Source organism: Streptomyces sp. NBC_00353, assembly GCF_036108815.1.
In the GTDB taxonomy this organism is placed as follows: domain Bacteria; phylum Actinomycetota; class Actinomycetes; order Streptomycetales; family Streptomycetaceae; genus Streptomyces.
The window spans coordinates 802,317-857,576 of record NZ_CP107985.1; the positions used below are offsets into that span (position 1 = coordinate 802,317).

Annotated in this window: 52 protein-coding genes and 7 pseudogenes; 28 read left to right on the top strand and 31 right to left on the bottom strand. The window is 67.1% G+C overall.

Going from position 1 to position 55,260, the window contains the following annotated elements; genetic code table 11:
* Window positions 1-86: 86 nt before the first annotated feature.
* From OHA88_RS03790 to OHA88_RS03805, 4 genes and pseudogenes are all read right to left on the bottom strand, one after another.
* Window positions 87-611 (bottom strand): DUF7919 family protein, encoded by a 525-nt coding sequence (locus tag OHA88_RS03790; RefSeq protein ID WP_328624212.1) that lies wholly within the window; start codon window positions 609-611, stop codon window positions 87-89.
* Between the two features lie 317 nt (window positions 612-928).
* Window positions 929-1,126, bottom strand: a complete 198-nt coding sequence (locus OHA88_RS03795) for a hypothetical protein (protein ID WP_328624213.1) — start codon at window positions 1,124-1,126, stop codon at window positions 929-931.
* Window positions 1,127-1,360: 234 nt separating this feature from the next.
* The gene (locus OHA88_RS03800) at window positions 1,361-1,780 is read right to left on the bottom strand and encodes a hypothetical protein (protein ID WP_328624214.1); all 420 of its coding nucleotides are present in this window, start codon (window positions 1,778-1,780) and stop codon (window positions 1,361-1,363) included.
* Window positions 1,781-1,940: 160 nt separating this feature from the next.
* A pseudogene (locus tag OHA88_RS03805) lies at window positions 1,941-2,872 on the bottom strand (IS5 family transposase).
* Between the two features lie 519 nt (window positions 2,873-3,391).
* Here OHA88_RS03805 and OHA88_RS03810 point away from each other — a divergent pair.
* Entirely contained in the window at window positions 3,392-3,730 is a 339-nt protein-coding gene (locus tag OHA88_RS03810; RefSeq protein WP_328624215.1) for a hypothetical protein, read from the top strand.
* An 11-nt stretch (window positions 3,731-3,741) separates the two neighbouring features.
* Here OHA88_RS03810 and OHA88_RS03815 read toward each other — a convergent pair whose 3' ends face one another.
* Window positions 3,742-4,290, bottom strand: a complete 549-nt coding sequence (locus OHA88_RS03815) for a flavoprotein (protein ID WP_328624216.1) — start codon at window positions 4,288-4,290, stop codon at window positions 3,742-3,744.
* 696 nt (window positions 4,291-4,986) lie between these two features.
* Between OHA88_RS03815 and OHA88_RS03820 the strand changes: the two genes are divergently transcribed.
* From OHA88_RS03820 to OHA88_RS03830, 3 genes are all read left to right on the top strand, one after another.
* Window positions 4,987-6,045: a zinc-dependent alcohol dehydrogenase family protein gene (locus OHA88_RS03820; RefSeq protein WP_328624217.1), complete on the top strand. Its 1,059-nt coding sequence runs from the start codon at window positions 4,987-4,989 to the stop codon at window positions 6,043-6,045.
* Between the two features lie 445 nt (window positions 6,046-6,490).
* Entirely contained in the window at window positions 6,491-6,760 is a 270-nt protein-coding gene (locus OHA88_RS03825; protein ID WP_328624218.1) for a barstar family protein, read from the top strand.
* A gap of 250 nt (window positions 6,761-7,010) precedes the next feature.
* Window positions 7,011-7,403 carry a hypothetical protein gene (locus OHA88_RS03830; RefSeq protein ID WP_328624219.1) on the top strand — a complete coding sequence of 131 codons (393 nt, stop codon included), beginning with the start codon at window positions 7,011-7,013 and terminating at the stop codon, window positions 7,401-7,403.
* 697 nt (window positions 7,404-8,100) lie between these two features.
* On the opposite strand, the gene OHA88_RS03835 is transcribed toward OHA88_RS03830, so the two are convergent.
* Window positions 8,101-8,493: a hypothetical protein gene (locus tag OHA88_RS03835; RefSeq protein WP_328624220.1), complete on the bottom strand. Its 393-nt coding sequence runs from the start codon at window positions 8,491-8,493 to the stop codon at window positions 8,101-8,103.
* Window positions 8,494-8,764: 271 nt separating this feature from the next.
* Here OHA88_RS03835 and OHA88_RS03840 point away from each other — a divergent pair.
* Window positions 8,765-9,572, top strand: a pseudogene (locus OHA88_RS03840) (transposase family protein).
* A 284-nt stretch (window positions 9,573-9,856) separates the two neighbouring features.
* On the opposite strand, the gene OHA88_RS03845 reads toward OHA88_RS03840, so the two are convergent.
* From OHA88_RS03845 to OHA88_RS03855, 3 genes are all read right to left on the bottom strand, one after another.
* Window positions 9,857-10,987: a catalase family protein gene (locus tag OHA88_RS03845; protein ID WP_328624221.1), complete on the bottom strand. Its 1,131-nt coding sequence runs from the start codon at window positions 10,985-10,987 to the stop codon at window positions 9,857-9,859.
* A gap of 55 nt (window positions 10,988-11,042) precedes the next feature.
* Entirely contained in the window at window positions 11,043-12,395 is a 1,353-nt protein-coding gene (locus tag OHA88_RS03850) for a Dyp-type peroxidase (RefSeq protein WP_328624222.1), read from the bottom strand.
* A 114-nt stretch (window positions 12,396-12,509) separates the two neighbouring features.
* A complete protein-coding gene (locus OHA88_RS03855) occupies window positions 12,510-13,100 on the bottom strand; it encodes a hypothetical protein (protein ID WP_328624223.1) in 591 nt (196 codons plus the stop codon).
* A gap of 670 nt (window positions 13,101-13,770) precedes the next feature.
* Here OHA88_RS03855 and OHA88_RS03860 point away from each other — a divergent pair.
* The 4 genes and pseudogenes from OHA88_RS03860 (at window position 13,771) to OHA88_RS03875 (ending at window position 16,358) form a co-directional block, all read left to right on the top strand.
* Complete coding sequence (locus OHA88_RS03860; protein WP_328624224.1) at window positions 13,771-14,448, top strand: GAP family protein; 678 nt, start codon at window positions 13,771-13,773, stop codon at window positions 14,446-14,448.
* Between the two features lie 365 nt (window positions 14,449-14,813).
* Window positions 14,814-15,080: pseudogene (locus OHA88_RS03865) on the top strand (YrhB domain-containing protein); the annotation flags it as partial.
* A gap of 279 nt (window positions 15,081-15,359) precedes the next feature.
* Window positions 15,360-15,917, top strand: coding sequence for a hypothetical protein (locus tag OHA88_RS03870; protein ID WP_328629578.1), 558 nt, complete (start codon window positions 15,360-15,362; stop codon window positions 15,915-15,917).
* A gap of 48 nt (window positions 15,918-15,965) precedes the next feature.
* The gene (locus OHA88_RS03875; protein ID WP_328624225.1) at window positions 15,966-16,358 is read left to right on the top strand and encodes a hypothetical protein; all 393 of its coding nucleotides are present in this window, start codon (window positions 15,966-15,968) and stop codon (window positions 16,356-16,358) included.
* 185 nt (window positions 16,359-16,543) lie between these two features.
* On the opposite strand, the gene OHA88_RS03880 is transcribed toward OHA88_RS03875, so the two are convergent.
* Window positions 16,544-17,563 carry a DUF4331 family protein gene (locus tag OHA88_RS03880; protein WP_328624226.1) on the bottom strand — a complete coding sequence of 340 codons (1,020 nt, stop codon included), beginning with the start codon at window positions 17,561-17,563 and terminating at the stop codon, window positions 16,544-16,546.
* Window positions 17,564-18,016: 453 nt separating this feature from the next.
* Here OHA88_RS03880 and OHA88_RS03885 point away from each other — a divergent pair, with 453 nt between their 5' ends.
* The 3 genes from OHA88_RS03885 (at window position 18,017) to OHA88_RS03895 (ending at window position 19,124) form a co-directional block, all read left to right on the top strand.
* A complete protein-coding gene (locus tag OHA88_RS03885; RefSeq protein WP_328624227.1) occupies window positions 18,017-18,289 on the top strand; it encodes a UTRA domain-containing protein in 273 nt (90 codons plus the stop codon).
* An 84-nt stretch (window positions 18,290-18,373) separates the two neighbouring features.
* Complete coding sequence (locus tag OHA88_RS03890; RefSeq protein ID WP_328624228.1) at window positions 18,374-18,637, top strand: hypothetical protein; 264 nt, start codon at window positions 18,374-18,376, stop codon at window positions 18,635-18,637.
* A 127-nt stretch (window positions 18,638-18,764) separates the two neighbouring features.
* Window positions 18,765-19,124: a hypothetical protein gene (locus OHA88_RS03895; protein WP_328624229.1), complete on the top strand. Its 360-nt coding sequence runs from the start codon at window positions 18,765-18,767 to the stop codon at window positions 19,122-19,124.
* A gap of 427 nt (window positions 19,125-19,551) precedes the next feature.
* Here the strand turns inward: OHA88_RS03895 and OHA88_RS03900 are convergent, their stop codons facing one another.
* Complete coding sequence (locus tag OHA88_RS03900; RefSeq protein WP_328624230.1) at window positions 19,552-20,808, bottom strand: IS110 family transposase; 1,257 nt, start codon at window positions 20,806-20,808, stop codon at window positions 19,552-19,554.
* Between the two features lie 653 nt (window positions 20,809-21,461).
* On the opposite strand from OHA88_RS03900, the pseudogene OHA88_RS03905 reads away from it, so the two are divergent.
* From OHA88_RS03905 to OHA88_RS03915, 3 genes and pseudogenes are all read left to right on the top strand, one after another.
* Window positions 21,462-21,737: pseudogene (locus OHA88_RS03905) on the top strand (IS110 family transposase); the annotation flags it as partial.
* An 84-nt stretch (window positions 21,738-21,821) separates the two neighbouring features.
* Window positions 21,822-23,012 (top strand): NAD(P)/FAD-dependent oxidoreductase, encoded by a 1,191-nt coding sequence (locus tag OHA88_RS03910; RefSeq protein ID WP_328629579.1) that lies wholly within the window; start codon window positions 21,822-21,824, stop codon window positions 23,010-23,012.
* A 10-nt stretch (window positions 23,013-23,022) separates the two neighbouring features.
* Window positions 23,023-23,961 (top strand): sigma-70 family RNA polymerase sigma factor, encoded by a 939-nt coding sequence (locus tag OHA88_RS03915; RefSeq protein ID WP_328624231.1) that lies wholly within the window; start codon window positions 23,023-23,025, stop codon window positions 23,959-23,961.
* A 425-nt stretch (window positions 23,962-24,386) separates the two neighbouring features.
* Here the strand turns inward: OHA88_RS03915 and OHA88_RS03920 are convergent, their stop codons facing one another.
* Window positions 24,387-24,992, bottom strand: a complete 606-nt coding sequence (locus OHA88_RS03920) for a TetR/AcrR family transcriptional regulator (RefSeq protein WP_328624232.1) — start codon at window positions 24,990-24,992, stop codon at window positions 24,387-24,389.
* Between the two features lie 483 nt (window positions 24,993-25,475).
* Between OHA88_RS03920 and OHA88_RS03925 the strand changes: the two genes are divergently transcribed.
* Complete coding sequence (locus tag OHA88_RS03925) at window positions 25,476-26,939, top strand: amidase family protein (protein WP_328624233.1); 1,464 nt, start codon at window positions 25,476-25,478, stop codon at window positions 26,937-26,939.
* Between the two features lie 372 nt (window positions 26,940-27,311).
* Window positions 27,312-27,842 carry a hypothetical protein gene (locus OHA88_RS03930; RefSeq protein ID WP_328624234.1) on the top strand — a complete coding sequence of 177 codons (531 nt, stop codon included), beginning with the start codon at window positions 27,312-27,314 and terminating at the stop codon, window positions 27,840-27,842.
* Here the strand turns inward: OHA88_RS03930 and OHA88_RS03935 are convergent.
* Together OHA88_RS03935 and OHA88_RS44490 are read right to left on the bottom strand one after the other, a co-directional pair.
* A pseudogene (locus OHA88_RS03935) lies at window positions 27,832-28,185 on the bottom strand (IS110 family transposase); the annotation flags it as partial. The gene OHA88_RS03930 and the pseudogene OHA88_RS03935 overlap by 11 nt on opposite strands.
* A gap of 150 nt (window positions 28,186-28,335) precedes the next feature.
* Entirely contained in the window at window positions 28,336-28,806 is a 471-nt protein-coding gene (locus tag OHA88_RS44490) for a transposase (protein ID WP_443044168.1), read from the bottom strand.
* A gap of 266 nt (window positions 28,807-29,072) precedes the next feature.
* Here OHA88_RS44490 and OHA88_RS03940 point away from each other — a divergent pair, with 266 nt between their 5' ends.
* Complete coding sequence (locus tag OHA88_RS03940) at window positions 29,073-29,936, top strand: alpha/beta hydrolase (RefSeq protein ID WP_328624235.1); 864 nt, start codon at window positions 29,073-29,075, stop codon at window positions 29,934-29,936.
* Between the two features lie 239 nt (window positions 29,937-30,175).
* Here OHA88_RS03940 and OHA88_RS03945 read toward each other — a convergent pair whose 3' ends face one another.
* On the bottom strand, window positions 30,176-30,403 hold the full coding sequence (locus OHA88_RS03945; RefSeq protein ID WP_328629954.1) for a hypothetical protein: 228 nt from the start codon (window positions 30,401-30,403) through the stop codon (window positions 30,176-30,178).
* On the opposite strand from OHA88_RS03945, the pseudogene OHA88_RS03950 reads away from it, so the two are divergent.
* Window positions 30,350-30,484: pseudogene (locus OHA88_RS03950) on the top strand (IS5/IS1182 family transposase); the annotation flags it as partial. The gene OHA88_RS03945 and the pseudogene OHA88_RS03950 overlap by 54 nt on opposite strands.
* On the opposite strand, the gene OHA88_RS03960 reads toward OHA88_RS03950, so the two are convergent.
* From OHA88_RS03960 to OHA88_RS04015, 12 genes and pseudogenes are all read right to left on the bottom strand, one after another.
* A complete protein-coding gene (locus OHA88_RS03960; RefSeq protein WP_443044169.1) occupies window positions 30,435-31,784 on the bottom strand; it encodes a PP2C family protein-serine/threonine phosphatase in 1,350 nt (449 codons plus the stop codon). The pseudogene OHA88_RS03950 and the gene OHA88_RS03960 sit on opposite strands and share 50 nt — an antisense overlap.
* 293 nt (window positions 31,785-32,077) lie before the next feature.
* On the bottom strand, window positions 32,078-33,760 hold the full coding sequence (alsS, locus tag OHA88_RS03965; RefSeq protein WP_328624236.1) for an acetolactate synthase AlsS: 1,683 nt from the start codon (window positions 33,758-33,760) through the stop codon (window positions 32,078-32,080).
* A gap of 688 nt (window positions 33,761-34,448) precedes the next feature.
* Window positions 34,449-37,220 carry a helix-turn-helix transcriptional regulator gene (locus OHA88_RS03970; protein WP_328624237.1) on the bottom strand — a complete coding sequence of 924 codons (2,772 nt, stop codon included), beginning with the start codon at window positions 37,218-37,220 and terminating at the stop codon, window positions 34,449-34,451.
* Window positions 37,221-37,759: 539 nt separating this feature from the next.
* On the bottom strand, window positions 37,760-37,951 hold the full coding sequence (locus OHA88_RS03975; protein ID WP_328624238.1) for a hypothetical protein: 192 nt from the start codon (window positions 37,949-37,951) through the stop codon (window positions 37,760-37,762).
* 324 nt (window positions 37,952-38,275) lie between these two features.
* Window positions 38,276-38,764, bottom strand: a complete 489-nt coding sequence (locus OHA88_RS03980; protein ID WP_328624239.1) for a hypothetical protein — start codon at window positions 38,762-38,764, stop codon at window positions 38,276-38,278.
* 295 nt (window positions 38,765-39,059) lie between these two features.
* Window positions 39,060-39,230, bottom strand: coding sequence for a hydrophobic protein (locus tag OHA88_RS03985; RefSeq protein WP_328624240.1), 171 nt, complete (start codon window positions 39,228-39,230; stop codon window positions 39,060-39,062).
* A gap of 130 nt (window positions 39,231-39,360) precedes the next feature.
* Entirely contained in the window at window positions 39,361-40,557 is a 1,197-nt protein-coding gene (locus tag OHA88_RS03990) for a phospholipase D-like domain-containing protein (RefSeq protein ID WP_328629580.1), read from the bottom strand.
* 118 nt (window positions 40,558-40,675) lie between these two features.
* Window positions 40,676-41,061, bottom strand: a pseudogene (locus tag OHA88_RS03995) (saccharopine dehydrogenase); the annotation flags it as partial.
* 329 nt (window positions 41,062-41,390) lie between these two features.
* Window positions 41,391-42,239 carry a SigB/SigF/SigG family RNA polymerase sigma factor gene (locus tag OHA88_RS04000; protein WP_328629581.1) on the bottom strand — a complete coding sequence of 283 codons (849 nt, stop codon included), beginning with the start codon at window positions 42,237-42,239 and terminating at the stop codon, window positions 41,391-41,393.
* Window positions 42,240-42,495: 256 nt separating this feature from the next.
* Window positions 42,496-42,885 (bottom strand): ATP-binding protein, encoded by a 390-nt coding sequence (locus tag OHA88_RS04005; protein WP_328624241.1) that lies wholly within the window; start codon window positions 42,883-42,885, stop codon window positions 42,496-42,498.
* Between the two features lie 194 nt (window positions 42,886-43,079).
* The gene (locus OHA88_RS04010) at window positions 43,080-43,586 is read right to left on the bottom strand and encodes a DinB family protein (protein ID WP_328624242.1); all 507 of its coding nucleotides are present in this window, start codon (window positions 43,584-43,586) and stop codon (window positions 43,080-43,082) included.
* Window positions 43,587-44,367: 781 nt separating this feature from the next.
* Window positions 44,368-44,802, bottom strand: coding sequence for a MarR family transcriptional regulator (locus OHA88_RS04015; protein WP_328624243.1), 435 nt, complete (start codon window positions 44,800-44,802; stop codon window positions 44,368-44,370).
* 199 nt (window positions 44,803-45,001) lie between these two features.
* Here OHA88_RS04015 and OHA88_RS04020 point away from each other — a divergent pair, with 199 nt between their 5' ends.
* The 7 genes from OHA88_RS04020 to OHA88_RS04050 all read left to right on the top strand — a co-directional run bounded on the left by OHA88_RS04020 (window position 45,002) and on the right by OHA88_RS04050 (window position 51,108).
* Window positions 45,002-46,177 carry a PP2C family protein-serine/threonine phosphatase gene (locus tag OHA88_RS04020; protein WP_328624244.1) on the top strand — a complete coding sequence of 392 codons (1,176 nt, stop codon included), beginning with the start codon at window positions 45,002-45,004 and terminating at the stop codon, window positions 46,175-46,177.
* 144 nt (window positions 46,178-46,321) lie between these two features.
* Window positions 46,322-47,221, top strand: a complete 900-nt coding sequence (locus tag OHA88_RS04025; RefSeq protein WP_328624245.1) for an STAS domain-containing protein — start codon at window positions 46,322-46,324, stop codon at window positions 47,219-47,221.
* A 53-nt stretch (window positions 47,222-47,274) separates the two neighbouring features.
* A complete protein-coding gene (locus OHA88_RS04030; RefSeq protein WP_328629582.1) occupies window positions 47,275-47,622 on the top strand; it encodes an STAS domain-containing protein in 348 nt (115 codons plus the stop codon).
* Entirely contained in the window at window positions 47,622-48,068 is a 447-nt protein-coding gene (locus OHA88_RS04035; protein ID WP_328629583.1) for an anti-sigma regulatory factor, read from the top strand. The genes OHA88_RS04030 and OHA88_RS04035 overlap by 1 nt, the downstream gene beginning before the upstream one ends.
* The gene (locus OHA88_RS04040; RefSeq protein WP_328624246.1) at window positions 48,065-49,126 is read left to right on the top strand and encodes an ATP-binding SpoIIE family protein phosphatase; all 1,062 of its coding nucleotides are present in this window, start codon (window positions 48,065-48,067) and stop codon (window positions 49,124-49,126) included. The genes OHA88_RS04035 and OHA88_RS04040 overlap by 4 nt, the downstream gene beginning before the upstream one ends.
* Window positions 49,127-49,130: 4 nt before the next feature.
* Window positions 49,131-50,918, top strand: a complete 1,788-nt coding sequence (locus tag OHA88_RS04045; protein ID WP_328624247.1) for a PP2C family protein-serine/threonine phosphatase — start codon at window positions 49,131-49,133, stop codon at window positions 50,916-50,918.
* 67 nt (window positions 50,919-50,985) lie between these two features.
* Window positions 50,986-51,108, top strand: coding sequence for a hypothetical protein (locus tag OHA88_RS04050; protein ID WP_328624248.1), 123 nt, complete (start codon window positions 50,986-50,988; stop codon window positions 51,106-51,108).
* A 6-nt stretch (window positions 51,109-51,114) separates the two neighbouring features.
* Here the strand turns inward: OHA88_RS04050 and OHA88_RS04055 are convergent, their stop codons facing one another.
* A complete protein-coding gene (locus OHA88_RS04055; protein ID WP_328624249.1) occupies window positions 51,115-51,621 on the bottom strand; it encodes a MarR family winged helix-turn-helix transcriptional regulator in 507 nt (168 codons plus the stop codon).
* 577 nt (window positions 51,622-52,198) lie between these two features.
* Here OHA88_RS04055 and OHA88_RS04060 point away from each other — a divergent pair.
* Window positions 52,199-52,597, top strand: coding sequence for a hypothetical protein (locus OHA88_RS04060; RefSeq protein ID WP_328624250.1), 399 nt, complete (start codon window positions 52,199-52,201; stop codon window positions 52,595-52,597).
* Here OHA88_RS04060 and OHA88_RS04065 read toward each other — a convergent pair.
* The 3 genes from OHA88_RS04065 to OHA88_RS04075 are packed head-to-tail and all read right to left on the bottom strand — an operon-like array spanning window position 52,579 to window position 54,086.
* On the bottom strand, window positions 52,579-53,070 hold the full coding sequence (locus OHA88_RS04065; RefSeq protein ID WP_328624251.1) for a hypothetical protein: 492 nt from the start codon (window positions 53,068-53,070) through the stop codon (window positions 52,579-52,581). The genes OHA88_RS04060 and OHA88_RS04065 overlap by 19 nt on opposite strands.
* Window positions 53,071-53,106: 36 nt before the next feature.
* Window positions 53,107-53,358 (bottom strand): hypothetical protein, encoded by a 252-nt coding sequence (locus OHA88_RS04070; protein ID WP_328624252.1) that lies wholly within the window; start codon window positions 53,356-53,358, stop codon window positions 53,107-53,109.
* A complete protein-coding gene (locus OHA88_RS04075; RefSeq protein ID WP_328624253.1) occupies window positions 53,355-54,086 on the bottom strand; it encodes an SDR family NAD(P)-dependent oxidoreductase in 732 nt (243 codons plus the stop codon). The genes OHA88_RS04070 and OHA88_RS04075 overlap by 4 nt, the downstream gene beginning before the upstream one ends.
* A 95-nt stretch (window positions 54,087-54,181) precedes the next feature.
* Here OHA88_RS04075 and OHA88_RS04080 point away from each other — a divergent pair, with 95 nt between their 5' ends.
* On the top strand, window positions 54,182-55,030 hold the full coding sequence (locus OHA88_RS04080) for a LysR family transcriptional regulator (protein ID WP_328624254.1): 849 nt from the start codon (window positions 54,182-54,184) through the stop codon (window positions 55,028-55,030).
* Window positions 55,031-55,260: the final 230 nt, after the last annotated feature.

The following is a 55,260-nucleotide window of genomic DNA, read 5'->3' on the forward strand; positions in this document are numbered from 1 at the left end:
CATCCGCGTACGGGGTCTTCCAAACTGGTGCCTCGCAAGTACCCCCGACAACAGCAGCGGCGTGATTCCTGGCACTCACCACCGGATCACTCGATCCACTCCGCTTCGACGTCGTCGGGGACCCAGGGGAACGGGATCCACGGGTGTCGCGCGGGCCGGTGGGCATCGGGGTCGAATGCGAGAACGGCGTCGACGAAGGCGCGAGGCGGCAGATAGCCGTGGTCGACGACGTAGTGACCGATGAGTGTCGGGGCCGCAAAGGCAGTACCGGAGACGCCGGGGACACGGATCTCTCCGTTGCCCCAACTGGCGCGGTGGTGGCCAGGCAGCGGTGTGTACCACTGGTGCGGGTCGTCGACCGGGATCGTGCAGAAATCGCAGAGGTGGCTGCCGCGCATCAGATTGATCACTTGCGCCTCGACGATGGCCAGCAGATTGTCCGTAAAACCGACGGGGGCCGGCCCGGATGTCCAGGGCTCGTCCCCGCTCAGCCAACCGACGTTGAGACGCTCGTACGGCGGCTGAAAGCACATGAATCGCAAGCTGTCAGGATCGGAGAACGTGTCGCCGCGGCTGGTGTACTCGTAGCGGCTGAGATCCTCGTAGAACATCGACGCATCAGACCACCATTGCAGCCGCTGTGGCCAGCGAATTCCCGGTGGCACCGGCTGAGTGTCTAACTGCGCTACAACGGCCACGCACGTGCGCACACAACCACGGACGCTCATGGACAGTCCGCGCAGGTCACCGCTGGTCCGGCCACAGGTCACGCAGTCGCTCGGCTTCGGGACGAAGGCGCGGTCGTGCCACATCCGTGCCAGAACGGGCGGCAACTCACGGGGAGTCGGAGTACGCAGAGGCGGGTGCCACCGACCCCGCCCAAGGCAGGGGAACCGCAGGTCACGCCTAAGGTCGCCCCACCGCGCTCCTAAAGCGGTGATTCCTCGACCACCCGCTGCACGCCGGCGCAGGCCACCAGTGCGCTGCCGTCTTCGGTGAGGAAGAGCGGAAAGGTCCATGTCCGATCGGCAGATTCGATCATCCCTCCGCGCACCGGCCGGCCATGCTGGCGGAGGAGCCCCACCGCCCGTTCCAGCCCCAGATTTTCAATGCCCTTCAGCCGCACGCGCCGAAGGTGGCGTGCATAGACCCCATGCCGTTCCGCGGGAACAGTCCGATCCCACACATATCTATGGGGCAGAGGTTCGCACCGCCCTGGGACAGCTCGGCTCAGGCTGAGCCGTCCCGCTTGGGGGGGGGGAAGCGTCGCGCCACGCTCTTGAGAGTCGCCTGGTGTCGGGGAGGCCTCTAGCATCTAGCAGGGGCAATCCTGCGCCTTGCACGCTCTAACTAGGGCGACCTATGGCCGGCTGGACTGCTGCTGCTCTGCCTGCGCGTCCAGGCCTGGCGGCAGTCGCCGGCTGGTCTGCTGCTGCTCTGCCTGCGCGTCCAGGCCTGGCGGCAGTTTCTGGCTGGTCTGCTGCTGCTCTGCCTGCGCGTCCAGGCCTGGCGGCAGTTTCTGGCTGGTCTGCTGCTGCTCTGCCTGCGCGTCCAGGCCTGGCGGCAGTCGCCGGCTGGTCTGCTGCTGCTGTTGTTGCTGCTGCTGCTGACCCGGAAAACACGGTTGGCTGAAGGCCGTGGGCACTGCCTTCGCCGGGGTCGATGCCGATGCCGCCACGGCGGCTGGGGGCGAGGCGCCGATCGTTTCCCCCGCGAAACCCGCTGGGAACGCCAGAGAAGCGATGAGCACTGGGGGGACGAGATACGGCTTGCCACGCATGACCTTCTCCCTTCGACCACCGGAGCGAAAGACAGGCGCTCGTTCACAAACGGTGTGCCCTCTCAGCACCTCGTAGGACCGAACGCCGCTCCCAGCAGGAGCTTCGCACTCGGCAGAGCGCGCATCAAGAAACCGACCATCCTAGGCACTGTTTCTCGGATCATGTTCGGAGCCAGATCGCGATGGCTGCGAGGGTGACGGTACCGAGGTAGATGTAGGCGCGTTTCTCGTAGCGGGTGGCGACGGCGCGGAAGCCTTTGAGTCGGTTGATGGCGCGTTCGACGGTGTTGCGTTTCTTGTAGCGCTCGCTGTCGAACCCGGTGGGCCGGCCGCCGCGAGAACCTCGGTTCTGCCGGTGTCTTTGCTGGTCGAGGCGTTCGGGGATGGTGTGTGGGATTCCGCGTCGTCGCAGGTAGCGGCGATTCTTTCGGGATGTGTAGGCCCTGTCCGCCAGGACATGGTCGGGCCGGGTGCGAGGTCGTCCGACTCCGGTGCGGGGCACGGAGACCTGCTCCAGCACCCGCTCGAGTTGGGGCCCGTCACCGTAGTGTCCGGGTGTCAGGACGAAGGCGAGAGGCCGGCATCGTCCTTCGGCGGCAAGGTGGATCTTGGTGGTGAATCCTCCGCGGGAACGTCCCAGACACTCGCCGATCTGACCACCTCCTCCAGCCGGACGGCCAGTTTCCGAAGCGCCGGATCGACCTGGTTCGTCCCCTGGCCGGTCCCCTTTTGAGGAACCGCGGCCACCGGCGCTTTCCTCGCGCCGGCGGCGTGCTGGTGAGCCCGCACCGCTGTGGAGTCCACCGACACGTCCCAGTCGATCCGGCCCGCGGCGTCCTCGACGGCCTGGACTTTCGACAGCAGCATCTCCCACGTCCCATCCGCTGACCAGCGGCGATGACGTTTATAGACCGTTTCCCACGGCCCGAACCGCTCCGGCAGATCCCGCCACTGCACACCCGTCCGCACCCGGTAGAGAACCCCGTTGATCACCCGCCGATGATCGCTCCACCGACCCCCACGCGCACCACCAGGAGGTAAGAACGACTCCAGCCGATCCCACTCCGCATTCGTCAGATCCCCACGGCCCATGCAGCCAGCCTGACCCCAACACCCCACTCACGTCCGGAGATCCGAGAAACAGCGCCTAGGAGTAGAGGTCTCTACGCGCTCCGCGTGTTTGCCCAGGTCACTCTGTGCGCAGAGCGCGGACTGTAAATCTGCCGGCCTCAGCGAATCGATGTCGCCTGCCGTGCGCGTGTGCGCCCTCCCGCTCATCCGTCACGCGGGCCACCTACGAGTCGAATGACGGCAGTCTCTGACGGCAACGTCGGCAGACCGGAGCGGCCTTGATCGCATCCCGGGGTACGCACTGCACCGTGTCATCGGTTCGCCGCCCAGGCGAGCAGATGGCGCGGTCGAACTCCTAAAGCCGGTGTCGCAGGCTGGAACCCGGCCGAAGCGCGTCAAAGGCGCCGTTGAGCGGTTCAGCAGATCAAGGCCGGGGCCGGAGAGGAGCGGTGGCAGTCGCCCATACTCGACCCCAGACCAGGCCGACCGCTACCAAGGCCGCCCTGCCGGAAACCCCCAAGTGCACCGATACTCCCAACCATGGACATCCGCCTAAAGACCTTCGTTGCCGAGGCATCGACGAGGATGAACTTCCTGCGTGACGAACTCGGTTGCATTGGTCCCGAGGCTCACCATCCCAGCGACAGCTACCCGCTGGTGATCAGCGTCCAATACCGTCGCCGCGATCTGGCCGTGGAAGTCTTCCTGCTACTCGCCTACGTCGGTGAGGAGTACGTAGCCACGAGGCTGTCAGTCGGCGGCGGATCAAATCCCCGGGAACAGGAAGTCGGCTCACACACTGTGCACACGGCCTACGCGATGCGCCGGGCGCTCGATCGCCAAGCCGAGGCGTTACGTGATGCCCTTCGCGATGTGTAGCGGCGTGCCCGCTACGAGCCGGACCCAGCAGGCAACCGCGGTGAATGGATATGCTGCAAAATCGCGGTCCAGGGAAGTTCTCGATCTACGGGCCCCTCGCGGGGTTCGTACAGCGGCCAGACGTCAGGTCCATAGACCAGCTTCACGTTTGCCTTCCGCAGAGTCGCGATGTGACGCTCCCACGCCAGGTGTCGGACAGGCGCGGCGTTGACCCGAGGGAACACCACCACGGACACGCCGGTCGTGCCGAGCGCCTCGCTCACCTGCGTCAGGGCTTGGTTGTCGGCGATGCCCGTCGCGAGCTTGGCGATGTAGTTCGCACTCGCGGGGGCGACGACGTAGCAGTCGGCGACCGGGTGGGGGCGGGGCTCAGTTGGCGGACGAGGTGTGTCCCGCGCCGGAAGGCCGGTCAGTGTCTCTAGCCGGTCCAGCTCGCCGTTCGCGCTCAGCCATCGGCCGGCATTGGGCGTCAGGGTCACGGCCACCTGCCAGCCGGAGGCGATGGCTGGCTCGACCAGTCCGGTGCGCAGCGTCTCGATTCCATCGGCTGCCGTACCCACGACTGCCAGCACTCCGCGACTGCCTATGCTCACCGTTCCACCGCCCCGTATCGGTCAGTCCTCAGGGCCAGCAGTACAGCAGAGAAGTACAGCAACCACACCGACTACCAACGACCGTGGCTGATCCCTACAGCACGTGTGGCCGGGCCGACAGACCTCAGTGACCGCCGTGCCGATAGTTCGAATCGAGCGGGCAGCCAGGCGGCGGTCGGCCGTATCGTCAGCCCCTGCGTGGTGGCGCCGCGGTGCCAGATCCGTGCCAGATCGAGCAGTCCGCGCGCCGGAAGCTTACGGGGCCATAATCACTCGTGCCAAAGCAGCTCCCGGCCAAAGTTGCTACGCCGACCTCGCTCCTTCGCCTGCGGCAATACGGACTGGAAACCAGGTAGAGCCGTCGGAGACTGGATTGCAGAGCCTGTCAGTGACCCTTAGCGTGATGTCGGGGACTCCAGGGGCTCTCGGGTGCGGTGCGTGCGGCGGACTTGGCAGGGCATGCGCCCGATGTCCAGTCCATCGAGGTGATCAATGAGGGGACCCGACGCCGGTGACACTCTAGGCACGGGCCTGCTCCATCAAGAATGAAAGATCCGGAGCCTGGTCGCCGACGAGGATGCCACCACCGGCATTGTTTTTGTCCAGGACGCCCGTCGAGTTCGTCGGGCGCTGAGAGACGAAAGGCCACTCATGCCACAATCCATGCGCGCGCTCGTAGCCGGAAAGGTTGGCGAGCCGGCCGATGTCCTGCGGCTGGAATCCCGGCCTATTCCCACGCCACAAGCCGGGCAGGCGTTGATCCGTGTGAAGGCGACTCCGATTCACGCCAGTGATCTGCACGTGCTGCGTGGCCGCTACGGTTTCTCCCCCGAATTTCCCACTGTCGGGGGTCACATGGAATGCGTGGGTCGTATTGAGGCCCTGGGCCCGGATACCGAGGGATTGAAGATCGGCGAGCGCGTGGTAACCGTTGCTGTCCCGGCAGTACCCGGGCCGCATGTGGACGGCACTTGGCAGGAATACCTTGTTGCCGATACGCGAAGGCTCCTGCCGGTCCCCGATCGTCTGAGCGACTCCAGCGCCTGTCAACTCGCCGTCAACCCGTTGACCGCGCTGCTCCTCGTCTCTCGCGAACTCGACGTACAGCCGGGTGAATGGTTGTTGCAGACGGCCGCGGGCTCCACCGTCGGCCGGCTCGTCATTCAGCTGGCCAGGCATCTGGGTATTCGCACGATCAATGTCGTGCGGCGGCGCGATGCCGTTGAGGAAATCAAGGCACTTGGGGGTGAGGAGGTCATTTGCACTGAGAACGAGGACCTGTTGCAGCGCGTGGCCGAGATTGCAGGATCGACTGGCGTGCGCAAGGCCATCGACTGTGTCGCGGGCCATGTGGGTGCCCAGGTGTCCCAGGCATTGGCTCCGGGAGGAGAGGTCGTGGTCTACGGCGCGCTCTCTACCCATCGGCAGACTGACCCTGCAGCGCTGACGATCCCGCTGCTGGCACGCTCGGTTATCTACGAGACCAAAGCAGTTCGTGGCTTCTGGCTGAACCGCTGGTTCGGCACTGCCTCACCGGCGGATGCGCAGCTCGCGCTGTCCGAGGTTCGCAGTCTCGTCGCTGATGAAGTGCTGAGCATCCCCCCAGGCGAGCCGTTCCCGCTCGAACGCTTCACTGAAGCCATCTCGTTCGCCGAAGCACCCGCACATGGCGCCAAACCGCTCTTCGTCTTCGAGGATGGCCGGGACGGAGACGACAGGTAGGACGCGGCCCGGCGGGTGCTGGCGGCGGTGCGGCTGCGGCGGGGCAAGGCCGCCGACGCCCGCAGTTCCGCCCAGCTCGGCAAAGCGCACCGCTCGGCCAACTGGACTAGGGGCATCAGGGCAGCGTACGCGATCAGGTTCGGCTCGCGAACTCGGCAGGACAGCTCAGAGATCGAATCCAGGCTTACAAGGCAGCGGTCAGGGCCGTGCTGTACAGCAGTGAAGCACAGCAACCACGACGATCGAAGCCGACTCTCACGACATCCGCTTTGTAAGCCTGGCAGCGGTCACGTACTCGTTTGAGCTGGTCAAGAGGCGCACGACGACACGGATCCCGTCGGCGTGTGCCTGAGCCCTGACGCACCCCGAATGACCGTGGCTGACCGCTTGTTCTGGCACGGATCTGGCACGCACGCCTCTGCTGGCACCTGCAAGGATCGCGAGCATGCTCACCATCGACGTCAGTTCTGTGGCCGACGAGCGCGGACTGCATGCAGTACTTGCGCAGGCACTGCACTTCCCTGGCTTCTACGGCATGAACTGGGCCGCATTCTGGGATGCGATCACCGGCCTGGTCCAGATCCCAGACCATCTGTGCTTCGTAGGCTGGAACCACCTGAACAACCGTGTCCCGCGCGGGGCCACCATGCTCCGACAGGCACTAGACCGGTATCAGCAGCAGTACCGGCCGCAGTTCCTCGCCGAGTACACGTAGAGCACCGTAAGCCCCTCGATGCGAACTATCGGCGCGGCGGTCACTGAGGTCTGTCGGCCCGGCAACACGGGCTGTAGGGATCAGCCACGGCTATTGGTGGTCGGTGGGGTTGCTGTACTTCGCTGCTGTACTGCGACCACGGAACTGGGCGAGACGTCGGGGAGTAGATCGGGATCGTGGCTGAAGTACTCGGGTAGAGCTGAGTACTTGCGCTCTGGTCGGTTATGGGGTGAGCCGGAACGCTTGGGGCATGCGACAGCGACTACTGAAACTCGTTCCCCAACTGTTGGCGATCCTCGTGCTGGCTGCGGTGGCGCTCGCGGTGTGGGCTGCCTGGCTGGGCTGGGACCAGCATCGTGACGTGCAACCTGACGGTACGACGACCGGCCCGTACGAAGCGTGGCAGGTGATCGGGCTGGTGCTGACTCTGCTGGCGCCGGTGTACTGGGCGGCATCCCGGCGCTACATCGCTGGCGCCGTGCTCGGCATCACGGTTGGCCTGACCGTTGCCGCCTATTACGACTGGTCGGACGACTCCAGCGGCCTCTTTATGGTCGGCGTGGGGATGGTCATGGTAGGGAGCCTCGTTGTGACCGCCGTCATTTCCGCCGTGATCGCCTCTGTGAAACGAGACGGACGTTGACGCGGCGCGGCACCCCGCTCTTGCCCCTAAAGTTGCGCAAGACGTGCTCCGAGGTCGGTGGAGTCTCTATGGCCCAGGTAAGCGCTGGCACGTGGGTTCTGGAGCACCAGTTCGGGAGACCTCGTACGTGGCCGGCCACTGAGGTTTTCTCAGCGAAATGCGCCTCGGGGGCCGGTGGTGGACAGACGTGAAGCCCCTGCCGCATCCAGCACATAACCCGAGCCGCCCTCACCCTCAACCACCAGTGGAAGTGATCTTCATTGAGAAAACCTCACTGACCGACTCGGGTCGGTTCTTCTTGACTAGGTCCCGCCACTGCGGGCTGTCCTGGGGCCACACGTCTTCCGGGTACTCGGAGAGACGCCCGGTCGCTATCGCATCCTTCACACGCCCCATGTGCGCGGCTTCCAGCTGAGGGTCCATCCGAATGCGGCCCGCCCGCCCGGTTCGAGCGGCCATCCCCACACCCTTGATCCTCAGGCGTGTTTCTCGAACATCACGAGTGTTCACATCTGCCCTTCCGGGAGAGTATATGGAAAAGGACCGGGGCTCTTTACCTGCCCCGGGCCTCTCGAGAAAGGGTTCTTGCTTAGGACCCGCAAGCCTCCCCTGTAGATGTCGCTGTGGTTGACGTCTCGCTCGTGGTCACACGAAACGCGCCCCCTTCCCGAGTTGTTCGGGGAGGGGGCGCGTTGGGTCAGTATGCAGCGACCCCAGAAGCGTTACCGCTGTAGAATATAAGATAGAACTTGGTGCCGTCCTTGACGTCGGTGGCCGCCAACGTCCAGGTGTTGGCCCGAACTTCGTGACCCCCGTTGCAGTACTCCGGGCCACTCGATGGCAAAAAGCAGGTTTCTACCGTGTTCTGACCAGTCACCTTGACGTTGATGTCGCCGCAGTTGGACGTGGTGACACGGTAGCCGGTGACGGGCCACCGTCCATTGTCGTCCGTGCCATTGATGCTCTTGGCGCTGCCATAACAGGACGTGACCCCGGACGTGGCCGCGGTGGCCGAACCACCAGCGGTCATGAAACCAGCCGCCAGCACGGCAACAGCCAGAACCCTCACGGCACGTGAATGGATACGCATGCTTTCCCTCTCTCGTAGGCACCGGTGAAGCGGTGCACAGAGTCAAGAAGGTGTATGGCCCCGCTGGGTAGTCGACTTTAAGTCAATCATGCCGAACCGTCCCCAGAAATCCGCCGAATCCAGCCTTGTGAGCAAGCGCAGCGGGTCGTACGCGCGTGTCAGTGAGGTTCTCTCAGCGAAATGCGCCTCGGGGGCCGGTGGTGGACAGACGTGAAGCCCCTGGTAGGACGGTTCTCACCACAAGATCGTCCGCAGAACCAGAGGCTTCACGTTGGTCACCTATGCTGCCACGCTCGACGTCCCCCGCCACATCGTGGTGTACCTGTCCAGGCTGCTCGCCGCGCATCGCCGCGGTCTCAACACCCCGCGTGGGTCGCGGGCCCTGGGCACGTTCCGGCAGGTGGTCCTGGTGCTGCGCTGGTTCCGTGAGCGTGGCTGCGTGCACTGCCTGGCCTCGGACGCCGGCGTCTCGCAGGCCACCGGTTACCGCTACCTGCACGAGGGCATCGATGTCCTCGCGGCTCAAGCACCGGATCTGCACGAGGTGCTGGACCGCTGCCGTGAACAGGAGACGAGTCACGTGATCCTCGACGGCATGCTCATCGAGAGCGACCGCCTCGCCGGCACCCGGGACAGCGGCAACGACTTGTGGTTCAGCCAGAAACACAAGAGTTTCGGCGGCAACGTCCAGTTCCTGTCCGCTCCCGACGGCACCCCATTGTGGGTCTCCGACGCCGAACCGGGATCCACCCCGGACATCACCGCAGCCCGGATGCACGTCCTACCCGCGCTGTACAAGGCGGCCGCCGACGGACTGCCGACCTTGGCGGACAAGGGCTACATCGGCGCCGGTATCGGCATCCACGTCCCGGTCCGTCGCCTGAAAGGGAAATCGGAACACGCTCTCGACGCCGACACCCGCACCACGAACACCCTGATCAGAGACCTCCGAGCTCTCGGCGAGCGCAGCCGCCGAGCTCAAGGAACGCTGGCGCACGCTGAAGCGCGTCACCCTGAGTCCCTGCCGAATCGGCGACATAACCCGAGCCGCCCTCACCCTCAACCACCAGTGGAAGTGATCTTCATTGAGAAGACCTCACTGACCGGGCAACTCGCTGAACTGCGGCCCGGCGGGCGCTGAACCGCTGTTCCCCGCTCCTCCTCGATGGGCGCCGCCTGGTCGGGCACGCAGCGGGCACGCGGTCAGCGTTGGTCATCGTTGAGCGCCCTTCCACGGCCCCGAAGCGGCCCCGGAGGACGCTCCGTGATGCGATGACATCCGCTTTAGGAGTTCGGCCGAGCAGCTCCTACACGGGCCCCGGCATGGCTACCGGCATGGTGTGCGTCATCACCCAAGACGACTTCATTGGGCCGAGCCGAGTACCTCGTCGGCACTGCGGGGCTCCGTGCGCGGCTGCTGGTTGAGCTTGTGGCGCTCGATGGAGGATCGCCGGTAGACCTCCTTGCGGGCCCGCATGATGTTGCCCAGGGGCGCGTGTTCGGCGGTGACCCGCCAGGGAGTGAAGGACAGCGCGTCCATCTTCTCCAGATTCTCCGGGCCGGAGATGTCCTGCTGCGGCAGCCGCAGCTTGGCCACGGTGACGGACGGCGAAAGCCGCTCGGGCCACTCCACGGTGGTGTCCTCCACCGGCATGCGCTCCAGGTCGGTGCAGAGCTGAACCTGGATGTCGAAGGCGTAGGACCGTTCCTGCAGCTCGGCTTGCAGGGCCGGTCGGAAGACCTCTTGGGCGGAGGCCGAGTCGATGTCGCGCCGGACCACCGCGGCGGCGAAGGACGGGTCGGGGGTGATGCGCACCTTGGCGATGTAGTCCCCGTGCCGGACGGCACCCATCGTCCAGTAGCTCGACAGCAGCAGGTTTGCCGGAGGGGTCTTTGACAGGCGCAGGAAGGCCAGGAACTCGTCCCACGCCCAGTTGTCCTGGTCCAGCGTTCCCTTTCCCGTTACGAACTCGGTGAAGAAGCGATGCGCGCCGGGTCGACCCTGGGAGAAATAGGCCGGCGCATTCAGGAACAATTCCTGGATGAAGAGGTAGTGCTCGATTGTGTTGCAGAAGAAGATCGGTCCGTTGATGTTGGCGTAGTCGAATGTGCCCGTGTCCGGTTCGTCTTCCAGCAGGGTCGGGCCGGGGACGTCGAACATCTTCAGCGCCAGTCCGGTGGCGGCGCCCAGTCGCGCGTCGGCTCCGGCGTGAGGCGAGCCGTTGGAGAAGCGGATGAGCGCATCGTGGGTTCCCGGGGTGGCGTAGATTCCTTGGGCGTATTCGGGGCGCAGCCCGTCCAGGATCTCCACTTCCCCTCGGACCAGCCCGTATCCCTTGGCATGGGCGTCGCGGAGGGCCCGGCCGGTACCACCGGCCTTGACCGACTCGGCGATGTAGCTCTCGGTCCTCTCGATCACCGTGCGCAGGTTCTCGTCGAAGTGCGGGTCATCGTCTTCGACGTCCGGCGTGTAGGGGACGAACTGTGCTGCCATGACTTCGACCTCTCCTCGGAGACCGTGGTGGGGTCTCAGGGGGCAGAGAGTGCCCTCACTCCCCCAGCTCCGCGAGCCAGTGCAGGGCGCGCAGACCCGGCAGGAAGCAGTACTCGCCGCCGCGGGTGACCACGAAGCTGGGCAGGTTCTGCAGGCGGCGCCGGACCGGCTTCTCCGGGATGGTGACGCTGCCGGTTCCGTCGTGATGCCCCGCGACCGGATCCTTCTCGCCGGGGTAGCCGATGAAGTTGCCGTCGTTGACCCACTCAGCCTTGATGAATTCGAATTGTCGTTCGAGGTGGGCTCCCATGAAGACGCCGACCAGGCCCCGGTCGGCGCCGTCGTCCTCCAGCACGCCCTCGGGTAGCGGCGGGCCATAGGTGGTGCCGCGGCGGATGAGGCGGTGCATCCGTGCGTCGCCGATGATGGTGGCATCGCGGGGGTTGGTGCGCCGGATATGCGCACCGGCGGGGCACCTGAAGCCCCGATCGTCGTTCTCCCGGTACAGGAAGTCGTTGACGCGGTGCGGATCGGCCGCCAGCTCCGGATCATCGTGCTCCGGCGACAGCGCCAGGGGCGCCCCGCTGGGCCAGCGCCCGACCATCTTCGCCGCCAGGAGTGCCTCCTCCTCGGCGCTGGAGCTGTTCGCGCGCAGGTACCGGCGCCAGGCCGCCACGTTGGTGTGGATCTTGCGAACGGCCACGTAGGTCCCGTTGCGCCCCAGCACATCGGGGCTGGGCATGGGCGGCAGGCTGCCGGTTTCATCGGGGTAGCCCAGGATGAACTCGCCGGCCTTGATGGGGACTTCCTGCGGGTTGGAGCCGGGCAGTCCGACGCCCTCGATGTTCGGATGGCTGATGCCGTCGCGGAAGCCGAAGGTGGTGCGCCCGGTCGGGAGCTGGTGGACCTCCTGCTGCCAGATCACCTGGACACCAGGCGTGTCCTGGTACGCGACGCGGGCCTGCTCCAGCTCCTTGTCCAACTGCGCCGCATCGGAGGAGAGGGCGCTCAGCGCGATATGAACGTCGCCCGTTCCGAACGGTGCCTCCCAGTGGGCCGGGGCGCTCTCCCCCACGTCACCGATCAGCTCCGCCCGGGCGGCCATGCCCTCACGAAACGCCCGCGGAAAGCTGTCCAGCGACTCCTGAGGTACCCCCAGGGCCTCCAGCCCGCGGTAGGTGAATGCCACAGCTACCCAGGCATCCTGGCTCTGGTCCACGCTGGGCAGACCACTCGCGGTCACCGGGAGCAGCCGCCGCAGCAGGGCGCGCCCGGCCTGGCGGTCATCGACGCGCAGGAAGATGAACTTTCCTTCATACGGCACGGGCCGTGGACGCAGTGCCCCGCTTTGGACGTCGTCGATCTCGACGCGCACGCTGGCTGCGCTGCTACTCGCCGCCGTGTTCATGATCGGCTGTGCCTCCATATCGGCCTCTGCCTGGGCAGACCCGCAGGGGCCGACCCGCACCCGACGCGGCTTACCGATGTTGGGTTGGCTCTGAGGGCTGGTTGTGTCCGGGTTCTAGGCCGCGGCTTCCTCCATCAGCTTCTGGAAGGCCGGCGTGGCCAGCAACTCTGCGTTGGCCGGGTTGTCCAGCGCGGCCCGGAATTCGGGGGTGTCCAGCACCGCCTGGAACGCGTCGTCCACGCGCTGGTCCTTATAGATCTGCTGAACGGTCAGATCGGGATAGGCGCTGACGAAGACCCCCGCGGGCTCCTGCTGGGCGATGAACCAGTCCTTCACCCCTGGGTCAGTGACGCCGGGGAACCCTTCGCTGTGCGAGAAGACTTTGTCGAAGCGGGCCCCGACCACCGTCTGGGCGAAGTCGTCGATGTACGTGTCCCAGGAGCCGTCGAAGACACTGGCGAACATGAACCGGGTGTCGTTGTCGAAGATCACGTGCCGTGCGTCATGCAGGGTGCCGATCTGGCGCACCGCCGCATGGACGTTCTCGTTAGCCGCCGCGTCGGCGAGCGCGACGAGATCCTCACGCAACGCATCAGCATGGCCCGGCTTGATCTTGGTAAAGACGGTGAACTCGCTACAGACCCCATCCGACCTGCCCGGGCGCTCGGGCTGAGCTGATTGGGTTGCACCTGTCGTCGCAGTCATCGTGAGATTCTCCTGCCACGGATGGGTCCGAGGGTCACCAAGCGCTCGGACATGAGGCGCCATCGCCCTCGCCTCCAATCCTTACTCCGCACGCACCACCTCGCACCCCCGGTCATGAGTCATGTGATCGCCCTGGGGCGGATTCTCGAGTAGCTTCGCCACAGCGGGGGTCCGGCCTGACCACTTCACGGCTCCCCGCAATAACCGGCTCGGTCCGTGCCCGATAGACCGTAGGGACGTGCCTCGTCCGTCAGGGTGCCGAGACAGAAAGCCTCGGGTGACGACTTGCCCTTCTGTTCCGGGAAGGCAGCAACGCGAGTGGCCGGCAGGCCAAGGTCCCCGCATCCTGAGGAGCTCCCGAGGACAGATCCGGAAAGGCGCAGGAAGATGGAGTTGGCATGTGGCGTCGTCGTCACGTTCTTGGGCAGCCGCTTCTGCATGGCCGTGAAGACAGCGGCGCAGCCGACCGCACAGCGACCCGTCGCTCCGCCCAGGTGCCGTCCCCGCTGCACCATCGGTGTCCGGAGAGGCCGTGACCCACGGCCAAGGGTTCGGATGCAGACCCTGGGCACGTCCACGACAGTCCCACGGCTGCCCGCGCCGGCCGTCGGGGCACCCACCAAGCATTGCTCAACCGGATCGCCGCCCTGATCCTCTTCTGGAGGCAACCATGGGCAAAGTCCTCGGTGACGTGCTGGGTCTTGCGGCCGGCGTCGCGATCAGCCCGCTCCCGATCATCGCCATCATCCTCATACTGGCGACGCCTCGGGGACGTCTCAACGGACTCCTCTTCACCGTCGGCTGGATCCTGGCGCTCTCGGCACTGGGCGCGGTGATGCTGGCGATCGCCTCCCCCACAGGTGCTTCCGCCCAGAATCAGCCGGCCACCTGGGTGGGAGCTCTCAAGGTCGCTCTGGGCGTGTTCCTCCTCCTCTTCGGCGCCCGGCTGTGGCACCGGCGCCCGAAGGATCCCTCGCAAGCCCAGCTGCCGAAATGGATGAGCGCGATCGACCGCCTCACGCCGGTCAAGGTCTTCGGACTCGGACTGGCCTTGGCCGCGCTCAACGCCAAGAACGCCCCGCTGACCATCGCCGCGGGCGCCGCCATTGGCTCAGCTGGACTGCCGGTCGGGGAGCAGATCGCATCGCTGGCAATCTTCGTGCTGGTCGCCACCCTCGGCCTGCTGGCCCCACTGGGAGTATTCCTGCTCGGGGGAGAGCGTGCGAAGACCACGCTCGGCAACTGGAAAGACTGGGCCGCACAGCACAACGTCGCCGTGATGGCGGTTCTTTTCTTCGTTCTCGGGTTGAAACTGCTCGGTGACGGCATCGGCATCCTCACCTCCTGACGGGCTTACCCACGCGTGGCGGTCTGGTCCGGTCAGAGACGTGCAACAGAGAAGGTCGGCGGAGCGGCTTTGGGCTGGAGCTGCTCTGGGGCGAGTGATCATGGCGCCCGAAGCTTCCGGCGAGTCGAGCAGACTGTGGACCTGCCGGTTAAAGCACGACGTCGGGACCATGATCTTGGATCCCCATCAAGGACGCCGACACCGATCCAGTAGTTCGGACAAGGCAGCTCCCAGGCAGCTTCAGCGGTACTTGCGGAGTGCACACGTTGCGTAGGTGTCGCATTCGGGAACGCAGCGCCCCCGGTCACTCCGGCGAGTGAGAAACCTGCTGGTCTCCGCGCGGGTCCGTAAGCGATGCTGCGCGGGTGATCGAGCGAGAAGCCGCAGTCCGGATCGTGGAAGAACAGCTGGAGCGCGACTATCAGAGGGAACTGTCGGCAGGCTTGGACCCGATGCGCATGGCTGTGGCGCATGTGGAGCAGCACGAGTTGGTCTGGATTGTCTCGTGGACGTCCGAGAAGTACCTACGGACCCGGAATCCGGACTTCGTGCTCGCCGGGAACGGGCCATACTTGATCGACCGGGTCGACGGAGGTCTGCACCAGGTCGGCGTCGTCTCTGCGGCCACTGGGGCATGGGAAGCCGACTACCGCGTCCGCATTCGGAGCCAGGCCGTACGTACCGCAGTGGACGATCTGCACGAAGAGGTCCGGGAAGTCACAGCCGAGCGTGGGCGCATCTTTGCCATGCACATCCTCCGCCAGCGGGTACCGGTGCTGTCCCATGCTGAGGTCATCGACTACGTGGGCGCTCTGCAGAACGACGGCGCTGTGCCCGCTCACCTCGTAGCCATCTCCACCGAAGTTCTCGTGGAACCTCTCAACCCAGTTCTCCGTGTGACGACCATCCGCATAGGGAGAGGGCAAGCAAAACCGCTGCTGTTCCTCGACGTGGACGGTCCGCTCAACCCCTATGCGGCGAAGCCGGAGAGACGTCCCGAGGGCTACACCACGCTCAGGGTGCCCTACGAGAGCGCGAGGTCTGACGGACTGTTGAGCAGGAGACGGCCCTTGCGGGTCTGGCTCAACCCGGAACACGGGGAAGCGCTGCTTCATCTCGACTATGAGCTGTGCTGGGCCACGACATGGATGGACGATGCCAACCGGTGGATCGGCCCGGTGCTAGGTCTTCCTGATCTCCCTTTCGTCGACTTCGGTGACGCACTCCTCCAAGAGCGCCCTGACGGCGTGCACTGGAAGACCGGCCTTCTGGTGGACTACGCGGGCGGTCGTCCCTTCGCCTGGGTGGACGACGAGCAAAGCGATCTCGATCATGCGTACGTGACCGCCCACCACCGCGGGCCTGGACTTCTGCACCACGTCAATCCGCGGATCGGGCTACGCTGGGCCGATTTTCACGCCCTCGCCGACTTCGCCGGATCCCTTGAGACCTCACGTTCGTCTGGCTGATGTCGGACGATTGATGACTGCCCTTCCACGACCCTCCGGGAGGCGGTGGTGCACCTGACGATCGAGCAGTACAGGGACGGCAAGATCGCGAACCGGCTCAATTCGAGCGGCGTCGTGCGGAACGGTCGGACCCGCTTTCGCACCTTCGTGTACCAGCCCGCCCGTCAGCGCCGGATCTGGACCCCGGAGCAGTTCCACACCAGCGTCAGGTCAGACTGGCAGAAACCGGCAGGGTGCGAAGTGAGCACACACAACCTCGCGCTTCTGCTCGTGGCCGTCGCCGCCCTCGCTGCGGTCTCTGGTCCCCTCGGCGTCGCCGGCCACGGGCTCGCCCGCGCGGTGGGATTACCGGTCACCGTCACGTGGGCCGGGGTCGTATTCGTCAGCGCCATGGCGCTGTTCATCGCCTTGCTCGCGGTGATCGTGTCGACCGTCACCTGACGCTGGGCAGGAGCAGCACGCCAGCCGCCGCACGGCCATCCTGTGCGGCCACGGCACGTCAGAGAGAACGCAGAGGCATCGGAAGGCCACGTCCGATAAAGAAGGAAGCCAACAACATGGGCCTGACCATCAGCGGCCAGCTTTGGGGTGAGGAGGCGTAGCAACGGGCATCCAACCGGGATCCGTCAAGAGGTGGTTGCCGGGTGCGGGTCGCCGAGGTACTGGAACCGGTCCAGGGTGTCGGCGTGTGGCGTCAGACCGGTGGGCGGCGCCTCGTTCTTGGTGAGGAACGCGACGCGGATGTCGATGACGTCTTCCGTGAATGTCCGGCCATTCGGGTACGCGGCGGGCTTGGACGGGTCGAAGTGCAGCACGTCCAGCAGTAGGCCGTGCTCGTCGAGTGCGGTGATCGCCTCCTCACGCGAGTAGCCGCCGGTGTGGCCCAACAGGTGGACGAACTGGTCCGTCCATCTGACCCGGTCGTTGACCGGCTCGCCGGCGTTGTACTCCTCCTTCGTGTCGTCGGTGTTGAAGAAGCTGCTCATTGACGGGTGCCCGGCCCGGTCCGCGTGGACGAGTTCGCCGTCGCGCAGGACGCTGCACCGGCCCCAGATGTGCAGCTCGGGCTTGGGGGCCAGCTCCGCGGTCGGCAGTTCGATGGCCATGGAGAAGACGTTGGCCGTGCTGTTGGAGTCGACGCCGGTCCACGGGGACTTTCCACCCAGATGCGGCGCGGTGAAATTCCGGTTGCCGCTGGTGTCGAACAGATTCTTGATTCCGTCGAAGTCGAAGAAGAAGGCGTCACTGCGGCTACCGGCGGCCACCTTGTAGTCGCCGCTGCTGACCACGTTGGCCTGGGGGCCGAAGGAGACGGCGGCGTCCGACACGATCTTGGTGCCGATCGCCTCGGGCCTGCGGGACTCCGCACCGGTTGCCATGAAGACGCTGTAGGTCTGCGAGCCGTCGGATGCCGGCGGGCTGAAGACCCAGCTGAAGGCGCCGTCGGTCAGGTAATCGCCGTCGTTGTCAATGTTCAGGCGGTATACGGCATCGGGGTGCATGGCATCTGCGTCGGGATTGGCGTTGAGGATGAGAACGGTCCTGCTCGGATCGCCGGGCGCTCCGAAGGCGTAGAGGTCGCACAGATCGAGGCGCTGGTCGCCGAGTGGTGGCCCAAGGCTGAGGCCGGTGAAGTGGTTGGACATGCCAGGCCCTTCCATTGCTTGCTCGCCAGGAAACCGCAAGATCGCGTGAACGGTCGTTCTGGACGCATGAGGTGCACCCACACCTGGGCGGTGCAGTCACGCTAGCCCGCCACAGCAGTCCGTCCGTCGAGGGCACAACGCTTGAATGGGCTACCGACAGGTGACCCGGATCTGGGTATGTCTCCCGCATCCTCGAAGCGTCTGTGACTACCGATCCGGTGTGTGGCACGCCGTGAGCGCACCAGCCGGAAGCGGGTTGCCCCCAGCTGGCGCGCTTCCACTGGTCTGTCTGGGTCAGCGGCCTCCTCCCAGTAGCGCTGGATCAGGGCATCGGGGGGGGCGAAGCACCGGCTCGACAAGCGGTTCGAGAGGGTTGAGGCCAACGTTGAGCTCGCTCCGCCCTGCTCCTGAATACCTCGTACGTCCGCTGGTCCGACGTGGCCGGGACGCCGGGTGGCCAACCCGATCAACGAGCCCTGGCCGGACGGGACTCGGGCTCAGCTGCTCTCCCTCGGCATCACGGTCAACCGGATCACGGAATCCTTCACGGCGTCCCTGCCGACCGAGGAGGAGATCAGGACGCTCCGGGTAGGCGCGGGGGTCCCGGTGCTCCGGTATGCGAGGCGGCACATTGTCGACACGGACCGGATCGTTGAGGTGGCCCACCGGATCGTGCGGCGTGGAGATACGACCGTCATGGACTTCGTCATCGCTCTCGACGAGTGAACCCGGGCTCGATTGTTGTCGCAGTGCGGGGCGTTGGCGGTAACGTGGCTGCCTTCATCGAGCCTGTATGACCAGGAGGTCTGTATGGCTGATCAGCCGCTCAAGGCGCACTTCAGCGCTGAACCGATCGAGCTTCCCGACGGCCGGAAGATCCGCGTCAGCGCATATCCCGACGGCAGCATTCGATTCCAGGTGGACGGACTGCCGTACGTCCTGACCGAGGCGTACCTCAGCGGTAACCCCGAGAACGACAAGGCGATCCTGAAGATCTCGCCCGGCAAGCAAGGAAGCAACGCCTCGCACAACTACGTGGAATGGTTGGAGAGCAAGAACGGCAACGACAGCTAAGGGTTGTCCCGTGACTGCTGGTCACGGAACCGGCCAGGGTGCGGAAACTGCGTAGCTGCTGAGTTCGCGGTGCCGGTATCGTCCGGTCTCCCGACCCGCCGTACCGTTGGCCTACGTTCAGAGAGCGATGCAGATGACCAGCCAGCAAGCAACGACGACCCTGTGGCGCCCCACCGGCCCCAAGGAGCTGGATCTGGTTCGGGAGCTGAACTGGCGTGCCTGGCCGCCCCGGCTGCCCGAGCAGCCGATCTTCTACCCGGTCCTCAACGAGGACTACGCGGCCAGGATCGCGCGGGACTGGAACGTGAAGCACGATGGCGCCGGCTTCGTCACTCGTTTCGAGGTCGAGTCGGAGTTCTTGAGCCTGTATCCCATCCAGCAGGCCGGCGGGCAGACGATCCTCGAGCTCTGGGTTCCGGCCGAGGAGCTGGACGACTTCAACGCCCACATTGTCGGCGAGATCCAGGTGGTCCACGAGTTCCGCTGAGGCGGGAGGCTTGCCGACGGGGCACGATGTCCCGGTGCGATGATGATCCCGGCGTGTCTGGTGTGATCACGGCTTCGGAGCCGTCCTAATCCGGTACCAACGGCTCTCAGGACTGATGTGAGTTCTGAGTGCCGTTCGAGAAGCGAACGGTGCTAGCGGTGGTGATCGCGTGGGTGCCGGACTGACGCCTTGAGCCGTCCGGGCACTTGATGCCTCTGTCCAGAGCGGCAGCGTCCGGCGCCCTCGCCGCCGGCGTCAACACCACTCGCTTGATCACTCGTTGGTGTTTGTGGTGCGAGCCCACCCCGCGGTGACCCCTCGTAATGCCCGAGCATCCTGTGCTCCAACGCAGACCGGGGCCCGTGAGGTGAGCCGGTGCCACGAACGGCTACTGAGACATCCCACGCGGACAAGGAGTCAAGCTGCTTCAGTGGAGAGCTCCGCCGGTGAGTGATTGGGGAAGGCCCTCGTTTCGGTCGTAGGTGACTCCGGTCTGGAGGCAGTGGAAGAGCATTCCCATGAAGCGGTTAAACAGGTTTCGCTGTGCGGCGACATGGCGGTCCCCGGCTTCCTTTCGGCGGTCGTAGTGGGCTCTGGCGCCGGGTGACCTCGTGAGCGAGACGAAGGCCCACACATAGCCGACTGCGGCCAGGCGCTGGTTCTTGACCCTGCGGCTCATGACCACGCAGCTCTTGCCGCTCGCCCGGGTGACCGGTGCGCTTCCGGCGTAGGCCTTGAGTGACCCAGCGTTCGCGAAGCGGGTCCGGTCGTCGCCGATCTCTGCTAGGACCCGGGCCCCGGTCAGGGAGCCGAGGCCGGGAAAGCTGCGGATGATCGGTGCGTCCGGATGCTGCTCGAATGCCTCGGCCGTCGTTTCCTCCAGCTGGTCGGCATTGCGACAGGCAGTGTCCAACTGGTCCAGCAGGGCGGATGTCTGGTGTCCGAGGGCGGCCTCGACCTGCGGAAGCTGGTGGAGGTACTCGCGGTGGAAGACTTCGTGAAGCCGGTCGGCCTCTGCTTCGATGCCGCGGAGTCGGCCTGCCTGTCTGAGGAGGGACTGGAGTCGTCGGCGCGTGAGTTTCGCTGCCGAAGTGGGGGTGGGAGCCGCTGCGAGGATGGTGCGGGCCTCGCGGGAACAGAGTCCGTCGCGTTTGTCGGCGAATGCGACAAGGACGCTCGGGTAGAACTCCCGCAGCTGGGAACGGAGCTTGTTGTGGGCCTGGCCGCGGTCCCAAACCGCGTCCTGCTGAGCCCGGGCAAGCACAGCGACGGCCTGGGCAAGCTCGGAATCCTCAGGCAGTGGACGATGGGCCGCCATGTCAACGCGCAGAATGTTCGCCAGAGCGGCGGCGTCGACAGCGTCGGACTTCTTCCGCGAGACAGAATGCCGGTCGCGGTAGCGGGCAACCGCCAGAGGATTGATCGCGAAGACCTGCCGGCCGGTGGCCCGCAAGCAGGCGACAAGCAGCCCCCGCGAGGTCTCGATTGCCACCGGAATCGGGGCTTCCTCGGTGTCGCCGTGCTCCGCCAGCAGTCCGGTGAGCTGGGCGAACCCAGCAGCGTCGTCGCTGATCCGCAGTTTGGCCAGCTGCTTCCCGCCAGCGTCGACCAGGGCGATGTCATGGTGGTCTTCGGCCCAGTCCACGCCGCAGAACACGGGTGTCGGCAGCCCGACGATTTCCATCCAGCACTCCTTTCATCACGGTGTTTCTGCAGGCCAGAGCCTGTGCAGGGTGCGCGTGCTCCCTAATGGAAGTGCTCAAGGCACGACATCCCACCAGCCGTTCGCAACCCCAGCGAGCCGCACGGCCCTCGGTCTTCTCCAGGGCTGGTGGGCCCGCGATGAGATGAGAGGTGATCCGTGCAGATGGCTCAGGCCACGGACATCGAAACCGCTGAGGGAAACCACAACTTGGCAGCGGTCATAACTGACCGCACTCAGACTCAGCCCGGGGCATTTCTGCAACCAGTGGCGCGGTTCCGTTCGGTTGATCTCGAGTGCAGCACCGGCCAGGGGCCAGATCCGTCTCAGTAGAGGGCTAGTGCCCGAGTGGCGGATAGACCTTGGCCCCTGGCCGGAACGGCGGGCGCCGAAGTGGACCGATCGCTTTCTAGAGCTCGAACTCTGGTGTCAGCCAGGCCTCACTGCAACGCCCATCGAAGCGGGGCCCGCAGTCTCTTTCCGGGCCTCGAAGGACCTGGGTGGGCCTAGCAGTGCACCGCTTCGTTGCCCATTAGGTGGTGAACCGGCCTTCGCGTCGAGTCCTGGGATTAGGTCGCTGCGTGGACCGCGTGCGCTCGCAACCAGCGCAAACACCGAACACTGGGAGGGGAAAGATCGTGATCTATTGCGGCATCGACTGGGCGGAGAAGACGCACGACGTCGCCCTGGTCGACGACAGCGGCCAGTTGCTGGCCAAGCGGCACATCACCGATGACGCGGCCGGCTACAAGATCCTGCTGGACCTGCTCGCCGAGTACGGCGACACCGAGGGGGACCCGATCCCGGTCGCGATCGAGACATCCCGCGGCCTGCTGGTCGCCGTGCTGGGGGCCAGCAAGCGGCAGGTGTTCGCGATCAACCCGACGGCCGCCGCCCGCTACCGCTACCGGGTGACCCACGTCACACCAAGCTCTTGTCAGCAATCGGGGCGCCGTCTCGTTCAAAGGGCACGCGAACGAGACAGGAGCAACGCCATGAAGCACCGCATCGTCGTACTTGGCGCCGGATACGCCGGGGCCTTCGCCGCCGGAAACCTGGCCCGTCGGCTCTCCCCCGCCGACACCGAGATCACCGTCGTCAACGCCGTGCCCGACTTCGTTGAGCGGATGCGGCTCCACCAGCTCGCGATCGGCCAGGATCTCGCGTTCCGCAAGCTCGCCGACGTATTCGCGGGCACCGGGGTGCGGCTGCGCCTGGCGCGCGTCACCGGCGTCGACCCCGAGCGCAGGACCGTCGCCGTGACCGGCGAGGACGGCGACGGCGAGCTCGCGTACGACACGCTTCTCTACGCGCTCGGCAGCTCCGTAGCCCACCATGGCGTCCCCGGCGTAGCCGAGTACGCCTTCGATGTGACCGGCCGGTCCTCGGCGCTGCGTCTGCGCGAGCGCCTGGCCGGCCTGGGCGAGGGCGGCACCGTGCTGGTCGTCGGTGAAGGGCTGACCGGCATCGAGACCGCCACCGAGTTCGCCGAGTCCCGGCCCGACCTCTCGGTCGCGCTCGCCGCCCGCGGCGAGCTGGGCGCCTGGCTCTCCCCGAAAGCCCGCCATCACCTGCGCCAGGCCTTCGACCGGCTCGGCATCACCGTCCACGAGCACACCGGCATCGAAGCCGTCGAGCCGACACGGGCGATCGCCGCCGACGGTGCGTCCATCCCGGCCGACGTGACCGTGTGGTCGGCCGGATTCGCCGTGCACCCCATCGCGGCCGCCAGCGGCCTGGAGGTCGCCGAGACCGGCCAGATCGTCGTCGACCGCACCATGCGCTCGGTCTCGCACCCGGACGTCTACGCCGCCGGTGACTGCGCCTACGCGATCGGCGAGAACGGCCGGCCGCTGCCGATGTCCTGCGCCTCGGCCGGCTTCACCAACATGCAGGCGACCGCCGCGATCATCGCGCGCCTGACGAGCAGCGAGGTCCCGACCACCGGCCTGAAGTACTACGGCAACCACATCAGCCTCGGGCGGCGGGACGCAATCTTCCAGATGGTGGACGGGGACGTCCGGTCGAAGTCCTGGTATCTGGGCGGCCGGACCGCCGCGCGGCTCAAGTCGGGCGTGCTCAAGGGGGCCGGGTGGAGCATCGCCCACCCGACCTTCGGCATGCCGAAGCGCAAGCGCCGTCTGGCCACCGCGCCTGACCGGGCCGGTGTGACGGCCGCCGCATAGGCTGTTCCGAATGGACAGCGCAGCCATAGATCGGTTCGAGGCCAGCCGGGGCCGGCTGGCCTCGCTCGCGTACCGTCTGCTCGGCTCGGCCGCCGACGCCGAGGACACCGTGCAGGACACGTTCCTGCGCTGGCAGACCGCAGACCGCGAACGGGTCGACGTGCCGGAAGCGTGGCTGACCAAGGTCGTCACCAATCTCTGCCTCGACCGGCTCCGCTCGGCACAGGCGCGCCACGAGCGAGTGGCCGGTGCCTGGCTGCCCGAGCCGCTCCTCGAAGGCGACCCGATGCTCGGCCCGGCCGACACCTTCGAGCAGCGCGAATCGGTGTCCTTGGCCGTACTGACCCTCTTGGAGCGCCTCTCGCCGGTCGAGCGGGCCGTCTACGTCCTGCGTGAGGCCTTCTCGTACAGCCATGCCGAGATCGCCGGGATCCTCGACATCACCGAATCCGCGAGCCAGCAGCATGTCCACCGAGCCCGGATCCGGGTCGCCGCCGAGCGCCGCCGCGGCGGCGAGGCCGACCCCGCGGCCGCGCGCCGGGTCGTCAAAGAATTCCTCGCCGCCGCCACGTCGGGGCGCACCGAACGGCTGGTGGCGCTGCTCACCGACGACGTGACGGCGATCTCGGACGGCGCCGGACTGGGCAAGCGGCTGTTGCGGTACAAGACGCGCGAGCGGGTCGCCTCCTACGTGCGGGCCGGCTTCAAGCCCACGCCGGCGAAGCGGCGGCTGGCCGGCGGCTCGCCCGCGATCCACATCGCGCTGGTCAACGGCTCCCCGGCCGTCCTCGCCGTGGTCGACGACCGGGTCGTGGGCGCCGTGGCGTTCGAAGTCAGCGACGGCAAGGTCGCGTCCCTGCGCGGCATCGCCGCCGCGGACCGGCTCACACGCCTCAACGAGGCCTGGCGGCAGCACGAACCCGACGTGCCGGTCATCAACGCATGGTGACCAGGACCACCGGAATCCAGTGACCCGGGTCGGAGCGAGGACGACACCCCTTCGGCCCCCGCGCTGCACAGCAGCACGGGGGCCGAAGCACGTCGATCTCCCGAATCAGACTCGGCCATGCAGTTCAGATCCCCGATGGCCAACTATCGGTCGCCACAGTGGCCAACTACGAATCGTCACGGAAGGCTGACCCTTCGACCAGCTGCCACTGCGGCCTCCCGGGCCGACAGAAGCTCTGGCCGTTTCAACGACGAGGCCCTCGATGCCGACCGTCCCATACGCCGGATCAAACCAGCGCAGCGCATTCGTGCGGTCGCGGGAGGTCGTGTGCACAGACGCGTCGAACTGCGACGGACGGCCACGGTGCATGGCATTTCCTGACGTCAGTCGGGCGAGCTGACCGGCGTGGTGAGTTCGTGGCGCCGTCAGGTTGGTCCTGTCGCCTGGTCGATCAGCGTTCTGGCCAGTTCTCGGGCATCTTGGAACGGTTGCCCGTCGTTGAGCGAGGTGGACAGGGCGCGGGCACCCTCGAACAGCAGGGCGAGTTGCCGTCCTAGGGTTTCCGGCTCGTGCGCGCCTGCCTCAGCGGCTGTTTTGATCACGCGCGCAGTGAACTCCCTTTTGTGACGCTCGACCAGTGCTGCAGCCTCGGGCATCGTCCCGGCCGTTTCGACGACGGTGTTATGCAGTGGGCAGCCGCGCACAACCTTTCCAGGCGGCAGCGAGTCGGCGAACAGTTCCAGGAGACGCTCGCGGGCGCTGAGGTGCCTGCGCTCCAGAGCGGTCTCGACGTGCACGGGTCCTTCCGGGTCTGACTCGACACGTTGCACGTACGCGCTGACCAATGCCTCCTTGCTCGGGAAATGCTGGTAGAGCGTGCGAGTCGACACGTGCGCCACGTCTGTCAGCTTCGCCATACCGGTGGCGTGTATACCGTCGCGCGCGAACAACTCGACCGCGGCGTGCAGGATGCGCTCTCGCGCACCGCGCCCGCCTCTGCGTGCACCGGCCGTCGCCTCACTCGTTCCCATGTCGACAAGTATAGCGATCGTTTTACTTGGCGCGAAGCGTCTGGTACGTTCAAGTACAACGATCACTTTACTTCGGAGAGTGTTCGTGCCTAGCCTGAACGCCGGCCCGTGCGTTACACGGCGCCCACCGCCGCGTCGAGCCTCGCGGCGGCGGGATCGGTGTTCGTTGGTCGACAAGACCGGTCAGGTTCCGCCCTGGCGGCCTCATGAAGTCGTCAACCTCCTCCGGGTGTTGGAAGTTCCGGTGCCCTCGGCCCTCTCCGCAGGCGCGGCGGGCGGCCGGTAAGGACCGGTGCGGGCCAGCGCAGGCGGCCCGGAAATCCTGTTCCGCCTGGGGATCGCCGGCGAATCGCGAGGGCTGCGGTGCCGTGCATCGGGTCGGCGTTTCCATATCGCAATAGCAATGTAAGCGAGTTTCGGCCGGTTCCCAAAAGGATGTGCTGGTCGCTTGCCGATGTCGCTTCAGATTCAAGAGAGGCATTCATGATGAACAAGGAAATACCCGCCGGCGCACCGGCGGTGTCAGGCAACAATGAGCTGGCCGAACTTGGTGTGGCGGCAGCGGCCGCCGCAATCCGGAACGGCGACATTACGGCCGAGTCATACTCGGCCGCACTTCTACGGCGCGCGCGAGATTATTCGGACCTGAATTCCTTCATCACCATAGATGAATCCGCCGTGCTGGCAGCGGCCAGGGATGCGGACAAGGCGCGGGCTGCAGGTTCCAGTGCTCCTCTCCTCGGAGTTCCGATCGGAGTGAAGGACAGCTACGCAACGCGTGGTGTTCGCACGACGCTTGGCGTGGAAACTCTGGACTCTTTCGTGCCAGCCGAAGACGCCGATGTCGTCAGCGCGATCAAGGATGCCGGTGGTCATGTCTTCGGCAAGATCAATCTCGTTGAAATGTCCTTCGGGCTGACCGGAGACAACAGCCGCTATGGGCAGGTAGAGAACCCGTACGGTCCCGAGCACGTGCCCGGGGGGTCTTCGAGTGGCTCCGGAGCATCTGTCGCCGCTCGGATCGTGCCTGCGGCATTGGGGGGCGACACGGTTGGCTCCATCAGGGTGCCCGCGTCACTGTGCGGCGTGGTGGGCTTCAAGCCGACCACGGGACGGTGGCCGCGGGGTGGTGTCGCGCCGGTTTCGCACACGCTCGACACGACAGGAATCCTGGCGCGCAGCGTCGAAGACGCCGCGCTGATCGATCAGATCGTCACGAAGGATGTATCCGTTCCCCTCTCTGATCGCCCCGATCTGCAGGAGGCGAAATTCGCATATGCTCCCAGGCAGTACATGGAGCTGATCGATCCCGAAACCGAAGCACATTTCAAGGATGCACTCCTACGACTGCAGGACGCCGGTGCCGAAGTTGTCGAAATCGACCTCGGCGAGGGCTTCTCCCAGCTCGCTGATCGCTTGACGTGGAACCTCTTCTTCCGTGAGACGATGGAATCGGTGACGGACTTCCTGCGCCGGAATAATTTCCCTGTCTCATTCAATGAAATCTACGGTGGACTCAAGCCCGAGCTCAAGGAGATCTGGAGTCATCTCGTCTTGCCGAGCGGGCAGGGATATATTTCTCAGGAGACCTATGAGACGACGTTGTCCGTCGATCGACCGGAACTCCAGCACCGGCTCGGTAAGGTATTCACGCACAGCGGGTTCGACGCACTGCTCTTCCCGACGACGCCCTGCCCCGCACCGACGATCGAACATCGGTCGAGGTTCACGGTCGCGGGCGAAGAGGTCGACGAGCGGTTCCTCGCGAAGAACACCGTTCCCACCAGCGGAGCAGGCCTGCCGGGCATCAGCATCCCCATAGGTCTGACCGGACACGGCCTGCCCATCGGACTCGAAATCGACGCCGCACATGGTCACGACAGGGAACTCCTCGACCTGGCACGTCGAGTGGAGTCTGTTTTCGACACTCTGCCCGCGCCCGCGTGAAGGAGTGCGCGACACCGCCGAGCACGGAGTCATCTGGGCGAACAACGGCCCGGAACCCGTGACTCAACCGGCCGCCCCGCCGGTGGACCGGTGCTCAGCGACGAGCACCGCCGGACGGGGCGCGCACCGGATCGCCGAGGCCCCCATGCCGAGGTACCCCCGGAGGACCCACCAGGGCCCGGTGTAGCCGTCGCCGGGCCCGGCCCACACCCGGGTGACCTGATAGCACGTGCCTGCAGCGGCGCGCCGCCGATCAGTCCCCCCCAGGCCGCAGTTCGCCTCTTGCTCCGGATCAATAAAGCCGTCAAGCGGAGAACGGTCCCCGGCGGAAATCGGGTACTCGATGCGGACACAGCCTGGGAGGCTGTGCGGGTGACTGAGACGACCCCTTATGACGCCGACCGCTCCCGATTCACCCGCCAGGCGCTGGCACGCCTGGTCCTCTGCGACCACGCCGTGGACGTAGCCGATAGCGCAAGGGGCCTGGTCGCCACCGAGAACGACCCTGACACCGGTCCCGGGGGTCGGATCAGCCAAGCGTTCCAGCTCATCGAACTCGCCGAACGCGCACTGGCCTCAGCCGTGATCTACGAACGCGAGCGGGGTAGTTCCTGGGCGGAGATCTCTCAGTACCTGGGGATCGATGCGATGGAAGCGGAAGCTCGTTTCGCCGCAGACCTGGACGGCTGGAACACGGCCTTCGACGTTCCGTACCGCCTCGACGAAAACGGCCGCAAGCGCATACCGCAGCTGCCCACGGCGGCGTACGACCCCGCATGGGCATGCGACCACCTCGACCGCTGGGCCTACCTCCAGCGCCTTGGGATCGATCAACACCAGGCCGTGAGTTGCGGACTGATCATGGCCACGCCGGAGGAAGAGTCCTCGTCAGTCACCCCATAGCGGAGTTCACTGGAAAGGCGATCACTTCGTCGAACGGAACGCGGGTCCGAAGGCAGTGGTGGAGCTGTCCGGGCATGCGGGTGAACAGGTGTCGCAGAGCTTGGGCATGCCAGTCGCCTGCCTCGCGTCGTCACCGGTGGTGGGCGTTCACTCCCTTCGAGTGTGTGAGGGTGGCGAAGGCCCATAGGTAGCCGACATGGTTGAGCCGGTTGTTCTTCACGAAGCGCCGTCCGACGTACTTGCGCTTGCCCGAGCCCGGGTGATCGGGGCTGCTCCCGACGCATGCCTTGCGTCCACCGGCGGTGGTGAAGCGCGTCCGGTCGTCGCCGATCTCGGCCAGGATGGGCAGCGAACATGCCCTGGTATGACGCTGCGTGACTCTCCGCGAGGCTGGGCCGGGGTCATCTTCTCCAGTTCCGATCGACTTCATGAGCGCAGTGAGACGGGCGCACCACCTGGACATTCGACGCTCCGCTGCCAGTGCCTCCCGTCGTCAACGCCGTTGCGGTCGACCCCGAGCATGACGAGCACGGGAAGTCTTGGCGGCCCAGGTCGAGTTCCATGGCTCAGTGCGGCTGGTACCACGTGGAGACGCCGGCGGCACGGGCGACAGCGGTAAGGGTGATCCTCGTCCCGTCGAGTTCACGCAAGCTGACCGGCGGGTGCGGTAGCGGGGCAGCGGACGCGGCCCGAGCCCGCCGTAGGGTGGCTCGTAGGGTTCAGCCGTCTCGGTGTGGGCGGTCATTCGCCCTTGACCTGGCAGGCCACGGTCCTCCAGGGCGTGCCGGAAGTCGGCGTTCGCGCCGTAGCCGGTGTCCGCGACCAGCACCGCGGGCCACAAGCCCGACCGTGGCGAGTTCGTCGAGCATGTCCACAGCGAGCTGCCACCCGGGCCGGTGATGTTCCTCGTCGGGGACCCGGCAGCCGGCCCGCCGGCCCGCGCATGCATCGAAACGACATCCATGGAAAGTGACAGCCACGCCTTGCATTACGGGTGCCTGGGGCACGCCGGTCGGCGCAGCCTTCGCTGGCGCTGTGACCATGGCGGATCTGCGCCGACAGGATGGGCACCTTGGCCCCGGGTGCCGATGCAGCGGCCTGGCGCTAACGTCGGGAGAACGGTTCGGGACGTGTCGTTGGCTGAAGCGCGGTTCGCTTCCGATTTGTGCGCTGGCCCTTCACCCTTTTGAGGACGCGTTCCCCGGTGAAGCTGTAGCGAGGAGGCTCCTGATGAAGGCGTCCACTACACGGCGGCGGTTCATCCCGATGACTCTGGCGGTGGCCACGGTCACTGTTGTAACCATGACTGCGGCGTCCCCTCCTGACGGCGCCACGACAGTCAGGCATCCGGCTGCCAGAGCAGCGGACAATGCGCAAGCGAAGCCCACAGTGGTGTTGGTACACGGGGCCTGGGCGGGCACGTCGAGCTGGAACGGCGAGGTCGACATCCTGCGCCGCGCGGGCTATACAGTGCGTGCCATTGGGAACCCGTTGCAGAACCTGACGACCGACGCGCGCACGGTCAAGGACTTCCTCAAGAGCATCTCGGGGCCAATCGTGCTGGTGGGGCACTCCTATGGCGGGTCGGTGATCACGAACGCCGCGGCAGGAGTGAGTAACGTAAAGGCACTCGTATACGTCGACGCGGCCGCTCCGGCGGTCGGGGAGACGACGGGGCAGCTCAGCGGCTCGACGTCCGCGCTGTCGGGGCCGCCGTCCAAGCTGTACGACGTCGTGTCGTACGCGGACGCCCCCGCCAAGGCGTCCAACCTCTATCTCAAGAAGGACGTATTCGTCACGAAGTTTGCCAGCAGCGTGCCACGTGACCAGGCGATCAACCTGTGGGCCACCCAGCGGGCTGCCAGCACAGTGGCCTTCAACACCCCCTCCAAGGCTGCGGCATGGAAGACGATCCCCTCCTGGTACTTCATCAGCAGCGGGGACCAGATCATCACACCGGAGTCGGAGAAGAAGATGGCGCGTCGCGCGGGGGCGAAGGTGACTGTCTACCCAGGCGGTTCGCATCTGACCCTGGTGTCCGATCCGGCTGCCGTGAGCAAGGTCATTCAGTCGGCCATCGCGGCGGTGAAATGACGTAGCGCGGTGTGGGGCAGCGCGGGTGGCTGCTTCAACGGCAGTACTTTTCGAGAATTCGGAGGCCAACTCTGCTTCGTCAAGCGGGAGCCCCCTCGCCCAGGACGGGGGCGGCTGACGAGGTTGGGGCCGTCGGAAGGTGCGGTCGGCCACCTGCACCCGCTCGACCTCGCCGCCGAGCGCAGCCGCAGCGACGGGCGCGCACACCAGCGGCATCAAGCTCGCGTCGAGAACCACCCCTACGACGGTCTGCTGGTCGCGGTCGCAGAGAGGATCGTCTTCTCTGTGACCGCCTGTCCGACGACACCGACGACGTCACCGCCAACTCCTTGGACGAGTTCCGTCTTCCTCGTGGCGATACGCGAGTGGTCCCACCCCACCTCCGAGTCCAGGCCCAGGCCGATGCGGCCGGTGACGTCGATTGGCTGGTCCAGATCGACTCCGCTGTGGTCCGCGCACACCAGCACGCCGCCGCCACCGGCCGAAAAGGGGGCACCATCAGCAGGACGAACCGTCGATCCCGAGGAGGCCTGACCGCCAAGATCCACCCTTCGAACGGATCTTGCCCAGAGCACGAACGACGCCAGGCTGACCGTTGCTTCGTAGGAGGCGGCGGTCTTGTCGTACCTGGTCGCAATCCCGCGGAAGTGTTTGAGGGTCGGGACTCGCATGGTGGCTGTCCTCGTCGGCACCCGCCGTGGACGGTGCGGCCCGGCGGCGCACCGCGACCATGGCGACGTCGTCCTGGACCTCCCCGCCCGCATGGACGGTCAGGTCGCTCATGAGGCGCTCGATCAGGTGGTGCGGCTCGTCCTCGGCGAGGAGCGCGAAACGGTCCAGCGCCGGGTAGAAGACGCCCGCCGGGTCGCGGGTCTCGAGGAGGCCGTCGGTGTGCAGGAGCAGCGTGTCCTCCGGCTCGAATCCGAAGGTGTTGACCTGATAGGCCGCCTGGTCACCGCCCAGGCCGAGCGGTGGTGCCGGCTGCGGCACTTCGAGGAGGTCCACGTCTGTGCCATGAGAGCGCATCAAGTCGGGGTGGCCACAGCTGATCACGTGGACGACGTCGAGGTCGTCGGGTATCTCCAGGACGAGAGCGGTGATGAACCGCTCCGAGGCGTTGCTGTCCGTCTCGCCGGCCTGGTCGACACGGCGGCGCACGCTGGCGTCCAGGGACAGGGCGACATGCTCCAGTTGCACGTCGCGGTGCGCGGCTTCGCGGAACGCACCGATGACGGCTGCGGCGTCGTCGACTGCCGCCAAGCCGTTGCCCCGCACGTCACCGATCAACATTCGGACCGTGCGGTCGACACGTTCGGCGGCGTACACGTCTCCGCCGATGTGTGCGTGGGCGGCGGCCGAGCGATAGGCAGTGGCGATTTCCAGACCTGCCACACGACAGGGCAACGGGGGCAGCAGCGCCCTTTGCGCTGTCTCCGAGACGGAGCGCACCGCATGAAGCGTTCGATGGTCCACGTCCCGCAGGCGCCGGAACACGAGGACCAGGACGCAGACGACCAGCAGGCCCAGGACGTCGATCGGGAGGATCGGTGAGCTGGGCAGACCGTCGTCGACGTCGACCGCGACCACTCCGAGACAGGCCAGGGCGGTCATACTGACGGTGGTACGCGTGTTGTCCGCCGCAGCGGTGAGAGCCGGCACCGCCACCAGCAGCACTACCAGGTGGACGTCCGCGGGGACGATCACGCCCCCCAGGGTGACGCCGAGCAGGACGGCCGAGGCGACCACGACCGCGATGAGCGGTCGTAGCCGTACCGCCGAGAAGCTGACGGCAAGTCCCGCGGCAGTCACGCGGCTCGTGCTTGTCATGATGTGCGTCTGCGTCGTCATGAGAACCTCCTGCTTGTCACGATGTGCGTCTGCGTCGTCTGCGTCGTCATGAGAACCTCCTGCTTGTCACGATGTGCGTCTGCGTCGTCTGCGTCGTCATGAGAACCTCCTGCCACGTACGACATGGGGCTGGTCCGGCTGGCATGACAGGTGTCCGGTGGGGCCGGTGGGCAGCCTCGGTCGGCGTCATGTCATTCGCGTCGCCTCACCGCGGCTGATCGGGCACCGTGGGCCGGGTCGACCGACCAGACCAGTTGGAGGGGGGCTGCGACGGAGCCGCGGTCGTCGGCCCGTCATCTCAGATTGATGTCGTGGAGTTGCGCGAAGAGTTCTGTGTTGTGTGCGTAGTCGACCGGGACATCGATGACCGTGATACCGGGGTCGCAGAGTCTGCTCGGGTCGAGAGATCTGCGCAGTTCGGTCTCGAAGGCGTCCATGGTCTCGGTCCGGATTCCTCTGGCGCCGAACGCGCTGGCGTACAGGGTGATGTCGTAGTCGCCCGACCGGACACCGGAGGCCCTGCCGTGTTTGCGATGCTCCTGGAAGGCCACCATGTCGTAGGCGTTGTCCCGCATGATCACGTGCGTGGTGTGGAGGCCCAGACGGGTGGCGGTCTCCATTTCGGGTGCGCTGGACAGAAACCCGCCGTCCCCGGAGACTGACACCACCTGTGTCCCCGGCCGCAACAGCGCGGCGGTCATCGCCCGTGGCAGGGCGACTCCCGGTGTCTGCAGACCGTTGGGGAGCAGGATGCGCCGCGGCTGGTGTCCGCGGAAGTGTCGGGCCATGTACATGTGCGAGCCCGTGTCGGACACCACGGTGGCGTCGTCCTCCACGTTCTCAGCGATCTTCAGGATCACCGCGGCGGGATTGAGGCCGGCAGCGGTGGCCGGGACCGACCTGGCCTCCTCTTCGATATAGGCCAGAGCGGCGCGTTGTTCGGCCAGGGAAACTCGGGTCCGGTCGTTGATCGGCAGCCCGGACAGCTCCCCTGACAGCTCACCGACCGTCGCGGCCACATCGCCCCGCAGTTCCAGGGTGGGCTGGTAGTGGCTGCCGATCTCGGCGGGCGGTGCATCGATGTGGACGATCGTACGGGCCGGGTCGGTGTTCCACAGGCCCGGGTCGTACTCCACGGGGTCGTAGCCGACGGTAATCAGGACGTCGGCGTGTGTCACCACGCCGTCCCCGGGCTGGTTGCGGAAAAGGCCGACCCGGCCGGCGTACTGCTCCTCCAGTGTGCGCGGGACGATGCCCGCCGCCTGGGAGGTCTCCACCACGGGCAGGCCTGTGACACGGATCAGTTCGCGCAGCGCGGCGCAGGCCTCGGGATCTGCACCACGCAACCCGACCAGCAGGACGGGCTGCTGTGCGGCACGGATGATCTGTGCGGCACGGTGGATGTATTCGGCGGGAGCGGGGCCGGGAGAGGGGTGCCTGTGCGGCTGGACGATGGTTGCGGCGGTGAGCGCGCCTGCGACGTCGGCCGGAATCACCACCGCGGCCGCACCGCGGGGCGGGGTGACCGCCGCACGCAGGGCGTTGGCGATGGCTTCGGGGACGTTGTCGGGGTCGTGGACTTCGCAGGTGTAAGTGGTGACCAGTCTCAGTGCGGCGATGGCGTCCATCGACCGCTGGGTTCGCTTGAACCGGTCCCGGCGGGTCCCGGCCCCGCAGACAGCAATCATGGGGTGCTGCTCAGTCGTCGCCGTGAGCAGAGCGGTCATCAGATTGGTGGTGCCGACTCCTGAGGTGACCAGGACCGCTCCGGGGGTGCCGGTCAGCAGCCCGACAGCGGCGGCCATCACGGCAGCGTTCTGTTCGTGGCGGCACATCACAAATTCGGGGCCTGCGACTGCCAGGGCATCGTGAACGGCGTCGCTCGTGGCTCCGGGGACACCGAAGACGTACGGCACGCCGTACTGCGAAAGGGTCTCGACCATGCGCTGGGCCGCGCCGACAGGTGGGGTGGGCATGTGCCCACCGCCTTTCTTGATCGTTGGGTTTGCGCAACGGTGGTGGCAGTTGCTGCGTGGGGTGAGGTGCCGTCGCCGGACCGGTCAGTGCGGGTCCGGTCGGCGCTCGGCCGAGGCCGGGCCGTCGCCTGCCCTCCGTCCGGCGGGGTCTGCGTGCCCGTGTCGGCCCTGCTCCGGTGCGAGGAACTGGGCGGTCGGTGGCAGGCCACGTGCAGCTCGGGGTGGATGGCGGTGTCCCTGGTGCCGCTCGTGAGCAGCCAGTCCAGGGAGGTCGTCGAGGACGAGCATCGCGCTGTCGAGGCGGTTGAAGGCGCCCGAGCCCAAGTCGCCTCCGTGCCGCGGGAGCTTACGGATCGTCACCTCGCCGCCGCATGCGGTCGAGCAGTGTGCCGATCGTGGAGGCCGGGTGCACCCTGGAGGCGCTTCGGGACGATGGTGCTGCCTGGGCGGGTCGCGGGCAAGCAGGAGGCATGCCCACTGGTGGAATACCTCGTAGCTGGACACGGGAGAATCAGGTGTGGTCCTAGGCGTGATCATGGCGGTCCGCTCGCTTTCCGCGGTGTGTCGCGCGAGGCACGGCCGACGGTGTGCCGCCAGCTCGCGCCGGTGCCGCTTCACTGATAACGGTAGGCACACGCCCCCGCCCGAGGGCATCACGTGAATGCGTAGTCGTGCACGGATTGCCGCGTCAGGACCGGTCTGTGTCTCCGGGGATCGGCTGGCCATCTTGCAGCAGCCGGGCAAGCTGAGTACGCGTGGTGACCTTGAGCTTGCGGAAGACTTTGCGCAGGTGGTAGTCGACCGTGCTGGCGCTGATGAACAATCGCGACGCGATCTCGGGGTTGGTAGCTCCCTCGGCCGCCAGCATCGCAACACGTCTTTCCTGGGGAGTGAGTTGCTCGCCGAACCGAGACCGACGCTTGCGGGTGGGTTCTCCGGCCGCTGACAGTTCGCTTCGGGCCCGTTCGGCGAAACCGTCCATGCCGAACCGCACGAACATCTCGTGTGCCTGCCGCAGTTGGTCTCGTGCCTCGAGGTGGCGGCGCTCGCGCCGCAGCCACTCCCCGTACAGAAGATGGACACGGGCCACCGCGGCGCGCAGGCCGGTGCACTCAAGCCGTTCCAAGGCCGTGCGGTACAGGTCCTCGGCGTCCGCGCCATCGGCAAGCAGCGCCCGGCAGTGTGCCTCGATGCCTGCGGCCCAGTGGCTGGAGCAGGGTCTGGTCGTCCGGCACAGCTCCCTCAGCGCCTCGTCGGCCAGGTCCTGGTGTCCGGTACGTACGGCCGCCTCGATGAGCTCAGCCAGCGCCCAGTTGCGGATCCGCTGGACGCTGGAGTCGGCGCCGGCCTGGCGGGCGGATTCCAGCGCCTGATCGTACCGGCACGCACCGTTGTGGAGCACGGCGGTGGCCCATTGCAGGTAGGTCAGCGCCATGCCTTCGCCCCGCGCCATCGCGTCCCGGGTCGCGGTGCGGATCGCGGCAGCGGCCTCATCATCCCGGCCGCGGAAGACGGCGAGCCCCACCTCCGCGTAGGGGACCGGGCCGGCTCCAGTCATGAAAGTGACGTCGGCGGCCGTCTCGGCCAACGACGCGGCCTTCAGGAGATCCCCGCCCAGCAGGTGCAGTGCCGCACGTGTGGCTGCGGCAACCGGGAGGATGCTGAGTGCTCCTCGTTCCTCGCAGGATCGCAGCAGCCGCGTGGCCAGGAGTCGCCATGCCTCGTCGTCCCACAACAGCCCGGCGCCGTGGACGGCGAGCCACAGCCAGTACAGTTCCTCCTCAGGGGCCAATTCCTCTGTGGTGAACGCCGACACCGCCCTGCGCAACACCGGAACTGCGGCGTCGCGGCCTTCGACGATCAGGAGCGTCAGCCCGTCCAGCAAGAGGTCGGAGGCGCGTGGTACGGACGCCGCAGGCACTCTGCGAGCACTATGGGCAACCTCCGCAATCCGACACTCGTCGCCCAGCCGGCCGGCGAGCATCGCTGCGGTCAGGGCCTGCAAGTAGACATCCCTGGCACGGGAGACGTCGATGGACTCGAAACGGCGGGCCGCGCGCAGCAGCACGGGGGCGGCTCCGCCACCGAAACTGCGGGCAAAGGCGATCTGCCCTCGCAGCAACTCACTGTTGGCGGCCCGCAGCTCGTTCTCGGGCCCTCGGTCAGCCAGGACAAGGAGGTCCAGAGCGCTGTCGTACGCGCCGGCCTGCTGTTTGGCGCGTGCCGCACGCAGCGCCCGCTCTGCCCTGGCGGTGGGGTCGGCAGTGAGCACGACCGACCGCTCCAGGAATGCCGCGGCGGCAGCGATACCGCCGCGTGCCAGCGCCCGGTGAGCCGATCCCTCGAGCTCCGCTGCGGCCTCCTCGTCAAAGCCGACGGCAGCCTGCGCGCGGTGCCAGGCTCGCCGGTCCGGTTCCGAAGGACCGGTGGCATCGGCCAGAGCCCGGTGCACGGCCCGCCGCTGCGACGGCGGCACCGCCTGATAGACAGCCGACCGCACCAGGGGATGGCGGAAGACCACCTGCGTGCCGATGGACAGCAGCCCGTCGGCCTCGGCCGCCGTCGCGGCCGAGACCCCGATTCCCAGACGGGCGGCCGCGCGCCACAGCAGTGCGGAGTCGCCGGTCGGCTCCGCCGCGGCCACCAGGAGCAGCATCCGGGTGGCCGGCGGAAGGCGGAGAACCCTGCTACGGAAACTGTCCTCGATGCGACCCGGCACGGCTGCGGTGTCCGTCGGACTGAAACCGCCCGCGAACCCGGCAGCCGTCATGGTTCGGGGCAGTTCGAGCAGGGCAAGCGGATTGCCGCGGGCCTCCGCCGCGATCCGGTCCACGACTTCCTCGTCCAACGGCACGTGCAGAGCCGAGTGCAGCAAGGCACGGGCGTCGCCAGGGCCGAGCCCGGTCAGCACTACCTCCTGCAACCCGCGTAGACCACCACCGGCATGGCGAGTGGCGAACACGAGGCCGAGGGGCTCTGCACCGACGCGGTGCGCCACAAACGTCAACGCCTGGGCCGAACCCAGATCGAGCCACTGGGCGTCGTCGATCACACAGATCAGCGGTTGGCGGGCCGCCGTCTCGGACAACAAGCCCAGTACGGCCAGGCCCAGCATGAAGCGGTCGGGCGCCGCTCCTGTCCGCAGCCCGAATGCCGCAGCCAGGGCGTCCTGCTGCGGTCCGGGCAGGTGCTCCAGTGTGGCTAGGAACGGCGCGCAGACCTGGTGCAACACCCCGAAGGGCAGCTCTGCCTCCGCTTCCACACCGGCGGCCCGCACCACGCGGAAGCCGACCGCGGTCGAAGCCATGTGGTCGAGCAGCGCGGACTTGCCGATACCAGACTCACCGAGGACCACAAGAGCGCCGCCTCGACCGGCCTTGACGGCATCCTGCCAGCGGTCGAACAGCGCACATTCAGCACGCCGACCCAGGAAAACCGCGGGACGCCCCGGCAACACCATGTTTCCAATCTAACTGCGGCATCCAGTCCGCACCTCTCCGACCTGGGCTTATCCTGTCGAACGCAGCCGGTAGCCGAGCCGGGACGCGCGCGTGGACGCTGCGGGACTGTCGCCTGCGGCAAGACGGTCGGCAACTTGCTGTCCGCGTCCGGGTGGCTTCGCCGAAGAGGTTCCGTATCTGCCACTCGGTGACCCGCGCCCCGGCCACCAGACCGACCGCGGGCAGCGCCCGGCCCATCCACACACCCGGCGGGACACCCCTCTCGTCCTACGCCTGCTCCAGGCCCCTCCCCCGCGACCGACGGCCACCACCTGACGCCCGCAATACTTGTACGCGGAGCCCTTGCTGACTTGCTTGAACGTCATCATGCAACCCGGCACAGCACCGAAAAGCACTGGTCAACGGCCTGAACTGAGGGCCCCGTGGGGCGGGACGAAAGCACGGATTCGTCGGCCTGGCTTCCCGTGTCACGGGCAGTTGGCAGCCACATTTCCCACCCCGGCTCCAGACCGGCAGAGCTCCGCTACGGAACGAAAGTTCACGCCGGGCGCCCGATCTCGGGGAGCGGACTGTAGCCCGCGGACCAGTCGTTGACCCAGCCGCAACCCGCGCACTCGTACCGGCCATCGAGACCCGCGATCTCCGTCCCGCACTGCGCGCACCCTATATAGGTGATCTCGGGACGTGGCAGAGTCTCCTCAGGCAGGGCCGGATCCGGGGCAATTGCCATGCTCTGACGCTACCGCCGTCGGCAGCGATGTCAGAGGCCGGAACCGACGCCACCACACTCTCTTTACAGACGCCGGGCAAGCCGGTACATACAGGCTTGCCCCCAGCTGGCGAAAGCGTGCCCACAGGGCAGGCCGCAGGCTTGCCCACGGGGCAGCCAGGAACGTGACCGATGGCCGGTCCCGAATGGGATCAGACGAAGCCGACGGATAAGGAAACCTGCCTCTCCTCCTGTGGAGAAGAGGTATCGCGGCAGTCTCCTGTGGCTTTGTTCACGAGTTTGGGTTCTGGCTCAACTTCTGTGGAGTGCGCGCACGCTCAGTGGTCACATGGAGCCGAAGAAGCGGTCCCACCAGCTGGGTCGGCTGGAGTCAAGGTAGCTCGGTCCGTCGTAGTCGAGGGTCAACGTTTCCTCAGGGACCACCATGTAACCCAAGTCGGTCAACGCTCGGTCGACTTTGGCGAGATCGTCGGAGTCCAGTTCCTCCTCTGCCATGGCGTCCTCCGTGCCGAGAAAGGCTCCGGGGTTGTCAGCGCTCACCAAGGCGAGAGACCCGAACTTGCTTACACATACAACGATCCGTGTCCCGCGCACAGTCGCTTCTGCCGGCACGACGATGCGGCCGTACTCGCTGGAGTTCTGGGTGTCCTGCTCCGCTGCGCAGGAGGTGGCGAAGTCTCCTTCCAACCTGGCCACCAGGTCCTTGAAGCGCACCGCCGTCCTGGTCTTGCTGTAGCCCCGCGGCCACTCCAGCCGCTCCGGATCGTCGAGCTGGCGTAGCAGCATCACCAGATCCGCCTCGATCTTCGTCATGCCACCATCCTGGTGCGCTGGGTACACGCTGGTCCACACAGGGTTGTCGGAGCCTGCCAGATGACGTCATGGCTCCCGACACACCTTATTTCGTGCTCATGACGCGGTCACCGGACCACAAAAGTTGAGCCAGCACCCGTTCTCGCGTACGTGGCAGGCAGGCCGCCTGCCGACCGGACAAGACCTGGTACGGAGATACCGAGGGCCGGAACGGATGGTGCTGGGGTGGACGCGTGCACCGTGACGGCATACCGAAGGGCCCCGCCGATGGGGCCCTTCGGTATGGGTGCTTCTTTTACCAGCGGTACCAGCGGCCCTTGCGGCCGCCGTGTCCGGAGGGCCGGACCACGAAACCGAGCAGCCACACCACCAAGACGATGATGGCGATCCACCACAGGGCCTTGAGGGCGAAACCGGCGCCGAAAAGGATCAGCGCGAGAAGTAGAACGACAAGCAGGGGAACCATGATTATCAACCTCCGCACACTCAGGTGCCCTGCAAAATCCCCTCCACGCTCTCAGAGCCTCAACGCATGTTTTTTTTCCGCGATTCCAGGGAAATTGGATGTGCTGCGAGCGAGCCGCACTGCAGCGTTGCTACAAAAATCGGCGGATGGGCATGACGGCGACCTCTCGCGCCTGCTGCAACACGGGGCGCCGCTTCCAGCGTCCCTCCCGGATCAGTGTGGCGGCCTTCAGGTCCTTGTCGAAGTGGCTGTCGAGGGTGACCGTGAACTCCTGGTCCAGTACCGCGAGCATGATCTCTTCGTCGTGGTCGAGGGAGCGGCGGTTGAAGTTGGTCGAGCCGACCAGGGCGGCGACGCCGTCGACGGTGATGACCTTGGCGTGCATCATCGTCGGCTGGTACTGGTAGATCTTCACCCCGCACGCGGTGAGGTCCTCGTAGTAGTGCTGACCGGCCAGTTGGCAGACCCGTTTGTCGGTGTACGGGCCGGGAAGCAGGATCTCCACCTCGACCCCGCGCCGGGCGGTGGCGCAGAGCAGTTCGATGAAGTACGCGTCCGGCGAGAAGTAGGCGGTGGCCAGGCGGAAGCGCTCCTCGGCGGACTCCAGCATCACGCGGATCAGGGTCTGCATGTCCTGCCAGCCGAAGCTGGCCGAGCCACGCACCACCTGCACGATGGCGTTGCCCTGCGGGCTGTGCTCGATGAACCGGTCGCAGTCGTCGAAGAGTTCATCGTGGCACTCGGCCCAGTTCTGCGCGAACGCGGCGGCGATGCCGTCCACGGCGGGCCCACGGACCTCGACGTGCGTGTCGCGCCACTCGTTCTCGTTGCGCGCATCACCGCACCACTCCTCGGCGATGCCGACCCCGCCGGTAAAGGCCGTCTGCTCGTCCACGACGAGGACCTTGCGGTGGCAACGGTGGTTCTGCTTGAACGGCGAGAGGGCCAGGGGTCTGCGGAACCAAGCCACTTGCACGCCGGTCTGTTTCATTTCCTCCAGCAGGTCTTTCTCGATCAGCCGGCTGCCGAAGCCGTCGAGCAGCAGCCGCACCCGTACACCCGACCGGGCTCGATCGGCCAGCGCCTGCGCGAACTCGCGGGCGATGTCTCCCCTCCAGTACACGAACGTCATCATGTCCACGGTGTGCTCGGCGGAACGGATGGCCGCCAGCATCGCCGGGAAGATCTCGTCTCCGTTGCGCAGAGCGGTGAGCGAGTTACCCTCGGTCGCCGCGATGCCGATCAGCCGTTCAAGTCGCCGCCGTATCCGCGTGGTGCGATCCTGAGCCTTCGCCGGTGCCGACGTGTCGGCGCCGGCGGCGGTCAGCTCGGGCTGGTCCTGTGTGCTACTGGTCACGACGTCACCTGGCCGGCGCTTTCAGGAGACAGGGGAGCCACGCTGCCCGGACCGGCGCGGGACGCAGCGAACAGAATGTACCCCCGCATCACAGCCCGAGACACACGGCGCAGCACGGGATCCCCAGGTGCGGGGACAGTGCGCGGAGGAAGTCGGGCGCATCGAAGATCTCGCCGGCGGAGGCGACGCCGACCGTCCTGGTCCGTCCCGTGAGGATGCGGTCGACCGCTTCCACCACGAGCCGCGCGGTGACGGCGTAGACGTCCTGCCCCTCCTGGCCACAGCGCGCCGTTCGCTGTCTCCGGAGCGCACGACGACGTCGACGAGGAAGGTCTGCGCGGACCGCCCGAGCGCGTCGATCGCAGTCGGCGTCAGGGTGTCCGAGGCCGACACCTCCCTGGCCGCCTCGACCGTCATGCAGGTGCGCACCTCGGGTATGGACAGGTGGCCGGGAATGGTGACGACGCCGGCCATCCTGTCGTCGGGCGGCAGCCGCCGTCGCGGTGCGGCGGCGCCCGATGGGCCCCCGCGCACGCTGGACCACGGCCTGCGGGGCGGGAGCGTCGCGTCGCAACGAACAGGGGCAGCGTCGTGAACGGGTCGGGCCGTACGGACCGCATGTCGCGCAGCAGGAGGTAGGCGGCCCGCAGGATCGGCAGTGGGGAGTTCCCGATCAAGGTGGCGCCGGCCCACCCCGGTCCCGACGCTGCCCGAGGGACCGGGGTGGTGGTACGAGCCGAAGTTATGGACAGGGTTTGATGCTGTCCGTTGTCCGCTCTGGAGCACTTGAGTCGGGCAACACCTCAGCTCATGGCAAGCATGTTCGAGCGCAAGCGGGCCAGGAGCCGAGAGATCAGGCGGGAGGTGTGCATCTGGGAGATGTTGAGGCGTCGGCCGATCTCCGCCTGGGTAAGTTCATCGACGAACCGCAGGTGGAGGATGAGGCGGTCCCGCTCACCCAGACCGGCGATGAGAGGCGCGAGGGCGTGAAAGTCCTCGACGAGTTCCATGGCGGGATCTTCTTCGCCGATGAATCCGACGAGCGTCGCGTCGTGTTCGTCCGGGTCGCTGCCGATGGCGGCGTCGAGCGATGCGGAAGTGTAGCCGTTCGACGCTATCTGGGCCTCGACGACCTCTTCCTCAGTGAGGTTCATCAAGGATGCCAGTTCGGACACTTTGGGGACGCGTCCGAGGCGCGTGCTGAGTTCCTCGTTGGCCTTGGCGAGCTCGGTGCGCGCCTCCTGGAGACGGCGCGGCACATGAACGGCCCAGGAGGTATCGCGGAAGAACCGCTTGATCTCGCCGACGATGTAGGGCACAGCGAAGCTGGCGAACTGGACTTCACGCGAGATCTCGAACCGGTCGATGGCCTTGATCAGTCCGATGGTGCCGACCTGGACTATGTCCTCCATGTCCTGGCCGCTCCCGCGGAACCGGCTGGCCGCGAAGCGGACCAGAGACATGTTCATCTCGATGAGAGTGTTGCGTGCGTATTGGTGTTCGCGGGTGCCCTCTTCGAGCACAGTGAGCCGGTCGAAGAACAGCCTGGACAACTCCCGGGCATCCTGGGGCGCGATGTTCCGCGGGTCGGCGATGCGCGGCAGCTCGGTATCGGATTCCGTCTTGGCGCCGAAGCGTGTTGTCGCGGTCACGGCCACTCCCCTAATGTCCCGGCCTCCCCTGTCCCCCGTCAGGCCGTCGTTCTGGGGCTGCTACCCCGGCCCGCAGTAGTCACACCCCTTGACCATGTGAAACGTGGCACCGATCACTCCGCCACGGCAGGGACTGGACGCATCCCGGGGCGATGGACGTGCGGCCCGTCAGGCCGTGTGGCATTCGGGTTGTCCAGGCGTTGCCTTGTCCGACTGCCGCTTCCGTGGCATTTCTTGGCGACGGTATCGTTCCGCCTCAGTGTGTCAGCGGGAGCACCGCCTGCACGGTCTTCCCGTCTGGACTCGTGTCAACGCGCACGGCCTTCGACAATCGCTGGACGAGCGGCCATCCGAAGCCTCCCGGCTCCCAAGGCTGGGACTGACGCGTGCGCGGCTGTTCGCTACTCGCATCGTCGACACAGATCGTCAGCGTCTCCGCGACTGTTCTCAGCCGGAACCCAGTGACCCCTTCGGCGTGCCGTAGCGCGTTGGTCACCAATTCCGACACCACGATCAGTGCGGCGTCCACCTCGGCGCCATCCTGAGGAGCGATCCCGGACAGAAAGTCGCGTGTCATCTTTCGTGCACGTTGTGCTGTTGTCGGGTTGTCTCCGAGCAGAGTGCGTCCCGCCTCAATGGCGTGCACAGCGGTTACCTCCTATACCTTTCGGCGCCCCGTTCTCTCCGCTTGCCCCATTTCTCTCCGTCCACGCAGTCACCAAGTGCGAGCAGCGGCCCGAAGGCGCCGACATCCAATCCGGACCTGAGCGTTCAGTCAGGCGCACGCCGCCCGCCGGCCACGTACCTCGGCGGCGCCATATCAATCGGTACGGCCACTAGCTAGTCGCCGGTCGTGCCGTCGAGCATCTCGCGCAGGATGTCCAGGTGGCCGTTGTGGCGGGCCGTCTCCTCGGTGAGGTGAAGGAGAATCCAGCGCAGGTCGACATGGAGACCGTCGCGGACGGCTCGCTGGGCCTGCTTGTCCAGGCCGTTCCCGGCTACCAGTTCGCGGTAGCGGGCGCTCTGTTCGGCGTATTCGTCGAGCAACTGCGTGAGCGGGAAGTCGACGGCGATACGCATCTCGCGGTCGGGGTCCTCCTCGGTCCAGGGGCCCCGGTCTTCCTCGCCCAGGAAGACCACCTGGAACCAGTAGTACTCGACCCAACGGAGGTGGTTGATCACTCCGCTCATGGTCATCAGCGGTGAGCCCGGCAGGAGCGCCTTGCAGGCGTTCTCCGCGGAGACGCCATCGCACTTGGCGCGGGCGGTGTCACGTGCGTAGTCGAGAAACGTGGTGAGCTGGGTGCGCTCGTCCCACGCGGCCGGCGTGTCGTCGATTCTTGTCATCGCGCGAAGCGTGCCCGATCACCACGACCAATGTCGAGGCATTTAACGCCGGGCCCAACCTGTTCCACCCAGCTCCTTGTCCGGCGGGTCGCTACAGCGATTCAGCGCCGATGGGCAGCCCGTCATGATCCGCCGGACAGGCCCTAGCGAGGCAGCAACACCACCGAAACCGTCCTGCCGATCGGGCAGATGTCGACCGGACGTCGAGTGACAGCTCCTGGATCAGCTGCCCACCGAACCGCCCATACGGGTGTCAGCGAGGCGAGGTTTCGGAGGCGTTGGGCCGGCGTCTTCCAAGAGCACCGGTCCGGTGCCGGGGGGCGCATTGCAGTCGAAGCCCCACCAACACTCCGCCCGCGTGCCGCGAAGCATCGGCGGCCAGTTCAGCCACACAATGAGCACGGCCTCCGCGGCTGGCTGACTGCCGCGCCTGATCGCGGCCAGGAACAGTCACGCCATCTCCTGCGCCCTCTTTCCGGGCCTCCGGGCTCCCATCCGCCCCCTTCGGCGGACCGCCTTCGGCGCAGTCAGGTCGCGTCCTGGCCCTTCGAGACGTTGGCCACAATCACGCAGGTCGCCGCGACAGGGGGTAACCGGTTCTCGAGGCCAAACTGGCAGCGAGCGAGATAGTTGTCATTTGACAACTATGACCAAAGGCAAGAAAGTGGAGGTCGAACGTGCACAGGGAAGGATCTGGATGCACCGGGGGGCGGAGACCGCTCCGTTCGCTGATCACCGGCGCCGAACGGCGGGCGGCAAGTGAAGTGTCGCGGCGCGCCGCTCAGGCGGTCTGGCTGCCGGAGCCTGGTGCGTCGCCGGGTATCTGCGCTGCCGCCGCGTCGCAGAACGCCTCGAGTCCCTGCAGCAGCGCGGTTCGGTGGGCGTGGGGCATTTGGTCGAGCACCACCCGCAGCGCCTTCTCCCTACGCGCGCGCAGATCGGCGAGGAACGCACGGCCCCGGCTGCTGATGTGCAGACGCACCTCGCGCCTGTCGGTCGGACTCACCACACGCTCGACGAAGCCGGCCGCCTGCAGGCGGTCGCACAGCCGACTGGTCGACGGCGGGGTGGAGGCGAGGCTGTCGGCGAGGGTGCGCAGGTTGATGCCTTCGTGGTGCTCGAGGATGAACAGCACGCGCAACTGGGACGCGGACACAGGCGCCGTCGTGGCGCGGCCCCACAGGACTTCCAGCAACTCCCCGGCCATGGAGGTCACGCGCGCGACCTCGTCTGGCTCAGGGCGGGGACGGAAGGAAGTCACAGTCACACTCTCGCAGGCACCGGGATGACCATCAGCGTACTAGGCGAGCAAGTTGGCTAGAGATGAATCGAACCATGGGCGCAGCCGTATGAACGGCTTCGTCACATGCGTGGGACCTGCGGACGTCCGACGAAAGATTGGTGTATTTACAATCGTGAACAGATTCGTGACCGCTGAGCGTGCTCTGCGCACGGCGGCGCCCCACCAGTTGCTCGACGCGGTCCGTCGCGTGCTCGCTGAGGAGTACGCGGCGGACTCCGTCGAGCTCTTCATGGCCGACTACGGCCTGACGGTGCTACAGCCGGTGTCCGTGCTGCCGCACACCCTGGAGCCGGTGTCGGTGCACAACAGCCCGGCCGGGCGCGCTTTCGGCGCCCAGGAGCCTTTCATCGAGGGCCTCCCGGAGGGCTCGGAGGGCTTGGTGCGCGTGCATCTGCCCGTCACCGTGCGGGGGGACCGGCTCGGCGTCCTGTCGGTGACCCTGCCGGGCGGGGAGCATGCGCGCAGCTGCCTGGGGGAGCTGGGGGAGATCGCCGAGGTGCTCGGGCATGAGGTGGTCGTGGCCGAGCGGGACACGGACCTCTATCTGCAGGCGCGACGCAAGGACCGGCTGACCCTGGCCGCCGAGATGCAGTGGCAGCTGCTTCCGGGCCGGTCCTGCGCCAGCCCGGAATACGAGCTGGGGGCGCAGCTGGAGCCGGCGTACGCGATCTTCGGCGACAACTTCGACTGGTCGGCGACCGCCGACCGGCTGATGCTGTACGTCTCCAACGGCATGGGCGAGGGGATAGAGGCCTCCCTGCTGACGAACCTGGCCGTCAACGCCCTGCGCAACGCCCGGCGGGCCGGCATCCCCCTCGCCGACCAGGCGGCCCTCGCCGACCAGGCGGTCTACGCCCACTACCGGGGCCACTGCTACCTGTCCGTCCTCATGTTCGACTTCGACCTCATCAGCGGGCGGGCCCAGGTCGTGGACGCCGGCTCCCCGCAGCTGCTGCGCCTGCGCAGCGGCACGGTCGAGCGCGTCACCTTCGAGGCCCAGTTGCCGCTGGGCATGTTCGAGGAGACCGACTACGTGGCGCAGGAGTTCGAGGTCGAGCCGGGTGACCGCCTCGTCTTCGTCAGCGACGGGGTCCATGCGGTCGCCTCCCCGGATGGAGAGACGTACGGGGACGCCGCCCTGGCGCGAGCGATCTTGTCCACCCAGCTGCTTCCCGCCGCCGAGGTCCCCCGGGCCGTCCTGCGGGAGCTGACGGGGCACCGCGGCCAGGCGATGCCGAGTGATGACGCCCTCGTGGTCTGCCTGGACTGGCGCGGGCGGCCGCGGTGAGGGCCGTCACGCGCGTCCCGCCCAGGTTTCAGTGATCACGTGTTGTTTGCGCCATACCGCAGGCGCTAATGTTTGTCATACGGCAACTATTGGCTGATCGCCTGCCGTCCGGTGGCCACATGGCCCCTTATCCATAGGGAGAAGATGCAGGTGTCAGAACAGGAAGCGGCCTCCGGATCGGCGGCGCAGCAGATAGGCACGTTCCTTGAGCGGCGCCAGGAACAGATCGCTCAGCGATGGGCCGACGCCACCCTGTTCCGGACCGTGTTCACGGTCTCCCGGGACGAGGCGGTGGAGGCGAGCAAGGCCGTGGTGGACGCCCTGGCCGCGGTGGCCGCTTCTGGACGGTTGGAGGACATCACGGCGCCGGGCTTCGGGCCGGTGCGTGAGCAGCTCGCACGGATGGCGGCTTCCCGGACTCGCGGTGGATCCACTCCGGCCCAGATAGCCGACGAAGTGGCCGACCTGCGTGAGCCGGCGATCAGCCTGCTGCGCGGCGAACTCCCGGATCCGTCCGATGCACACTCCCAGGAATGCCTGCTGGCCCTGACGGTACTGATGGGCACCCTGCGCCTGGTGGTGATGGAGACGGCCCTCAGTACGGGCGAGGAACTGATCGAACGGCAGCGTCAGCAGCTGCTGGAAGTGGCCACCCCGGTGATCAATCTGTGGGAGGGCATCGTGGCCGTCCCGCTCATCGGCACCCTGGACAGCGCCCGCAGCCAGGTGGTGATGGAGAGCCTGCTGGACGCGATCGTCACAGAGCGAGCCCGGTACGCCATCCTCGACATCACCGGCGTTCCCACGGTCGACTCCCTGGTCGCCCAGCACCTGATGAAGACCGTGGCCGCGGCCAGGCTGATGGGCGCCGAATGCGTCGTCTCGGGCATTCGCCCCGCGATCGCTCAGACCATCGTTCACCTCGGCATCGACCTGGGAGCCGTCCTCACCCGCACTTCGCTGGCCGACGCCCTGGCACACGCCTTGAGCCAGCAAGGCATCGAAGTCTCACCACGCACGCCAGTCGGTGTGAGCCGACGGTGAACGGCTCTCCCTCCGGTCTCGCAAGCTCGGTTCCGGTGCTGGTCCTCGGAGACATGCTGCTGGTCACCCTGCAGGGCGAACTGCACGACGGTATGGCCGAACAACTCCAGCAGGACATCACCCATCGCATCGCGCACAGCACGGCAACCGGCGTGGTGATCGACATCTCCGGGGTGGACATCGTCGACTCGTTCCTCGGGCGGGTCCTCGCCGAGATCGCCTCCAGCGCACGTCTGCTGGCCGCACGCACGGTGCTGGCCGGGATGCGGCCCGCCGTGGCGATCACACTCGTCGAGCTGGGGCTCACTCTGCCCGGGCTGCACACCGCCCTGGACGTCGACCGCGCGAGGGAGCTGCTCATGCGGCCCGACCCCTCCGTGGACGGGGAGGGCGGCCCATGATGCATGCTTCCCGCCACGCCACTGCGACGAGCCTGCCCATCGGCTCGGACGCGGACCTGGCCTGGGTACGGCAGCGGGTGCGGCAGGCCGCGGCCGAACTCGGATTCGGTCTGGTGCAACAGACCAAGCTGATCACCGCGGCCAGTGAACTGGCCCGCAACACCCTCGTCCACGGAGGAGGCGGACACGTGGACATCACACCACTGGACCACGGGCAACCTCGCGGGCTACGGCTGTCCTTCATCGATTCGGGTCCCGGCATCCGCGACCTCGAGCAGGCGATGACCGACGGCTACACCTCCGGCGGCGGCCTGGGCCTGGGCCTGGGCGGGGCCAAACGGCTGTTGCAGGAGTTCGCCGTCGACAGCCGACCCGGTCAGGGCACCACCGTCACCGTCGTCGCCTGGGCCTCCGGCCCGCCTGCGCCCCGACCGGGGTCCGGGTGAGCCGGGTGTGGGACATCCCGGTGCACGACTCGACCAGAGTCCGGGATGTCCACGTGGCGGCCGAATCGGCCTCCGCCCGTGCTGGGCTCGGCCCCCACCGCACCGCAGTCGCCACCCTGGTGGCCACCGAGCTGGCGACCAACCTCCTCAAGCACGCCGGCGGCGGACGCATCGTGATCAATCTCGTCGAGCGGGCGCCCGTCGGCGCCTACGCCCACGGGCCCTCGGTTCAGCTCGTCTCCCTCGACCACGGCCCAGGCATCGCCGATGTCACCGTGGCGCTGCGCGACGGCTTCACCACCGCCGCCGCCTCACTGGGCGCGGGCCTGGGAACCTGCCTGCGCATATCCAACGACTTCGACCTGCACAGCGCCCCTGGACGGGGAACGGTCGCGGTGGCCCGCATCGACCACGAGCCGGCCTCCCGGCATGTGCGGCCGGATCAGCGCCCAACGGGCCCACGGGCGGGAGGAATCAACGTCTCCCTCGCCCGAGCCGAGTACTCCGGTGACGCCTGGAGCTGGGTACGCGCCGGCACACAGGTGACCCTGATGCTGGCCGACGGGCTCGGCCACGGCGCCAAGGCCGCGGAGGCATCCGGCGCCGCCACGGAAGAACTGCGCTGCGCGGCCCACCTGTCGCCCGCCGAGATCCTCAGGCGCCTGCATGCCAGGCTACGACCCACCCGGGGCGCGGCCGTCGCGGTGGCACAACTCGATGCGGACGCCGAACAGCTCTGCTTCGCCGGGGTCGGCAACATCGGCGCGCGACTGCACACCGCCGACGGCTGGAAACCGCTCCTCTCCCACCCCGGCATCGTCGGCGCGCACTACCCGGCCACCGTGCCCGTCCATCGGGTTCCGTGGCGGCCCGACAGCCTGCTGGTCCTGCACAGCGACGGGCTGCCCAGCCGCTGGACGCCACCGAACGACACTCTCCTCCTCGCCCGCGACCCGGCGGTGGTGGCCGCGACCGTCCTGCGGGATGCCGGCAGCGACGCCCGCCCCGTGCGCGACGACACCAGCCTGGCCGTACTGGCCCCCGACGACCGGACCTGAGCCTATGACCGCCGCCTCCGAAGCCTGGAAGATCAGCTCACCTGCTGACGCGGCCCGCGCCCGCATTCTCGTAGCGCGTCTCACGGCGCAAGCCGGTGTACCCCTGATCGAGCGCGCACGCTTCCTGACCACCCTCACCGCACGCCTGCGGCAGTGCCTCGAACAAGGCGGCGTCTGGGAACTGCACGTCGACACACGCCGAACCGTCGTCTCCGACGAGCACGGGCGCCCGGAGATCACCGTGTGGCCGGCCGGCGGTCCATCACACGATCCGTCACCCTGGCAGCTCACACTCCCCTGCCCCGAACCCGCACGGCCCGACATGCCCGACAGTGACATGGGCGAGACAGCACTCGCCGAGGCCTTCCTGGCCGCGGACGACGACACCGCCGCGGTCCTCGGCAGGCTGGACCAACAGGAGGAGCTGGTCCGCTTCCACCGTGAGGAACTGCACCAGACCAACCAGGGCGTTCTGGCACTCCATGCCGAACTGGACGCCTCCGCGCTCGTCCAGCAGGAACTGCTCGACGCCGAACGAGCGGCCCGGAGTGAGGCGGAGAAAGCTCGGCGCCTGCTGACCTTCCTGGCGGACGCCAGCGCAGAGGTGACCGCGTCCCTCAACCACGAGGACATCCAGCGCCGGCTGCCCGACCTCCTGGTCCCCGAATACGCCAGCCACGTCGACGTCTGGCTCTTCGACGACGAAGAAGTCGCGCGAGGCGCTCACCGTCCGGCTGCCGCGGTCGCCGCCGCCCGAACGGGCCGTCCGCAGCACGCCGGCGCCCATCCCGGCGGCCTGCCCGGCGTCGACGACCTGCCGCCCTCCGCCCTGGCCCCCGCGCAACCGCTGCTGTGCATCCCCCTCACCGCCCGCCGCACCCTGGGGGTGCTCACGCTCGGAGCCCCCGGCCCCCGATTCGACCCGGACACATCCGTCATGCTGGTCGAACTGACCCGCCGCATCGGCATCGCTCTGGACCATGCCCGCCGCTACGAGCAGCACCGGGACATCGCCGAAGCCCTGCAGCGCGCCCAGCTCACCGACCTGCCCACCGCCGAGGGCCTGCTCCTGGCCGCCCGGTACCAGCCCGCCACCCGCGGACTCAACATCGGGGGTGACTGGTACGACGCCTTCACGCAGCCCGACGGGAGCCTGCTGGCCGTCATAGGAGACGTCACCGGGCACGGGCTGCGTGCGGCCATCATGATGGGACAGCTGCGTACCGCGCTGCGCGCCTACGCCGTCGATGGCGACAGCCCCGCACAGCTCCTCACCCGCCTGCACCGGCTGCTGCGCCACCAGCAGCCGGAGCTGTACGCGACCGCCGCCATCGCCCGTTTCAGGCCCGGCGATCCCACCGTCGTCTGGGCATCCGCCGGGCATCCGCCGCCCGTGGTGCGGGCACCCGATGCAACAGTGCGCGTTCTGAGCACCAAACCGGGGGTCATGCTGGGCGTTCCCCTGCCATACGTATACGAGGACCACTCCATCGAGCTGGCGCCCGGCTCGACGCTCGCCCTCTACACCGACGGGCTGGTCGAGCGCCGCGCCCTAGGGATAGACCTCGGGATCGATCGTCTCGCCCGGGCCCTGTCCTCGCTGAGCACGAGGGAACTGGAACAGGATCTGGATGTCGCGGCCGACTCGCTGCTCATGCCCCTGCTGTACGACTCCGAGCACGACGACGATGTCTGCCTGCTGCTGTGCCGCACCACACCCACACCGCCGACCAGCCCGTCACAGGACGTCCAGGCCGACGTGCCGTGTATGCATCCCCGTCACCCGGAATGAGCGAATCGATCCCTCGTTCATTCCGCACAGCCCGGCAGCGGCGGCCCCGCACGAGGCGGCGCGCGCCATGGTCTCCGGTCTGATCGAGCACTTCGGCAGCAGGGAACTCGCCGCCGACGCCGCGGTCGTCCGCCTGGACCGGAAAAGCCGCAGCATCGAGACGGCACGGCACACGACGTCGGCGCACTGACTTCCGTCACCGACGGTGTGGATCCTCAGACCTCGACGACGCGGCATCCTGCGCGGCGTGCAAGGCCTGCAGCCCACGGCTCAACGCGACCCTCGCGGCCGGTTCCATCACCCCCAACACGGCAGCCAGAGCCTGCGCTCGACGTCCGGCTACATCTCTGAGCACCTGCCGGCCAGGCACGGTCAGGCTCAGTTGCACCTCGCGGCGTCTGTGGGGATGGGACGCCCGTTCCAGCAAACCGGCCGCCTCAAGGCGGTCACACAGCCGGCTGGCCGTGGGCAGCCCGATGTCCAGCCGCTCCGCCAGGGCCGTGAGATTCAAGCCAGGCGCCGCCTCCAGAGCATGCAGCGCCCTCAATTGGTGCAGGGACAACCGCAGCGCCGCGTCCTGTGCAGCGACGGACCACAAATCCGTCAGGCTCTCCACAGCGTCGGCGATCTCCAGCGCGATGGCGTCAGAACCATCGCCCGGTCCCTTCGCCTGCTCGTCGCCGGGGCCGTCGAGGTGCGTCACGAACGAGTCACTTCCAGTAATACCGGGGCCATGCGAATGCCATGCTCATTCAGATGCGGTACCCGAAGATCCGACCGGCAAGCAACCGATGCCGTGTGCGATCGCCGATCATGCCCACCCGTATCTGCTCTGGCGCGCGAAGGGCGGCTCGATTTCGCAGCCGCTCAGTCGAGAGCCGCTTCGTCCGTGACCCGGGCCCGCGCGCTGGCCGCCCGGCACCCGGCCTCGTACGCCTGCTGGGACCTCATGCAGCACCCCGACCCGGCCATCGGTGACACCCGCACACCCTCCCCTGCACCAAGCGGCGGACCCTCCTCCTGGGACTGCTCGCCGAGGCCGGTCCGCCGATCCAGTCCGTACCGGCGACCGACGATGGGGATGTGGCGGAGCACTGGTACAGGCCCGCCAGGCGCAGGGCATCGAAGGAGTCTTGCAGCCAGGGTTTGGTGTTGACCGATTGACCACCATGTTGCCGGTCCGCAGTTCTACCTGTCAGGACCGCCTTTGTCCCTGAGCCCTGCGCAGGTCACGCCGAATCCTGTGGCCAACGCCTGCATTCGGTTCCTACAGTCGCCACATGACCACCGAGGACGAGAGCCCAAGTCCGCCCGACATCACCGTGATGCTCAAAGAGCAGACCAGTGCCTGCAAGGCAGCACGCGACGCAATCGCCGCCGGCGGCGAGGTAGTGCTCTACGACGGACAGCCGCCACAGTGGATGGTCGTCGGCATCGCTGCGACAAGGCTGAAGCGGTCGTTGAAGATCGGCCTGACGACCCTCGGCCTGGACGAGGCCGTTGAGATCCTCCGCGCTCGGCACCGCGACGAGCAATTGCGTACCGGCAACATCGTCGCAGCAGACCGATCTTGGTTCTTCACCCTGTACTTCGACTCCACCGGGACCGAGCTCTTGGCATGCAGCGGCCTCAAGAACGAGCGTCCCTCGCAGGAGAATGGTCAGGAGCTCCAGCTGTAGAGGCCGCCGCCCGTGTCCACCGCAGACGCCGCAAGCCGGGCAACTCCTTGCAGGACCGCCAGTAGATCATCGTCGGTCATGTCGTCCCCGTCCTCAGACCGGACCCGCGTGGTCCAGCGGCCTGCAAGCTCTTCCAGCTCGGCGGAGCTCGCATTGGCCAGCGCCCGGGTCAGCCGCTGCGGCAGAGCGAACACCTCAACGCCATCGTTCAAGGGGGCAGTGACCCACTCCGGCCACGCCCACCCAAGGAGCTGCTCAACTGGCGGGGCCTCGGCCGAAGGCTCCTCGAAGTACATGTCCCACTCGGCGATGACACTGTCCGGCTCAATGAAACGGCAGGTCACTGACTCAAAGGCCTCACCAGGTCCCCGCAGACTCGTCGCAGCAGCGGTCTCGTCGTCGGCGGCGAGGAAGAACACTATGTCGTGGGCTATCTGCGCATGATTGTGACGGGATGCGGTAGTTGGAACCATGAGGGTGTGGTGACCTTGCGATTCGGACCCCGCAGGTCACGCTTGTTGGAACCAGATGGTCACGCTGCTTGCAACCTGCGGTGAGTTGCCATTCACGTTGGAACCGGTCGCGAGTCTTCGGCGTTCGCGTGCTGACAGACGCTTCCCTGAGTCACACGCGCCGACCCGGCCGGCCTGGTCGGCGAAACGGATGAACGGATCTTCCAGCAGAGCCTTCAACGACACGGTTTGTCCCTGACTCGGGCGAAGCCGCCTCACCTGGTGGGTGATGACCGCCGTGCGCATCACCAGGGCACTATGCCGGCGTCGTCGAAGAACTGGCCGGTCGGACCGTCGTCGGGCAGGGTCGCGAGTTTGATGGCGATCGCCGCGCCCTGTTCGGGGGTGCGCACGCCGCGGAAGCCGTTGAGTTCGGTCGCGACGTAGCCGGGGCAGCCGGCGTTGATCAGGATGTTCGTGCCGCTCAGCTCCCGGGCGTACTGGAGGGTGACTGCGTTCAGGAACGTCTTGGACGGCGAGTACGCCACGGCCACCGGACCCGCCGTCTGCTCGGCAGCGGTTCCTGACTGCCTGGTGAGGGAGCCGACACTGCTGGACATGTTCACGATCCGCGGTACAGCAGAGCGGCGCAGCAGCGGCATCATCGCGTTGGTGACGCGGATGACGCCGATCACGTTGGTCTCCACAACCGTCCGGATGGTGGCGGGATCGACCCGGGTGGGCTCCTGCGGTATACCGCCGGCGATGCCGGCGTTGTTGACGAGCACGTCGAGGCGCCCCGCCTGTTTTTCGATCAGCCGTGCGGCGGCGGTCGCGCTCGCGTCATCGGTCACGTCCAGTGGCACGCCGAACGCGTCGACGCCGGCCGCGCGCAGTCTTTCCACCGCGGCCTTACGGCGCCGATCGTCGCGTGCGCCGACTCCGACGCTCCAGCCGAGGGCGCCAAGGCCCGCGGCGATCTCGTAGCCGATTCCCTTGTTCGCGCCGGTGACCAGCGCAATCGTTCGTTCACTCATGGGGACCATGCTGTCCTCGGACTCCGGCTGGGGTCCAAGACCGATCGGGTGGGCGACGATACCGTCCGGGTATTGATCCGAGGTAGCGTGGTCGTATGGAGACCCGGGAACTGCGCTACTTCGTCGCAGTCGCTGAGGAGTTGCACTTCGGGCGCGCCGCGCGGCGGCTCGGCATCGCGCAGCCGCCTTTGTCACGGGCGATCCAGCAGCTCGAACGCAGGCTCGGGGCAGTGCTGCTGGATCGAACCAGCCGCACTGTCGCACTGACCGAGGCCGGTTCGGTGCTGCTGGCCGAGGGCCGCGCGGCCCTCGATACGGTCGACGCTGCTGAACGCCGGACCCGCCGCGCTGCGCTTGCCACCACCGGCCGTCCTGGCCTGGTCCTGGTCACGAAGGCCAGCGCGTCCAGAGAACTGCTGGCGAAACTGCTCGACGCGTACGCCGCCGAACCCGGGGCGGTCCCGGTCGAGGTCATCCTGTGCGGGCCGGCCGAGCAGGAACGACTCCTGCGCGAGGGCCGGGCCGACGTGGCGCTACTGCACCGTCCGTTCGACTCGACGTCCGGGTTCGACACCGAAGAACTCAGCACGGAAGGCCAGGTTGTGGTCCTGCCGGCTGGGCATCCGCTCACCATCCGGGCCCATGTGCACATGGCCGACATCACCGGGCTGCCGGGCCTGCCCCTGCCACGCTGGCCCGACCCCGACGGCACCTACCCGCCCGGCCCCGGCCCGCAGGTCCGCGACCACGCGCAGCTGTTGCAGCTCGTCGCGCTCGGCCGTGCCTGCGCGGTCTCACCGGAGTCGTGCCGAGCCCAACTGCACGGTGACCTCGCGGCAGTGCCCGTGCTGGACGCGCCGACAGTCACCACCGTGATCGCCTGGCCACCGCACAGCCGGTCCAGAGCCGTCGCCGACCTTGTCCGGACTGCGACACGTCTCTAGTAGTTCCAACATGCCTGGCCAGGTTCCACCTATCGCGTCCCGGCTCAATGATGGCAGCCCGCCGAACTGACGCGGGATCGTCAGGCCCGCGCGGCGGAACGAGAAGCTGCTCAGCGCGCCAACGAGGAGACCAGGCGGGAGCGTGAGCGCGCACAGGCTTGGGTCCGTACGCAGAAGGAGAAGGAAGCTCAGCGCTCCGCCGAGTCCCGGAGGGCCGAGCAGATCGTCCG

Excerpts from the sequence above, each read along its gene's own strand:
- OHA88_RS03790 (WP_328624212.1), bottom strand. The coding sequence starts at position 611 with ATGTTCTACGAGGATCTCAGCCGCTACGAGTACACCAGCCGCGGCGAC.
- OHA88_RS03800 (WP_328624214.1), bottom strand. The coding sequence starts at position 1,780 with ATGCGTGGCAAGCCGTATCTCGTCCCCCCAGTGCTCATCGCTTCTCTG.
- OHA88_RS03810 (WP_328624215.1), top strand. The coding sequence starts at position 3,392 with ATGGACATCCGCCTAAAGACCTTCGTTGCCGAGGCATCGACGAGGATG.
- OHA88_RS03820 (WP_328624217.1), top strand. The coding sequence starts at position 4,987 with ATGCGCGCGCTCGTAGCCGGAAAGGTTGGCGAGCCGGCCGATGTCCTG.
- OHA88_RS03825 (WP_328624218.1), top strand. The coding sequence starts at position 6,491 with ATGCTCACCATCGACGTCAGTTCTGTGGCCGACGAGCGCGGACTGCAT.
- OHA88_RS03830 (WP_328624219.1), top strand. The coding sequence starts at position 7,011 with ATGCGACAGCGACTACTGAAACTCGTTCCCCAACTGTTGGCGATCCTC.
- OHA88_RS03835 (WP_328624220.1), bottom strand. The coding sequence starts at position 8,493 with ATGCGTATCCATTCACGTGCCGTGAGGGTTCTGGCTGTTGCCGTGCTG.
- OHA88_RS03845 (WP_328624221.1), bottom strand. The coding sequence starts at position 10,987 with ATGGCAGCACAGTTCGTCCCCTACACGCCGGACGTCGAAGACGATGAC.
- OHA88_RS03850 (WP_328624222.1), bottom strand. The coding sequence starts at position 12,395 with ATGAACACGGCGGCGAGTAGCAGCGCAGCCAGCGTGCGCGTCGAGATC.
- OHA88_RS03855 (WP_328624223.1), bottom strand. The coding sequence starts at position 13,100 with ATGACTGCGACGACAGGTGCAACCCAATCAGCTCAGCCCGAGCGCCCG.
- OHA88_RS03860 (WP_328624224.1), top strand. The coding sequence starts at position 13,771 with ATGGGCAAAGTCCTCGGTGACGTGCTGGGTCTTGCGGCCGGCGTCGCG.
- OHA88_RS03880 (WP_328624226.1), bottom strand. The coding sequence starts at position 17,563 with ATGTCCAACCACTTCACCGGCCTCAGCCTTGGGCCACCACTCGGCGAC.
- OHA88_RS03890 (WP_328624228.1), top strand. The coding sequence starts at position 18,374 with ATGGCTGATCAGCCGCTCAAGGCGCACTTCAGCGCTGAACCGATCGAG.
- OHA88_RS03895 (WP_328624229.1), top strand. The coding sequence starts at position 18,765 with ATGCAGATGACCAGCCAGCAAGCAACGACGACCCTGTGGCGCCCCACC.
- OHA88_RS03900 (WP_328624230.1), bottom strand. The coding sequence starts at position 20,808 with ATGGAAATCGTCGGGCTGCCGACACCCGTGTTCTGCGGCGTGGACTGG.
- OHA88_RS03910 (WP_328629579.1), top strand. The coding sequence starts at position 21,822 with ATGAAGCACCGCATCGTCGTACTTGGCGCCGGATACGCCGGGGCCTTC.
- OHA88_RS03915 (WP_328624231.1), top strand. The coding sequence starts at position 23,023 with ATGGACAGCGCAGCCATAGATCGGTTCGAGGCCAGCCGGGGCCGGCTG.
- OHA88_RS03920 (WP_328624232.1), bottom strand. The coding sequence starts at position 24,992 with ATGGGAACGAGTGAGGCGACGGCCGGTGCACGCAGAGGCGGGCGCGGT.
- OHA88_RS03925 (WP_328624233.1), top strand. The coding sequence starts at position 25,476 with ATGATGAACAAGGAAATACCCGCCGGCGCACCGGCGGTGTCAGGCAAC.
- OHA88_RS44490 (WP_443044168.1), bottom strand. The coding sequence starts at position 28,806 with ATGGATGTCGTTTCGATGCATGCGCGGGCCGGCGGGCCGGCTGCCGGG.
- OHA88_RS03940 (WP_328624235.1), top strand. The coding sequence starts at position 29,073 with ATGAAGGCGTCCACTACACGGCGGCGGTTCATCCCGATGACTCTGGCG.
- OHA88_RS03960 (WP_443044169.1), bottom strand. The coding sequence starts at position 31,784 with ATGACGACGCAGACGCACATCATGACAAGCACGAGCCGCGTGACTGCC.
- alsS (WP_328624236.1), bottom strand. The coding sequence starts at position 33,760 with ATGCCCACCCCACCTGTCGGCGCGGCCCAGCGCATGGTCGAGACCCTT.
- OHA88_RS03970 (WP_328624237.1), bottom strand. The coding sequence starts at position 37,220 with ATGGTGTTGCCGGGGCGTCCCGCGGTTTTCCTGGGTCGGCGTGCTGAA.
- OHA88_RS03975 (WP_328624238.1), bottom strand. The coding sequence starts at position 37,951 with ATGGCAATTGCCCCGGATCCGGCCCTGCCTGAGGAGACTCTGCCACGT.
- OHA88_RS03980 (WP_328624239.1), bottom strand. The coding sequence starts at position 38,764 with ATGACGAAGATCGAGGCGGATCTGGTGATGCTGCTACGCCAGCTCGAC.
- OHA88_RS03985 (WP_328624240.1), bottom strand. The coding sequence starts at position 39,230 with ATGGTTCCCCTGCTTGTCGTTCTACTTCTCGCGCTGATCCTTTTCGGC.
- OHA88_RS04010 (WP_328624242.1), bottom strand. The coding sequence starts at position 43,586 with ATGACAAGAATCGACGACACGCCGGCCGCGTGGGACGAGCGCACCCAG.
- OHA88_RS04025 (WP_328624245.1), top strand. The coding sequence starts at position 46,322 with ATGCAGGTGTCAGAACAGGAAGCGGCCTCCGGATCGGCGGCGCAGCAG.
- OHA88_RS04030 (WP_328629582.1), top strand. The coding sequence starts at position 47,275 with ATGCTGCTGGTCACCCTGCAGGGCGAACTGCACGACGGTATGGCCGAA.
- OHA88_RS04035 (WP_328629583.1), top strand. The coding sequence starts at position 47,622 with ATGCATGCTTCCCGCCACGCCACTGCGACGAGCCTGCCCATCGGCTCG.
- OHA88_RS04045 (WP_328624247.1), top strand. The coding sequence starts at position 49,131 with ATGACCGCCGCCTCCGAAGCCTGGAAGATCAGCTCACCTGCTGACGCG.
- OHA88_RS04050 (WP_328624248.1), top strand. The coding sequence starts at position 50,986 with ATGGTCTCCGGTCTGATCGAGCACTTCGGCAGCAGGGAACTCGCCGCC.
- OHA88_RS04060 (WP_328624250.1), top strand. The coding sequence starts at position 52,199 with ATGACCACCGAGGACGAGAGCCCAAGTCCGCCCGACATCACCGTGATG.
- OHA88_RS04065 (WP_328624251.1), bottom strand. The coding sequence starts at position 53,070 with ATGGTTCCAACTACCGCATCCCGTCACAATCATGCGCAGATAGCCCAC.
- OHA88_RS04075 (WP_328624253.1), bottom strand. The coding sequence starts at position 54,086 with ATGAGTGAACGAACGATTGCGCTGGTCACCGGCGCGAACAAGGGAATC.
- OHA88_RS04080 (WP_328624254.1), top strand. The coding sequence starts at position 54,182 with ATGGAGACCCGGGAACTGCGCTACTTCGTCGCAGTCGCTGAGGAGTTG.